This is a genomic window from Chryseolinea sp. T2 (genome assembly GCF_037203685.1).
In the GTDB taxonomy this organism is placed as follows: domain Bacteria; phylum Bacteroidota; class Bacteroidia; order Cytophagales; family Cyclobacteriaceae; genus Chryseolinea.
In genome coordinates, this window is record NZ_JBBCAU010000004.1 from 57,672 (window position 1) to 115,342 (window position 57,671).

The following is a 57,671-nucleotide window of genomic DNA, read 5'->3' on the forward strand; positions in this document are numbered from 1 at the left end:
CGTTGCATAGGGCAGCACGTCTGCAACGGGAGCGGTACCGCCTTTCTTTGCCGCGCCGGCAGATTTTATAGCATCTGTTATAAGCCCGTCTTTGATATTGCCAGGTGATGGGTTCATATCAAATCCTGATCCTACAGCAACTGCTGCATCGCTATAGGAGCGCATCAGTGTTATGAACCTTTCACCCGCTTCGTCATCGACGCAGCGATTGATAAGTTCCTGTTCTACTCCGCACAGCTCAGGAAACTCAGATAGAATAGTGCTGCCGCCGAGCGTCACCAAAAGATCAGACGTATGACCTATCGCGGGATTTGCAGAGATGCCTGAAAATCCATCGGAACCACCGCACTTCAATCCAACAACCAGCTTACTCAATGGCGCAGGCTGACGGCTGTTCTTATTAGCGTCGATCAGACCGAGAAAAGTCTGACGCAGTGCGTCAGATAATAGTTGTTGTTCTGTTCCGGAGTTTTGCTGATCAAGAATATGAACTGGCTTCAGTCCTTGCGGATCCAGCACCTTCAGTCTTTCCTGCAACGTTTTTATCTCGGCATTTTGGCATCCAAGACTCAGCACCGTCGCTCCGGCAACATTGGGATTGTGAATGTAGCCCGCAATAAGTGCGCACAACGTCTGAGCATCCTGACGTGTGCCGCCGCAGCCACCCTGATGCGTAAGGATGCGGATACCATCAACGTTTTTAAAGAGCTGTGCTGCCTTCGAATCTTTAGCAGGGCGCAACACTACTTCCGTGAATGCATCAGTTTTACCAGAGCGATAGTGATCAACAAGGTCATGGACGAAATCCTTGTAAGGATCAGGCTTCGAATAGCCGAGCTGATCAACGAGTGCATCGCTGATTGCTTCTACGTTTCGGTTCTCGCAAAATACGAGCGGCACTACGAGCCAGTAGTTTGCTGTACCCACCTGTCCGTCAGGTCTATGATAGCCATCGAAAGTGCGTCCCTTAAATTTGGAAACATCAGGAGGCGTCCAACTATAGTTTTTGGTGCGTCCACTATAAGGCGCAGACTTATGTTTGAGGTTATGAGTACCGATCACACCTCCTCTTGGAACGGGCAGCACGGCCCGGCCAACAAGTACACCATACATGATCACTTCATCGTCGACCTTGAGGTCGCGATCTGCAAACTTGTGTTTTGCGGCAATATCATCAACAAGCTGTACTGAAGTGTTATCCGGAAGTTGCAGTGTTTCACCTTTGCGCAAATCGGCCAGGGCAACATACACATTGTCATCAGGATGAATTTTGAGATATCTGGTAGTCATGGGGTAAATATCAATTATCTAGTAAATCGATTGCGCAGTTTGGATCAATTTTTATACCTTAAAAAACATTTTGCCTAAAAGCCCATAAATATCCACGGAAGAATGTCAGTAAGCAAGAAGGAAGTGCTCGTAAGGTTCAGGGATTCGGGCATAATTCCGGTGTTTTATCATCCAGATATAGATGTGCTTTTGCGGGTCATTTCCATTTGTCACAGCAGCGGTTTGCGTGTGTTTGAGTTTATGCATCAAAGAGACAATCGCGGCCTTAGATTCTTTTCCCACATCGCGGATCAATTGGAGCAATTTCCGGATATTTTATTGGGGGTCGGCACTGTACTGGATGCAACAATGACAGCGCGTTACATCGACGCAGGAGCGCAATTTATTGCATCGCCATTTCTTCGTCCCGACATGGGCCGGGTCTGCAATGAAAGAGATATCCTTTGGATGCCCGGATGTGCTGCCACTGAAGAGGTGGATCTTGCCGTTGATTTAAATGCGGCTGCGATCTGTGTGCTGCCCGGTAATATATTGGGGCATGAGTTCATTGCGCCAATAGCGAGACGTTATCCGGAGCTCGCGTTGCTGCCTTCGGGAATAAGTGATTTGCGGGAAAGCAGTCTTTCAAAATGGTTTGAGTCAGGTGCTCTGGCATTGAAAATTGGCCCGCAGATCTTTACGAAGGAGAATCTCGCAGCGAATAACTGGACGACCATAAAGAGCGATTTGACGGAATTGCTTCGACGGGTAAAACACATTCAGACGACGGTAAATCCAAACTAGTATAGGTGATGACACCCATTAGCACAGCATTATTATCCTATGGAATGTCCGGCGACATATTTCATGCACCATTGATTGCCGCACATGGAGGATTCAGATTATCAAAAATAGTTCAGCGCAAAGCCGCAACAGCGCAACGTCGCTATCCTTCAGTTGAAGTTGTGAACAACATTGATGATGTGCTTCGCGATAACAGCATCGAACTGGTAGTGGTTAATACTCCGAATGAAACGCACTATGATTTCACGGTACGGGTACTGGAAGCCGGAAAACATGCGGTAGTCGAGAAGCCGTTCGCAGTAACAACAAAGGAGGCTGACACACTCATCTCGCTGGCCCGAAAACACAATCGGATATTGACGGTTTTTCAAAACCGTCGGTGGGACGGTGACTTCTTAACATTGAAGCGTGTTGTCGAACAGCAACTTGTCGGCAGGATTGCAGAGTTTGAGCTTCATTATGACCGGTTTAGAAACTACATTGAGGCGAATACCTGGAAAGAGGAGACAGCTCCCGGCACCGGAATATTATATAACCTGGGCTCGCACATGCTGGATCAGGTACTGGTGCTGTTCGGGATGCCGCTGGAAGTGGATGCTCGCCTGGGCGCGCAAAGGCCAGGTGGTAAAGTGGATGACTTTTATGATATCCGGATGCAATACAGCACCTTCCATGTAATCGTTAAGTCAAGTTACCTTGTGCGGGAATCGATGCCGCGATATATTCTTCATGGTACGGAAGGTTCATATGTGAAGTTTGGTATTGATCCGCAGGAACAGGCATTGAAGGACGCGCGGACACCAGGATCACCAGGCTGGGGATCGGAACCACAATCGGCATGGGGTACAATTAATACAACTGTATCTGGCTTGCATGTTACCGGAACCATAGAGACAATACAGGGTAATTACCTCGCTTATTATAACAACGTTTTCGAGGCGATCCGAAACCAGGTACCTCTTGCTGTAAAGCCTGAGGAATCCAGGGATGTGATCAGATTGATTGAAGCATGCATGGAAAGTAACACGAAGCGTGCTGCGGTAAAACTTTAACAGATTCAATATTGAAGGATAGATGAGCAAGAAGGTAGTAACGATCGGCGAGATAATGATGAGGCTTTCGACCCCGGGATACGCGCGCTTTGTTCAGGCGGATAGCATGGACGTTGTGTACGCCGGATCAGAAGCTAACGTCGCCGTGTCGCTGAGTTTGTTTGGGATGCAGGCGGCGCATGTAACCCGTTTCCCGGAACATGATCTCGGCAGGGCAGCGACGCAGGCGCTCGAACGATATGGTGTTGATGTCAGGCATATTGCATATGGACCTGAAAGGATTGGAGTTTATTTCCTGGAGAACGGTGCAATGCAGCGCCCTTCAAGAATAATATATGACCGCTTTGATTCTGCATTCGCCAACATTAAGCTGGAACATGTAGACTGGGATGCCATACTGGATGGTGCTTCGTGGTTTCATTATACCGGGATAACCCCCGCTATCTCTCAGGGAGCCGCAGATGTATGTCTCGCCGGCGCGAAGAAAGCCCGTGCCAGGGGTATTAAGGTATCCGGCGACATCAATTACAGGCGCAATCTCTGGCAATACGGTAAAACCGCGCGGGATATAATGCCTGCATTAATAGAACAGACTGATGTTGTTGTCGCAGGAACAACAGATTTTGAAAATTGCGCCGGAATATCTGGAACCGATTTCACAGATACATGCAGGCGTGCCATTGAAGCTTTTCCTAACATAAGCAAGATCACGTCGACGCATAGAGAATCCGTTAGCTCATCGCATAACCGGATGCGCGCACAGCTGTGGGATGGTCGCACGTTGTATACTTCGAGGGAATACGACTTAACTCACATAGTGGATCGTGTAGGCACAGGCGATGCGTACATGGCAGGACTCATTTACGGCTGGCTGAATGAGAAGAGTGATCAGCAGACACTCGAATTTGCAATAGCCGCATGTGCACTGAAACACTCTGTACCAGGCGACGTCAACCTGGTTACGGTTGCTGAAGTGGAGGCGCTTCAATCTGGTGAAAACGTAGGGAAATTATTGAGATAGGAATATCATGAGTTTTACAAACGAACAAATCGTGCAGACAATGAAATCAACGGGAGTGGTACCGTTGTTTACGCACGACGATGCCGAAGAGGCAAAGCAGGTATTAAAGGCCGCCTATGACGGGGGCGTTCGCGTGTTCGAGTTTACGAACAGGCGAAAGAACTCCTTTGAAGTATTCGTACAACTGTTGCACTATGCAAAACAGTTTCCTGACCTGATGCTGGGCATAGGCACGGTGATGGATGCGACAACTGCCAAACGCTTCATCGAAGCTGGTGCGCATTTTATTATTGCACCGATCCTGAAAGTTGACATGGGAGAAGTTTGTCGCGCCTACGACCGGCCATGGCTTCCCGGATGCGCAACACTCACGGAGATTGTTACTGCCCGCGATCACGGTGCGCAGATTATTAAAGTGTTTCCGGGGTCCGTGTTGGGCCCAGGGTTTGTCTCAGCAATCATGCCCGTAGTTCCTGATATTCAACTCATGATCACTGGTGGTGTCGAGCCCAACGAAAAGAGCCTGGCCTCATGGTTCAATGCCGGGGCTGCCTGCGTTGGCCTTGGATCATTGCTGTTTACCAAAGAGATTATGCAAAACAAGGACTGGCCAGCGCTTACAGCAAAAGTGAAAGAAGTACTTGCATTGGCTCAGAAGGTGAGAGGCAAATAGTCATCCGTCTTTCATCACCGTACAGAAACTTTCATAGCAGTGGAATTATCAAAGCAGTCGCCGGGACATTATCGATGGGTTGTATGCGCGTTGATCTTTTTTGCAACGACTATCAATTACATAGATCGCCAGGTGATTGGTCTTTTGAAACCCACGCTTGAGCAGGAATACAACTGGACAGAATCTGATTACGGTAACATTGTAATGGCATTCAGTGCGGCCTATGCCCTGGGCTTGCTGTTGTTTGGACGTATCGTTGACAAGATTGGAACGAAGATGGGTTACACCGTCTCGGTACTGTTCTGGAGCATTGCCGCGATGCTGCATGCAGCCGTTCGATCTACTGTTGGCTTTGGCGCTGTGCGTGCGTTCCTCGGAATCAGCGAGGCCGGAAATTTTCCAACTGCAATCAAAGCCACTGCCGAGTGGTTCCCTAAACGTGAAAGAGCCTTCGCGACAGGTATATTTAATTCAGGTACAAACATTGGTGCAGTCATCGCTCCCATAGTAGTACCATGGATGCTCGGTGCATTTGGATGGCGCTCGGCGTTTCTATGGACTGGCGCCATCGGATTTATCTGGCTGATCTTTTGGTGGATTTACTATGAAGTTCCTGAGCGACAAAAGCGCCTCTCGAAAGCAGAGTACGATCTCATACACAGCGACAATGAATTGCAGGAACCAGGTGTGAAGAAAGAAAGTGTGCCGTGGAGAAAGCTGTTAGGCATTCGTCAGACTTACGCCTTCGTATTTGGCAAGCTGCTTACCGATCCTATATGGTGGTTCTTTTTGTTCTGGTTGCCTTCATATTTTGCTGAAGCATATAACATCGATCTGAAAAAGCCCAATCTGCATCTGGTGATCGTATACACCGCGACCACTATAGGTAGCGTTGGTGGAGGCTTTCTCTCTTCGTATCTCATTAGGAAAGGGTGGCCGGTATTCAGAGCAAGAAAGCTATCGATGCTTTTCTTTGCCATTGCCGTCACACCTATCATGCTCGCACCGAATGCCACTAACGTCTGGGTTGCTGTGGGTCTTATCAGTCTCGCGGCCGGAGCTCATCAGGCATGGAGTGCGAATATTTTTACCACGGTGTCAGACATGTTCCCAAAGCATGCCGTCAGTTCAGTTGTGGGCATCGGTGGAATGGCTGGTTCAATCGGAGGGATGCTGTTCCCATTGTTAGTCGGCAGACTGCTGGATCACTATGAAGCGCTTGGTAACATTGTAACTGGCTACAATATACTTTTCGTGATCTGTGGATTTGGCTACCTCATCGCATGGACAATCATGCATTTTCTGGCGCCACGTATGGAGCAGGTAAAGCTTTGATCGACGAGATTGACTGGAGGCGATTCATATTCGATACGCCACACTTGAGCCGTTCATAAGCGGAACGCCTTAGATGGCATCGGGACCTTTCTCTCCCGTCCTGACGCGAATCACTTGTTCCAGCGGCATAATGAATATTTTTCCGCTTCCTACGAGACCCCCTTCATTTGCCCGTGTGGCACTTAGTATTGCGTTGCACGTGGGGTCGACGAAGTTGTCATTCACAGCGATCTCAAGTCTGATGTTTGGAACGAGATTGGGTATCACCACCTGACCCCGGTAGATCTCTTCCGTTTCTTCGCGCTTGGCGCGACCATGGCCTGACACGTGACTTACGGTGATCCTCGTAATGCCTGCATCTATAAGAGCTTCTCTTACCTGGTCGAGTTGATTTTCGCGGATGATAGCTATGATGAGTTTCATCGTGTCTGAACTAGTTAGGATTTGTCATACCGTAGCCACGCTCACCGTGGTAGTGATTGTCGAGACCCTGCATTTCAGCTTCAGCTGATGACCGCAGCGGTACAATCTTGTTCAATATGAAAAGGATCAGCAAGGTACCCAGGCCCGCATAGGCAATGGCGATGCCAACAGCAAGCGCCTGCACTCCGAGTTGTTGAATAACGGACCAGCTACCGGCCGCTGCTGCCGCCTCGTTCATCCACGAATCACGAATGAAGAACGTCAGGAAAATGGCCCCGACAATTCCTCCCACACCATGTATACCAAACGCATCGAGGGTGTCATCATAATGCAATTTCTCTTTTAGCTGGATTGCCAGGTAGCAAATGATTGTCGCCAGTATTCCTAATGCCATCGCACCGCCCGGCTGCACAACGCCGGCAGCGGGTGTAATGGCTACCAGACCGGATAGCACACCACTGGCGAATCCGAGTGCTGTTGCCTTTCCGCGATGGAAACCTTCGATAATGATCCATGCCAACGCACCGGCTGCAGCAGCAACCTGAGTTGCCGTTAACGCCTGTGCCGTGCTCAACCCACTGGCGATGCTGCTTCCGGCATTAAAACCAAACCAACCCACCCACAAGAGACCGGCGCCTATCATCGTCATCACGAGATTGTTAGGGCGCATCGGCAAGTGAGGAAACGACTTCCTTGCACCCAGATAAATCGCAGCAACTAAACCGCTAACGCCTGCCGAAATATGCACGACAGTTCCGCCGGCAAAATCAATAGCGCCCTTCGCTCCGAGATTGAAAAGAAATCCGTCGCTGGCCCAAACCCAATGACAGAGTGGATTATAAATCAGCAAACCCCAGAGGGCTATAAAGATGCAGTAGCTCTTAAACGAGACTCGCTCAGCAAAAGCTCCGGCAATCAGGGCCGGAGTGATAATCGCAAACTTTGCCTGGAACATCGAGAACACATATTCAGGAATGCCGGCGGGCATTATCGTCTCGTCAATTCCGGACAAGAGAAAGTAATCGGAATTCCAGCCGAACCAGCCACCCAGAATGTTGGGGCCAAATGCCATTGCGTAGCCGCAAACAACCCAGAGTACAGTCATGATGCCCATCGCGGCAAAGCTGTGCATCATGGTGCCCAGCACATTCTTAGTGCGCACCAATCCGCCGTAAAACATCGCCAGGCCCGGAATCATTAGCAATACCAGTGCTGCAGAAGTTAACATCCACGCAGTTGCCCCTGAATCAATTGCCGGTGGTGCATCCTGTGCCAGCAAATCAGAGGGAGCAATCAACATAATGAGCAAGATCAGACCAGGCAGTACGCGTCGCGTAAGTTTCATGGGGAAGTTCTGTCGGTTTGTTAGAGTAAGTTGAAGGTAAATTAAAGTAGTTTGCCACGCATTAGCAATTGTTAAAAACGCCGGACTGTGGTTAATTGACAGCAGAGCATTTACATTGCACGGTTCCCTGGAGGTGAAATCGTTTGAAGTGCTGTACGGGGAGCAATACGCGGCGATTGGGCCTGAAAATAAAATTAGGAATGATGATGGATTCAACTTCGTTTGTGAGAGTTCCCTACGATACAATGGTAGACCGTTTTCGCAGCATACTGGTTAGCGTCGGCTTTGAAGCCGGTAAAGCCGATGAGTGCGCTTCAATCTTTGCCACGAACAGTTTGGAAGGTATATATACCCATGGAGTCAACAGGTTCCCGAGGTTCATAGAGTATGCAAAGGCCGGGCACATTAAAGTTGACGCAGTTGCCTCGCGGGCAGGAGGTACAGGCGCACTGGAACAATGGGATGGGCATCGCGGCCCTGGTCCGATTAACGCATTGATTGCCACCGACCGTGCGGTCGAACTTGCCCGCCAGCAGGGCATGGGTTGTGTTGCATTGGCCAATACAAATCACTGGATGAGAGGAGGTACTTACGGATGGAGGGCGGCTCGAAACGGATGTATCTTCATTGGCTGGTCCAATACAACTGCGAACATGCCCACGTGGGGTGCCATAGATCCAAAACTTGGAAATAACCCGATGGTGATCGCCGTACCCTATAATAATGAAGCGATCGTTCTCGACATGGCAATGTCTCAGTATTCCTTTGGCGCTCTCGACTATTACATAAAGAAAAATCAACAACTTCCCGTTCCGGGAGGATATACAAGCGCGGGCGTGCTCACAACCGATCCTGAAGAGATCAGAGATTCGCAGCGGATCTTACCGATTGGCTACTGGAAGGGCGCAGGCCTGTCATTGCTGCTCGATATAGTAGTGACGCTGTTGTCGGGTGGCCAGTCCGTTGCAGGCATTTCCAAACAGCCGGCAGAGACATCACTGTCACAGTTGTTCCTGGCGATTGATGTTACCAGAGTGGCTGATTTTCCGGCAATAAACACGGCCATCACTGCAATACTCGACGACTATCATGCATCAGTGCCTGAAGGCACTTCGAAGATTCTTTATCCAGGCGAACGCGTATTGGCCACGAGAGAAGAAAATCTTTCACAAGGCATACCCGTCATGAGAACTCTGTGGGAAAGCATTGAGAGGCTTTAGCCGTCATTTGTCCTGTCACTCGAGTTCCCCGCCTGTCATATTGGACCTGCTACTCATATCTGAGCGTCGTGGCGGGATTCGTCTTTGCTGCCCGGATCGTTTGTGTACTTACGGTGATCAACGCCACGGCTATTGCCGCCAGCGCAGAAACGATGTACACAACTACGTTCATCGTGATATGGTAGGCAAAACTGCTTAGCCATTCATTCATGAAATACCATGCAATCGGCCACGCAATAACATTCGCGATTACAATAAGCACGACTATCTCCCTGGAGAGTAATCCGAGTATGCTGCCAACAGAAGCTCCCAGTACTTTTCTTACTCCGATTTCTTTAACGCGCTGAGCTGCATTGAAGGTTGCCAGTCCGAAAAGCCCAAGGCAGGCAATAAGAATAGCAAGACCCGCAAAGATTATGAAAAGCTGACTTTGCTTTTGCTCCGCCTCGTAAAGGTTCTTGTATTGCATGCTCAGGAATTCATACTCAAAGGGCCGGTTAGGCATAAACTCCTGCCACACGCGGGCAATTGATTCGATGCCATTCTGCGGGTTGTTCCCGGTGAGCTTCACTGACAAACGACTGAAGAAAGGACCATTCTGAAACACTAGCGGGACAATGGGTTCGTGCAGTGATTCAAAGTGAAAGTCTTTCACCACACCAATCACCTTGCCTTTTACATCGCCATAATGAAATTCTTTATCAATGATATTCTCATTGGTCAGGCCGAGCATTGATACAGCGGATTCATTCAGTATGAAGGACGCTGAATCATCGTTCACCCTCTCTTTCGAAAAGTCTCGCCCTGAAGCAAAATCGATTTGATACGTACTGAAAAAGTCGTGGTCGATCCGGATATTCTTCAGCACTACGCCACTTTCAGAAAGGCTGTTACCTTTTTGAACGCGCGCAGAACCTTGTGAATCAAGCAGGCGACCAGTCGGAATTCGTGATGACCTCGCAGCGTTAGCGATCGAAGCATCTTTGGTAAGCTCGTTGAAAAAGGCCTCATAGTTTGCTGCCACCTCCGGATAGTAACGAAGTGTTATGATCTGGTCCTTTTGATAGCCAAGTTCGCGATTGTTCAAATAGCTCAATTGACTCAATGTGATGGCTGTTGCAATGATCAGCACAATCGACACGGCAAACTGAGCAACCACCAATGCCTTGCGAAGAAATCCTTTTCCTCCGCCGGAGGTTTGCTGACCTTTTAATACCAGAGCCGGCTTAAAGCCCGACAGAACAAATGCCGGATAAATTCCAGCCAATATCCCAACCGTTATTGTAAAGCCTACAAGTCCTCCAAAAAGGATGAAGTCATTCACCGGATTCAGAACCATGGATTTGCCTGTAAACTCATTCAGCCAGCCAATCGACAAAAAGCTGAAAGCCATGGCGAACACAAATGCCAATCCGGCAATAAGAATGGATTCGCTCAGATACTGACCAATGAGCTGAGCTTTAAATGCGCCGACCGCCTTTCTCAGCCCGACTTCTTTCGCCCGTTTCGAAGCACGCGCCGTTGACAGATTAACAAAGTTAAAACAGGCAATAAGAATGATGAACACGGCAATGACAGCCATCATATAAACGTTATTGATGTTGCCATTTGCTTCAAGTTCTGAATCCAGATGCGATGTCAAATGAATATCTGTAACCTTTTGTAGAAATAGCGTCGTCCATGTTGAAGTCTTCGGCTCCGAAGGATCGTCTGATTTCATATGGCGATCAAGAAATGCCGGGAATTGCTTCTCGATGGCTTTAATGTCCAATGGTTTGGAAGCGAGGATATAGGTAGCAAATGAGTTGTTGCCCCAATTGGTTTCAAGGCGCCGCCTTCCGTAGATCGTTGTGTCATTCAATGTGGAGAACGATGCAAAGATCTCTGGGTGAAAGTGAGATTGTTTTGGGAACTCCTTGAAAATCCCACCCACAACCATATCAAATGTACCGTTTACCCGTAGCGTCTTGCCGAGGGGATTTTCATTCCCGAAGTACTTCTTAGCTGACTTTTCAGACATCATCAGGCTCATTGGTTCCGACAACACCTTGGCCGGATCTCCTTCTGCAACTGAAATGGTGAATATTTTGAACAGCTCCGGCTCGGCAAAAAAGAAATTGTCTTCATTGAATGATTTCTTTACCTCTGCGTTGTCCTGGTACGACATCGTTACCCTGTTATTCAGCGTCCGGGCTACCTCTTCAAAGTCACCAAAATCATTTTTCAACAACGGGCCGAATGGAGGGGCGACGTGGCCAAGATGCAGATTCACTGACCCATCTTTCGAAAGGAAGTTCCGCGTAACCCGGTACATGCGATCAGCATGTGCATTGTATTTGTCATATTCTAGTTCGTCGCGGATAAAGAGTGTAATAAGCAAGGCGCAAGTCATGGCAAGAGCGAGGCCAAATATGTTTATGAATGCGCTGAGTTTATTTCGGACAATAGCGCGGAAAGCGACGGTGAGGTAGGTCCTGATCATATGTGGTAATGTCGGTGAAGCTTTCGGTTGCGATTCAAAGATCGTGCAAGCCGGGAATACAGTGATTTTCGCTGTTTACGTCGGAAAATTCTTACGCACCTGTTCGATTTTGTTCAGCATGCGGTCGGAATAGGGCGTTTTTTCGGAAGCCCCCGGATTGCAACCTGCGTCCTTTTTCAGGTTTTTCACCAGCGCTATGCGGAGGTTGAGAATGACAAAATGTTTTACATTGCAGGCTGCGGGATTAATTGATCTTCTCCTTACATGGCTATCCAGGTCGACGACAAGAAAGTATTTTCTCTGCTTGAGGTGACGAACAGCGTCCGAAAGACTATCGCTGAGCGCTACCAAAGCACGTTCTGGGTGAAGGCGGAAATGAATAAGCTGAATCATTACACCTATTCAGGACACTGCTACCCTGAACTCGTTGAAAAGAACAATGGCCGGGTGGTCGCTCAGCTCAGAGCTAGTTTATGGAAGGACGACTACATCCGTGCAAATGCGAAATTCCTTCAAGCCCTCGGCGAGCCATTGAAGGATGGGATTTCAATCCTGTTCGAGGCAAGTCTTGGCTTTGATCCGGTCCACGGATTTAGTCTTCGCATTATCGATATCGATCCGATCTTTTCTCTTGGCGCACTGGAGCGCGAAAGGCTGGAGTCCATCGCGCGACTTAAGGCGATGGGCATATTTGACAAGAACAAACACTTGAAGTTCCCAACATTGCCGAAACGTATCGCCGTGATCTCCGTGGAGACAAGCAAGGGCTATTCCGACTTTATGAAAGTAATTGAGGGGAATCCATGGGGCTATCGTTTTTCATGCTTCCTTTTCCCTGCACTTTTACAAGGCGATCGTTCAGTTGATTCGATATTGACGCAGTTGCAGCGCATTCGAAAAGTGTTACATCATTTCGATGTAGTAGCGCTAATCAGGGGAGGAGGAGGCGACGTTGGACTGTCTTCATATAACAGTTTCCGCCTGGCATCGGAAGTGGCGCGCTTTCCAATACCCCTGATGACAGGTATAGGACACTCCACGAATGAGACAGTCGTTGAAATGGTTGCTCACCGGAATGCAATTACACCGACTGAGTTGGGAGACTTCCTCATTCAAAGACTTCATGAGTTTGCCGCGCCTGTTGCCCGCGCAACAGAAATAATAGCAGATCGTTCACGCCGGTTGCTGCTCGATGAGTCACGTCATTTCGATCAAACGGTACGCTCATTCCGCAGGGCAACCATCAATGTGTTGAATGGCCAGCATCGCGAATTGCAAAATATTGCAAAAGGAATTTCTCAAAGTTCTCTGTTTTCGCTTAGAAGAACTGGCGACAGGAATGATAGATTGGCAGAAGCACTTAGACGTTCTGTAATGTCATTTATTCAGCATCAGCGAATCGAACTGACGGGCTGGGAAAAGACAATAGGAGTAATGGATCCCGTACATGTTTTAAAACGAGGATTCACAATCACAACCGTGAAAGGCAAGGTCGTCAAGAGTGTGGGCGAATTGAACATTGGTGATACACTGATTACAACTGCGGCCGATGGATCGGTCACCAGTCAGATAGTTTCAAAAGATGAGCATGCATGAGTGAGCAGCAAAAATATACCGAAGCGTTCGAAGAACTTCAGCAGATCGTTTCAGAGATTGAACACGGTCAGATCTCTGTCGATGAACTTTCACAGAAGGTCAAGCGGGCTACCGTGTTGATTAAGATATGCCGGGAAAAGCTTACGACCACAGAAGCGGACGTAAGTCAGATATTGAAGGAACTTGAAGAGTGATGAAACCTTCGCTCACTTTCGGTCTTACACACGTTGCAATCGCGGTTAGGGATCTGCAAAGAACGAAAGCGTTCTATCAGCGCATTTTTGACATGGAGCTGATGTACGACGAGGCGACGTTTATCCAACTAACAACTCCCGGTGCGAACGACGTCATTGTATTTGAGCAAAATGAATCAGTGAACCCGAACACTGGCGGTATTGCCCACTTTGGATTTAGACTCAGAAGTCCTGATAGTATAGGAGAGATAGAGATCAGGATCATGGAAGCGGGCGGTACAATAATTCAAAGCGGTGAATTCGTACCAGGCTCTCCCTATGTTTTCTTCAAAGATCCCGACGGATATACTGTGGAGGTCTGGTATGAACTTCCAGTAGGCTGATCCGACAAAACTTAACAGGTAATCCTTCACAGCTGATGTGAACCCAAGCATCGCACTTCACTATCTAAACGGGAAGCCAACATTAACATAACCATATACGCTATTTGATTCTGCGCTGTACATCGCAGAAACGGAGATCGGCCCTATACCAGAATCATATCCAATCGACAGTGCACCTCCATTCAGGAATGAGGCTGATTTGAACTGATTATTGATATTCAAAAAGTCGTACACTGCGGTATTGATACGCGCGGTGGCGTAAAGACTTCGGGAGATCTGATACTGCAGGCCTAGCATCAGAACGCTCACACTATGGGTATTCACCATATATTCCTTAAGTCCTGAGAAGGGTATCTGATTGCGGACAAAGTCATTGATGCCGCCAATATTCCAGAAGTTAATGTATGCACTTGAAGAGTTAAAATTGATTGCCGTGTTGAATTGTGTAAGCAGTGTGAACCTTTGTGATAAAGGCAGGAAATTTTCCGCTTTAAAATGCAGACGAGGGTAGGCGTTTAATGATGTGTCGGTTTCAACTAGTTCTCCGTTCTCGGCTACTTTAATTGGAGAAGGGCGCTGGTTGTATACGAGTCCGAACCGTCCATCGATCCTCCATCCTCGTGTTGAAAAGTTCCGTTTGTTTAATGTATTGTGTTTGTAGAATAGGTAACTCTCCAGGTAGGTATTCTCCGCCTGTACGGCGATGTCGGCTGCGATCTTTGGCTTCAGGCGAAAGTTCTCAATGGTTGTGCCAACGCCGATGGCTGAGCTGAAACCAAAAGTTCGCTGTATTCTCAAATCGAAGTTCGTAGTGCGGCTGCGATAAAGATATTGTTGATTAAAGTTTTCGTAAAACGGGAAGTTGAAAGTCTCGTGATAGAACGAAGCGATGAGATTTGCGTTGTCCTTCTTGCCAATCAATTGATTTTGTTCAAGCAGTAACCTGAAATTTTCGCTCACATTCATCTTAACTGTTGCTTTGGAACGATCGAAAATAAAGTTCTTGATTTCACCTCCCAGTATCAGTGCAACATCACTAAAGGTGTGATAATGGATACCTGCCTTAACATATACCTGGGGGCGCTCGAGAACATTGAAAGCAAGAGTGGCATGTCCCTTCGTGGGATTGGGATGCCATTCATAGGCTATACGATTGTAGTTTCGGGATCCGTAAACCCGGCGAATAGCGTGACCTACTTCAATGCCGTCGTATGATTTGCCAGGTTCAAGTGCAAGTCTGTTTTTGAATGACCTGTTCGTTGTATGCTGCAAACCCAATATCCTGATACTATCAACGGCGACTTGCTTTACGACAGGTAACCGGTTTTCAATGGGCTTATAATTGGGATAGACAGAACGCAAAGAGTCTGCAAGTTTTTTAAATACCGGGTAATACTTCTTTCCCGTTTCCTTCCCAATGTCAATAATTGTTTGTGCGCTGGCGAAGCTGGCGGCGCTGTAGTCACTGAGGGGAGGTTCGATCAATACATTGCATAGCTGTTTTTCATGTTCGAAGTCATCAGCATCTTTATAAAAACCAATCTGATACAGTATATCCAGTACAGAATTAAGTTTATCAGCTGTTGCAAGTCCCTGAGATAAGTTGACGCCAATCACATATTCGGCGCCCATGTCTTTTACGTCGCGTACAGGGAAGTTGCGTACTATGCCTCCGTCAACCAGCTTAGTATCCTTGTAGTCGATAGGAGTGAACACTGAAGGGATTGCCATGCTGGCACGGATGGCCGTAACGAGCTCTCCCTGGTCGAGCACTACCGCTTTGCCGGTCGCTATGTCTGTTGCAACACATCGAAAGGGAATGCTGAATCGTGAGAAATCTTTGATGTCGTAGATCGGGAGAAACAACTCCTGGAATTTCAGCCATATTTCCTGTCCTTCGATTATGCCACCCCGTATTTTGAATTTTCCTTTTTGAACAGGGACTTCAAGTGCATAATTATCGAATTCAGTCTTTTCATCAATGTTAACGGTACGCATAGACGGCTTTCCGCTGAACAGAACATTCCAGTCCAGTTCACGTGCGATTTTTTCAATGTCTTTGCCAGAGTATCCGGCAGCGTACAGAGAGCCAACGATGCTACCCATACTCGTACCGGTGATGCAATCGATACGAAGTCCCGCGCTGTCAAGTGCTTCCAGTATGCCAATGTGGGCCAGCCCTTTGGCACCTCCGCCACTTAAGGTCAAGCCGATTTTCGGTTGCGCTGCAAGTGAAAACTCTGCCAAAAGCAATATCACTACGAAAATACTTCTCATGAGGGCGGCAGTTGTATTCCTGCAGGCATGAAAATACAAAAAAGGAATCGCCTAAGTTTAAAAGAAGGCAGCGGCAGCTATTCTGGCATTTCGCGTGCTATTCTGACATATCGCGCTGCATAGGGAGACTATAGATGGGTTTGCCTGTTGCATTGAGCATGGCATTTCGAATTGCAGGCGCAATGCCGATGATGGGAGTTTCCCCGGCACCGGCAGGTGTACGGTCCTTTCTGTCAACCATAATAACGCTGATTTTGGGAATGTCAGAAAACCTTGGTACCCGGTATGTCGAAAACGACGGATTGAGAATTTTCCCTTCGCGAAATGAAATTGATTCAAACATGGCACCACCCAAGCCCTGGATCACGGAGCCAACAATTTGATTTTCCAGATGTGAAGGGTTGATAATAGCTCCGCATTCAAACGCTACGGATACACGCACTACACGGGCAAGGCCGCTATCTGCGTCTGTTCGTACTTCGGCACATGTTGCCACGACACTCCCTTTTTCTTCCCCGCACCCGATACCAATGCCGGAATTTGGTGCTGGTTTCCATCCGCTCCAGTTGAAATCCTTAGCCGCAGCATTGAGAACGGCAATGATGCGTTCGTTCGTGAGATTTTGAAGCCGAAACTTCAGCGGATCCAGTTTCAACTGTCTCGAAAGATCATCTATAATACACTCGCGCGCGAAGGTGTTTGCTGTTGATGCAAGGCCGCGATAGGAACCCTGCCGAAGCGGTGACTCGCAGGCATGATATTGTGTGTGACGTTCGGCAACTTCATAAGGTGCTTCAATGCCTGAAGGCCCGGAGTTATAATTGTGAAACTCCCAGCTCAGGAGTTTGCCATCGTTAGATGCCGACGCCTTCACATCGATTACCCCGGCTGGTCGGAAGTAAGCCCATGTAAATTCCTCTTCCCTGGTCCAAACAACTTTTACCGCCTTTCCCGAAGCCTTCGCTAGTATTGCGGCTTCGATGCCAGCCTCGCCTGAATGTTTACCGCCATAGCCGGAACCTGTGTCGGGCATGATGACGCGGATCTTTTCCTTGGGTACTTGAAAAACTTCGGCAAGATCTTCCTGTACACCAAAAGGGCGCTGCGTTCCTGTCCAAACCGTTAATAAATCATTAGACCATTGGGCCAGCCCCGCTCTTGGCTCAAGCGGAGCATGTGCTATATAGTCAACAGTAAAAGACTTATCAATTGAAACAGGTGCTTTAGCAAAGGCCGCATTTAGTGAAGAGGGGACCGCTTTTCCCGCTGCTTCCTGTTTTGACTTCAGATAGTTAAATATGTTTTCGTGTGAAGGCTGCGCTGACACCGTACTCCACTGCGCTTTAATAAGCCTGGCAGCACGGTCCGCAACCCGATGGCTAGGGGCGCAGACTCCGACAAAGTCACCGTCGCGGAACACCTTCACGCCAGGAATCGCTTCGGCCGCGCTGTAGTCGATGCTTACTAAACGACTTCCGTATGATGCAGGCCGCAACACTTTGCCGTATAGCATATCGGGAAGGCGCATATCCGATACATAGCGATGCTTTCCGGTAATGAACGTTTCTCCTCTGACTTTGGAGATTGACTTGCCGGCAATCGACCATTTTGAAACCGGTTTAACAGCAATATCTTCACGGATGCGCTCGAGCATTTTCTTCCCTTCGGTGAGCGACCCAAAAGTTGCAGATTGTTTTGACGAAGCATGTATCACCTTGCCGTCCTCAGTGGTCAATGATTCGGTATTGACCTTCCACTTTCTTGCGGCGAGCTCCAGCAAATGCTGACGCGCTGTTGCTGCTGCCTTCCGAAGCTGAGGACCCATGTAAGGTATTGATCGGCTACCGAAGGTGCCTCTGTCGAAAGGAGTAAGAGCAGTATCACCCATAATCATTTCAATACTCTCCATTGGAACATCGAGTTCTTCCGCTACTATTTGAGCGAGCGATGTACGTATGTTCTGTCCAACTTCTGCCTTGCCCGTAAGCACGGTGATTTGTCCGTTCGCTCCGATATGTATCCATGATTCAAGTTCGGAATCTTCAGCCAGCGTGACCCCACCTTCGCCGTGCACATTCACTGCCGTGAAAAGTACTGCGAGACCGCCTCCCATTATTTTCAGGAAGCTTCGACGCCTGATCGCAGCGCATTGCCTGATACCAGTGCTTTTTACGACTGAGAATTCGTTTGGCTCCTGTAACACCACTGACTTTTCTAGTTCCGTTGTTATCTGCATAGATTCCGTCAGCGATTGGGTGATGTTATGTTCTTTCATAAAACATCAGCGTTGGTTGGTCGATGCTTCCTTAATAGCGCGCATAATTCGGGGATGCGTCCCACAACGGCAAATGTTCCCTTGCATACCCACTCTTATTTCGTCTTCGGTGGGTTGAGGATGTTTCTTCAACAGAGAAGTTGCCGCTACGATCATACCACTCGCGCAGTAACCACATTGGAAAACATCGACCGATAAGCATGCCCGTTGTACCGGGCTGAGCTCGTTCATACCGATCCCTTCAATGGTGGTGATCTGCTTTCCTACCACAGATCCAACCTTCGTGATGCAGGACGGAGTGGCAACGTCATTGATCAGAACTTTGCAAGCGCCGCAGGCACCTTCACCACAGCCGTACTTGCTGCCTGTCAGGTCGAGATCTTCGCGTAACACAGAAAGCAAACTGTCGTCAGGCTGAGCATCAACCTGGTAAGGTTTTTTATTGATGTACAATTCCATAGCAGAAGCGATTAGAATTAGTGACTCACCAGAAGGTAGTGAAGCTAATACTTATCGCGCTCAGAAGCTATCACTATTGTTTAACAGGCCCCGCTTTGATGTGGGGCGAAAAAGTCACACCTTAGTCCGGGATCCGCAGTCAAGCAGCGGATCATTAACAATATGAATTCGAGACGCCTCGTCAGGATAACATTTCCGATCATATTACTAATCGGAATATACTTCATTGGCTCGTCACCAGACAGACCGACATATAACCCCAACCTGCCAACGGTACCCGCAGACGCCGACGGATTAGAGCGGTATGTTGCTAACGAAGAAGCAAACCATAAGCTGAAGCCAGACAATAATGCGGTGATCATTTGGAATGATAGCGCACGTGTGAAAACGAAGTATTCGGTTGTGTATCTCCACGGGTTCAGCGCAAGCAGAATGGAAGGAGATCCGGTTCACCGCGACTTTGCCAAAAAGTTTGGAATGAACTTGTACCTGGCACGTCTCTCAGATCACGGCGTTGATACGACAGAAGCATTATTGCAGTTTACACCCGATCGGCTTTGGGAATCTGGTAAGAACGCACTTCAGATTGGTAAGCAGCTTGGGGAAAAGGTAATACTTATGGGGACATCAACGGGAGCATCGCTGGCATTGATGCTGGCTGCTCAATATCCCGACGATGTTTATGCACTAATCAACCTGTCTCCCAACATCGAAATCAACAATGGCGCTGCGTTTGTTGCGAACAATCCCTGGGGTCTTAAGATTTCGCGACTGGTGATGGGGGGTAACTACAACAACACAGGCGGAAGTGAGGACGAGGCCAAATATTGGAATACACGTTATCGCCTGGAAGCAGTAGGGCAGCTTCAGGAATTGCTGGAAACATCGATGAATGACAAACTATTTCGACGTGTCAAACAACCCTCACTTACACTGTACTACTACAAAGACGAAGAGAATCAGGATCGGACCGTACGGGTAGACGCGATCCTAAGGATGGAAAAGGAATTGGGAACACCGGATGATTTGAAGGAGGCAATAGCCATACCCACAGCAGGTGGGCACGTTCTGGGATCATCGGTGGTTTCGAAAGATATTCCTGCAGTGGAAGCTGCAATTGAAAAGTTCGCCATTGAGAAGCTGAAGCTCGAGCCCCGCTAGTGATGATCGATCATCTGTGCGGCCTTGTCAAGGTCGGCCGGAGTATCAATCGCGAAAGTCTCTGTTTGAGTTTCAACTACTGTTACACGGAAACCGTTCTCCAGCCATCGAAGCTGCTCTAATGATTCCGCTTTTTCGAGCAGAGAGACTGCCAGTCCTGAAACCTCCTTCAGGATATCGCAACGGTAAGCATACATGCCGACGTGCTTGAAAAAAGTGTGCCTCTCAAGCCATTGTTCCTGAGGAGCTTTGTTAATGAAAGGGATCATTGATCTGCTGAAATACATGGCCTCTCCTCTGGTATTGACTACAACCTTTGCTTCGCTTGGATTGACAAGTTCATCCAGGGAATCGATCGTTTTGACAAGTGTGGCAATTTCCGTCTTACCATCAAGGGCAGCAGCGAGCAGATCGATTTGTTCCGGTTGAATAAACGGTTCATCACCCTGAACGTTGATCACATAGTCATAGGGTTCAGCTTGCAGCGTGAGTGCCTCATAGCAACGGTCCGTCCCACTGGCATGATCTGCGCGCGTCATGCAGACTTCGCCACCGAAGGACTTTACGTGATCAAATATTTCCTGATGATCTGTCGCCACCACGACTTTGGACAACAATTTGGATTTGCTGGTTTGCTCATAGACCCGCTGAACCATTGATTTCCCTTTTATCATAACCAACGGTTTGGCTGGCAGACGAGTAGATGCATATCGCGAAGGTATGATGCCCAGTATTTTCATAGCCAAACTTAATCATTCTGAAGTGGTCTCACCAGCAGTCCGGAACCCGATTTTGACAGAACTTCGATAGAACTGCCAGCCTCTACATATTCGCCCCGTGTAAAAGCGTCGTAAATCTGATCGCCTATTTTGACTTTTCCTGCCGGACGAAGGACTGTAAAAGCTATTCCTCGTTCTCCTGCCAGTGTTTCCGGAAGGACATTCGACGTGTATCCTGCCGACGACTGCTGAGTAGTAGTCAACGCCACACGTTTAAAGAATCTCGTGTTCACCAGTTGCGCGCTACCAACAAAAAACAGCACAACCCCTCCCAGAAGTCCGCCAACAGCAGCGGCCATAGCATACAGGACGTCATTCATCCGGACGAATTCAAAATCAAATGCCTCGTTATTGACCATAATGAGAACTAATGCCATGATCGTTACGACAATACCTGCAAATCCGGCCACGCCAAATCCCGGGATCACAAAAATCTCGAGGGCAAGCAATCCAAGTCCAACAAAAAAGGCGATGATTTCCCAGTTCTCAGCAAGACCATTCAAATAGTATGGCACGAGGTAAAGTAATAATGCCACCAATGATGCCAGTCCGGCGAAGCCTAGTCCCGGCGCCTGCATTTCAAAGTATATCCCTCCGAGAATAATCAGAATGAGAACACCACTGATAAAGGGATTCAGAAAGAATGCGATAATCCGATCTGCCCTACTCAGTTCAAATTGATCGAGGGTAAAATCGGCGACGTTATTCTTTTCGAGGATGTCTTTTATGCTGTTCACCTTTCCCTCGCAGTAGCCGTATTGAATAGCTTCTGTGGTTGAGAAAGTTATGACCTGCCCAGGCTTCTTCAGGCTATCCAATTCAACAGCCTCATCAACCATTGCCTCTGCGATAGTTGGATTTCTATGGTTCTCTTCTGCAGTAGCACGCATGATTGCCCGCATATAAGATTGATACTTGTCCGGCGCCCGCTCTCCGCTGCCGTCTACAACGGTAGCGGCACCTATTGAAGCCCCCGGTGACATATAAATGCTGTCGCAGGCAATCGCTATGAGTGCGCCGGCCGAAGCGGCATCCGAGTTGATGAAAATCCAAATTGGTTTCTTTTGATCCATCAGCTGATCAACAATATCCTTGGCATCAGTCAGGACACCTCCATAGGTGTCCATGTCGATGATAATAATATCAGCATCTGTTTCATCGGCGTGCTTCAGCGCAAGTTGCACATACCGTGTCATGCGAGGGTCGATCTCGTTTTTGATTTCCATGGTCATGACTTTCTTCTGCTGCGCCTGGAGAGTGAAAGTATCCAGGAGGCAAACCATGAACGAAATGAACAGGAAAGGAATGGAGGAACGCATACCGAATGTAAATGAAAAACCCTGATTACCTTGCATAAAATTAAGTCTATTCCTCCTTGAAGCGTCGCATCGAACTGAACTTTTCACACCAATTTAATGGCACAATTTGGAAAAGCGCGCTTTCCCATTCAGAAGGGATTCTCCTGCTGGAGGTTAGAAACGGAAGCGAAAAGAAGACAACGTTTTCCGCTGTGAACCTGAACGATGGCAATTTGCTATGGAAGGATATGACATTTGAGGAGGATTGGTGGGTTGGACTTGAGGTGGTGCAGGGCGACGTAGCATTATTTTCCATCTTCACCGACGCAGCCAACCCCGAACGAAAGGCGCTGATTGCATACAACATCCGGCAGAAAAAGATAATGTGGTGGAATAATGACCTTTCTCTTTCAACGTTGGGGTTGAACTGTATTCTCGGAGTAACCACCCAATACGGTCAAAAGCAAATCGCATTAGATCTGCTGTCTGGGGAAGAGTCGGCATTCGTGCCTGCTCCGCCGGATGAGCTTTTGATCAGACGGCCTTCCCAGTATGTTGAAGATCACCCATACTTTATAACCGTTAGAACTTTTTTATCATCCAGGTTCAATTTCCAGCCTGTAGTGTCGTTGGAGTATTTGGAAGACTCTTCGTTAATTTTCGTCTCAGCCTATCAGCGTGACGAACATGGACTGAGCAACGATTTATTTGTGATTTCATCGGATGGTAAAATAGTACTTCAGGAAAATTTAGGCAGGCAATTGAAAGGAATTGGGCAGGATACTTTTTTCATCTACGCAGGTTCTGTAATTTTCGTCAGGAATAGAGGAGAGTTGTTTAGCTACAAAATCGTATGATCAACGAGCTGATAATTGCGGGTGCTACATTTTTTCATCCGCCGGTAATGCTGGACTCGATAGGGACGGAGACCATCAATGGAAAAATCTTTGTACTTCACCAGGTAGATGAGAAAGAAACGCTTTATGCCATCTCAAGAAGGTATGGCGTTCCTGTTGAAACTATTGTACAATATAATCCTACGGCGAGCAACGGACTCGACATAGGCCAGGTGTTAAAAGTACCTTACACACCACATCGCGCAAGTAAAAATGCTGACGTTGCCGGAACACATACTGTAGCGGCCAAGGAGACGATGTTCTCGATATCACAGGCATACGGTGTTTCCGTTGATGAGCTGAAGCAATGGAACAATCTTACTTCGAATGCATTATCAGTTGGACAAACGCTGATTGTAAAGAAGCCTTCAGGTGCGCAGCCTGTTAATGCTGCATCGAATCCATCCACAACGATAAAAGCGCCTGCAGGTGGTGTTCACATCGTGGCAGCCAAGGAGACCATTTATTCTATCTCCAGACAATACGGCATATCTGCGCAAGACTTAAAGGATTGGAATAAGATAGATGGTAATGAAATCAGTATCGGTCAGCAGTTGCTGGTAGTTGCGCCGAAGTCAAATAGCAATACGTCCAGCGCTCCAACGGTAGCGACTACTACGGTTTCTCCAACGGGTACCTCTGCAACGACTGGTAAGCCAGCGGCTGCGGTAACAACGGCAGCAGCAGGGGGTGCTTCTGCCAGAAAAACTGATGAAGTTGCCACTGGTAGTGAATCCAAATCAGTTACGTCTGACACGCGCGCTCAGGCTTCTACTGCCTCTGCCAGCAAGCCCGAGCCAAAAGAACAAACGATTAGAATTTCAGAGACTGTAAAAAGCTCGGATGAAGTTCTGGAGACTGGATTGGCCGAATTGATTGAGGGCACTGATGGCAATCGGAAATATCTCGCACTGCATAGAACAGCACCAGTGGGGACGATTCTCAAAGTCAGAAATGAGATGAATAACCGCGAAGTGTTCGTTCGGGTTATGGGCAAACTGCCCGACACAGCACTTACCAATAAGCTGGTTATAAAAATTTCGAAATCGGCTTACGACAGGTTGGGAGCAATTGATCCTCGCTTTCGCGTAGAGGTGACGTATTACAAATAAGGCATTGAAAGAATGAGCAGCTCACTCCAGGCCTCTCATCAACTGCACCCTTGATGATTCAGACATCCTTTTGTGAAGAGTACTTTGCCTTCTGGTATTTACTCTTACATCGTTCATTACCCTAGTTGATGGAGACAAGCTGAAAGCCTGGCTTTTTCTGAATGGAATCGCGACTCAACTGTAATTCAGTGCGATGCTGGTCCAGAAAAGAATTGTAATGACCGACGAGGTCATCGTAGTCGGCACGATAGTTCTCAACTCTTTCTTCAGCCATTCGTATTTGATCTACCAACAGTTGCAGGCGGGGATTTTCCGGAAACTCAGTACTTAGTTCTGCGGCTGACAAGATCTCTCGAACAAGTGCTGTCGAAGCAAAATCGTATTCTTCAATGACATCCATGTTTGCCATTGATTTTTGCGTATATCGGATACGGCGCAGTTGACCAAGTCGCTCTTCAAACTTTTCAAGCTCAGGTTGCTCCTCCGCTTGCTCAGCTTTCTGAAGCTCCTGAACCAATGAATGAAGGCTGGCTAACTTTTCATTGTCATCGCTGATCATCATGTTCCATGATTGAATCATGCTGTCCTGATATGCCAGGTAACTTTCGGTTACAAAATCTTCTTTTGAAAAGGCTGCGCCTTCACGTTGCCTTGTTGTACAACTGAAGGCAATGATGATTGTAAATAGTAAACAGGGTATAGGCCACTTACTCATGGGGTAGGACTATGACTTTACGAATTAACGCAATTCGCTTCCCTCGTGAGACGGCCTTTAGTGACGTAACTAAGGCGTGTAAGGTTTTAACCGCTTTGCCGTGATGTCAGGCTGTACGCCGTTGGTATTCAACTAATTGAGTATTTGCCGCAAGTGGTGTTCTGTATGGTTTAGATAGTCTTTTGCGAGGAAGCTAAGTGGATTTAACGCTTGCGAATCCTTCCCTGTATTGCACAGTTTTTTGTTGCTCTCAGTTGTGAGGTTCTCCAGCACTACAGCAATTCTATCGTTCAATAGTTTCCAAAGCAGTATCAGCTCCTGCGCTGATGTATGGCCATACTGGTTGGCTTCCACCCAAAAGTCCTGGTTGTAGACAATGTGAGGCGGTTCTGCCTCGTACTGCGAAGTAATGAAGCGTCGGAGATTATTTTGAGCGGAATCAATCAAATGGCCGAGGATCTCCTTCTTGCTCCATTTTTGTGGATTGGGCTTTGCGCTAAATGCCTCGTCGTCAATTTGCTGAAGTTGAACAAGATGGTCTGCGATTAGTCGTCGGAGCGTCGCGGATACTTTCACTGATTCCGGGATTTCTGTGCGGGTTGACATAGGCACCTGAATTGATATGGATAGAGTGACGTTTAACGCTTCGTTGAGGGCCAAAGTTTGGTGATTTTGACCTTTTGTGTAACGGTTCAAACAATCCACCAATTGAACTCGTATATCGCGGTGATGAGATATCTTGACTTCTTATGGGTTATGGATGTGCTTTATCGGTATTATCCGAAGTACCATTCAAGCGACCTGATGATACTTGCCGACGATATCCTGAAGTGGTTCAATAATGAATTGCCAGAGGACAGCAGTTCTTTGCGCTACCTGAAAAGCTGTTTCGATTCTCCATATGACGCTGTGAAGTCAATATGGAAGGAGTTGTTGATTCTTTCTTCTCCCTGGATGCGACTCAATTGAATTCACCAAAGCAGGTATTCGCACAATCACTTGTTTCAGCCGGTCTCAACAATACCAGTGTGCCGATTAGGAAGCAAACCAGGGAATGCTTAGATGGTTCGCCGGACTATTGCTTTTTCAACCCGTTAACGAGCATGTCGGCGAGCTGGAAGCCAAGCGCCTGGGGATCAATGGCAGATCCCGGATCGTACCACATTGGCATCCAGTTCAGGGAAGAGAACAATGTCATTACTGCGAGTTTCTTGTCTATGGAGTTCTTGAATTCGCCGGTGTGAACTCCTTCTTCAATTATCGTTTTGAAGCGGTTTATGTAGTTGATGCGCAGCAAAAGGAAGTCACGCAAATACGGTTCACTCAAATGGCGGTGCTCGTTCATAAAAACGGCGGAAGCCGTAAGGTCCTTCGCCATCACCTGTATGTGACCAATAATACCATTTCGAAGTTTTTCACTAGCTGAGCCGGGTTGTTTTTCAACCTCTTCAAGAGACTTTCTGAATTCGGCAGCCATATCAAAACAGAGGCTTCGAAGGATCTCCTCCTTGGATTTGATGTGGGAGTATAAACTGGCAGCTTCTATTCCAAGCAATTGGGCGAGATCGCGCATCGATGCCGCGGCGTACCCTTTTTCTTTAAACAGCTCTGCTGCCTTGCGTATTACTTGTTCCTTCCGCGATAAGTTTCCAATGGTTTCCGACATACCTCTTAAATACTTAAAGTTACGGAATTTAATGATTCAAGGTGCGGTGCTGGAATCGGTTTCACACGTTTACATTCGCAAACAACTGTTAGGACAAATAAAAAAATAGCCTGTCAGTGCTTGCTGGACAGGCTATTGCAGTGCGGGTATTCAGCTGATGGTGATTTGAAAAATGTCAGAATATCACGCCGAAGCTAAAGGCGTTCAGCTGAGGTCCTTTGTTTTCGACAAACAAATCATTCAAATCATAGTTGAAGAAGAAGTCAGCGCCGCGATATCCTAATTGAAGGCGAAGACCATATCGCACATTGTTCAGGTAAAAGCTATTGTGGTCTTTCTCTTTTTGCTTTCCGTTGTCGTCTTTGTACACGAGCTTACTGTGACTTTCTATGCGATAACCGAGGTAGGGGCCAAGGCCAAATCTGAATGAATTTCCGTAGCCTTCCCAGAAGCGCGTTTTCCGGCTGTTGTCACTGAAGTCAATGACTGGTATCAAAGTAGCCGTGACGTAAGAGGCAGTTAGCTTACTCTTGACGTAGTCCGTGTAGCGCGTGTCTGCAATGAAGTATGTTCCATCGTCATCCTTTTGAATGAGCACGTTGTCTTCTTCAAACTTGAAGTTATACCAGTTCACTCCAAGACCCCACTCGAGAAAGAACTTCTTGCTCAGCCGAGTGCGTTGAATAGAGGCAAGGCCGATATACCATGAACCCCAGGGGCGCACTGAATAGAGCTCGTTGCTATTATTGGGAAAACTTCCGTTGCTCAGGTAATTGTTTGTACCAAAGTCGAAGTTGAAAGACTGCCAGGTTCGTCCAAAACCGCGATGATGATTATGCACGTTCCAGTTTTCATTGTCATCGTCATCGTCATCGCTGCTGCTGGTCGACTCCGTTGAAGGGCTTGCGCTGATGTTCCAGTCTTCTGTATCGGAAGACGGTTTTGTGGCGGAAGGTTCGGAAGCCGGAGGCACTCCCGGCAAGGCCGTTGTGTCACGGTTTTCAAGCTTGGTGATGATGTCTTCAAACAATGCCTGGAAGTTGTAGTGCTTCAATGTTTCCAGATCAGCAGGGTTACCAACAGTAAATGTCACTTTACTGGATGGTGTGAGTGAGACAACGACAGTGTCCTGTCGCGCGGCTGTTGGGCTTTGTGCATGTCCCAACGTTATGGCTAGTGTAAATATGGCACATATTTGCAATCTGAGTTTCATAAATCAATTTCTTGTTTTTTGTCCACGTTTTTCATTCATAAAATTCAGCGCCAGAATTTCATTTTTCCGTTGTCGCAGTTCTGAAAATGGGTCCTGATTGGTCTTCAGGTCATTTGCTTTTTGCAACAACTTCTTCAACGTAGATTGCTTTTTCTCTTCGTCAGTTGCGTCTGTATTAATATTTTTTTCGAGATAGGCGGAAACGTCATCAACATTATAAGTGAGCTTGACTCCATTTGCTACGACTTCATTTCTTGCGACCACCGCTTCATTTTCATCATTTACACTATTGTTGTTCAATCTCGTGCCTGGCTCATCTAAAGGTTGCACATCGGCTATTACTTCCGGGGCATCAGATGTTATGCGTGTAGATACACCGTTATAATTATTGGTCGCGGCAGCTACTTTCGTAAGGTCGTGAGAGCGCCTTGTTTCTTTTCCATGGTCAACTGCGTTAGTGGTCGCTTTTTTCGCGAAACCAGTTGTTGCTCCATTCTCTGTTGGCGTTGCTGCAGTCTGTTCCGCAACGGATGGCATACCAGATGCCTGTGAGTCTTCCTCTTGAATACTTTTTTTCTGCGCTTCCTGCGAAGTTCCTGCCGCAGGTGCTGCAGATTCTTCGTTCGCCAGGTGCTCATTTGATGAATCGGATAGGGTAAGCTCCAGAGTTGTCCAGAATCCCACGATCAGCAGAAGGGAAGCTGCAACCTTCAGCCACGTGTTATGGCGTTTTTTTTCCTCCTTCGACACAGCAATTTTATCCCACGCCGACGCAGGAGCCGCCTTCTGATAGTGCTGCAGTTTGTCGCGGAAAAGTTTATCAGGTTGTTGATTCATCGCTTCCCATTTTACTATTTGAAATCCAGTCGCGTTCGATGAGCATCTTTTGCAGATAAGTTCTTGCTCTGCTGAGTTGAGATTTAGAAGTGTTTTCACTTATTCCCAATTGCTCGGCAATTTCTTTGTGTGTATACCCGTCTATCGCGTAGAGGTTGAAAACTATACCGTAGCCAGTCGGAAGCTCCTGAATCATTGCCAGCAGCTCTTCAGCTTCAAGGTGATCACTGAGGGAGGCATAGTCAGGCTCGCGATCTGCGAGGTCAAGATCGGCCTCCAGGTACAAGGCCCGATTTCGGCGGAGGAACGTGAGGGATTCGTTCACTACGATTCGCCGGATCCAGCCTTCAAAACTTCCATCATGTTTGAACTGCTGGATTTTATCGAAAATCTTCATGAAGGCGGTGACTAAAATGTCTTCTGCCTCCATGGCATTTTTAACGTAGCGGTAGCACAGTCCGTACATCTTACTCGAATACCGGTCATACAACTCACGCTGTGCGGTCGGATCTTTCCGAACACAGGCGTGAATAAGCGCTTCTTCTTTTGCCCGGTAAATTTTTAAATGCATTAAATGTTTCTCAAAGACAAGATGCCTGGAATCCGGGTGGGGTTGCGTGATGTTGAAAATAAAAAAGCCGTTTGGAGGTTTAATGCTCCAAACGGCCACAAGTACAGGTCTTTATGCGAAAATCAGGCTCACCAGAACGGCAAGTATCAACAGCAGAAAGAAAATCATATCGGTTTGGGGTTAGTCTCTCTTGGTAACGTTTGGATGGCCGCGATAATCAACATCACTGGCCAGCCCTTCCTCAATCTCCAGGTTTTGACTTACGTTCACCTTGGCGGTCGAGGCGCCGTTGACTTCTATTAACGCATCCTGAACCTCAAGGTTGTAGGCTTTTAGTTTAGAGGCAAATTGCAGCTCGGCATCGAGATTTTGGGCGTGGCCCGACAATTCAACTTCCGATTTCCCGGTAAGGTGAAGAACGAGGTCCTGAGTTTGAATTTCGCCCCTAAGCTTAACTGGCCCGCGCAATTCTATGGCAAGGTCGTCCGAGTCGAATCTCTCAAACTGAAGACTTCCCACTCCTTCGGCTTCGATTTTCTTAAGATTGGGCATCGTGATATTAATGCGCATCTCATCCATGTCAATTATGTTTGCCGAGCTCCAGTCAAACTTTTTGCTCGTTCCTGTGTAATCAATGATCAACGTCTTGCCCAGTCTAACTATTTTGTACTTAGCCTTTTCGGACTCAGAACCAATCATCTCTATTTTGTAGTCACCGCCTTGTGTAATACGTACGTCAAAAATTCCGCGTATGTCTACTTCATCAAAGTCAGTTAGGCCTTCGTCAGCGACTGTATTTTTATCCTCTTCTTTTATGGGACACGTGATACAGGTCAGACCCTTTTCTGTCATTTCCCAGGTGTTGTCATCGCGCTGATCCCAGTCGATCCAGTGGGAGACTAATCTGCTTGCGGATTCATCCAGGACGAAAGGATAATTGCGTGGAACTCGCAACACAACGTCCACGCGTTGGGCGCGGAAAACGGCATCATCATCGAAGCGGATATTTGAATCGAAAACGAGAACCGAATCGTTGACGGTTATACCGTAGTTAATCATTTTCGCGTTCTCAATCCCTTTCTGTCGGGTTGATCCCTTTGCAGAGAAGGTCTTTACGATCTTGAATTCACGTTCATCTGTTCCTTCAATGGTGAGGTGCACTCCATCATAGTCGTCCATTCCGACCTCGTTCACACGCAGATACAATTTCTTACCCGTTGGCTTGATCTCCTGAACTTCTTCATAGTCGCCTTCTTCTTTGAAGGCATAGATAACCTTAGGTATTGTAACGCTCAGCATTGCCACGCTCACGAAAAACAACACAAACATGGTCCATCCAACGGTTGGGCTGAATAGATATTTTTTAGCCGCTATAGATGCACCTAGCATTGTCACCAATACTGCGGGAATCATCACCGCAAGGAATGCAGCAAAGACCATCCATCCTGAAACTACGTTAAGAAACGCCTGCATAGGCACGGCTAACTCTGCGTCTGAGACGGCTGGCCATGAAAATGCGCTTGCGCTGAACAATCCGAGAAATACACCTCCGGCAATAATAGCTGTCAGGATAAAGCCGACACCCATTAACAGAATGACTATCCCGATCGCAACCCGTATAACTTCAAGGAGGGGAACCAGGATCTTGCCGAGGGCACTTAACACCATTCCTATAAGACGAAACGGAAAAAGAAGAATCTTTGTCAGCGTTGATTCTTCGGCATTCTGATCAACGTTGAGATTGCGTTTGATGTTTGATTCAATATTGGACAGCGTAACAGGTTCTCCCTGCATTTCCATTCGGTCGGTAATGGTTCTGGCTTCTGGTAATGCAATCCAAAGCACTATATAGATCGCAAACCCAACGCCAAAGAAGAATGTGAATACTATAAAGAGCACGCGCACCAGAATAATATCCAGACCAAAGTAGGCGGCAACTCCCCCTGAAACTCCCCCAATCACCTTTTTCTCTCCATCGCGAAACATTCTCTTTACACTCTCGGGCTCGTCAAGATCGAATGAGCCGGGAACCACTGCCCACATAATGAGATAAACTATAATCGTCAACCCATAAGCAAATGCGAGAATGCCAAAAATCAGACGAATCCACACTGCATCTATTCCCAGGTAGTTGGCAATTCCGGAACAAACACCGCCTACGATTTTTCGCTTTTGATCGCGAAACAATTGCTGCGGGGGCTTGGGCGCCCTGGGTTCGCTTGTGTCGGCCTTTTGCTGTTGTCCGCCATTTGTACCTGAACCATTATAGGCCCGGGTTGATTCTTCTCTAAGTTCCTGCTCTTCAGCAGCCTTGAAGTCGCTTACACTTCCCATTGTCGTTATAAGGGAATTCACGTCATCAGATGTGATCACTTGCTTGCCTTCATTCAGCTTCGACAGGAAGATTTCTGCAACGCGGCTTTCAATGTCGGCCAGGATCTCGCTACTGTCTTCGAACGACGCAAAGTACTTGTTAATGGAATCAAGATACTTGCGCAGGTTTTCGTAACCGTCTTCCTCAATATGGAAAATGATTCCGCTGATATTAATGCTTATGTTTTTTTTCATAACCCGTTGCGTCGGTAAGTTAAGCGATGTTTGATTTCGAAGTGATTAGTTGTGTGGAATGCACAAGCTCATCCCACGTATCTGTCAGGACTCCCAGGAATTTGCTCCCTTTGTCGGTAAGCTTATAGTATTTACGTGGGGGCCCGGCCTTGGACTCCACCCATTTGTACTCCAGATAGCCTGCATTTTTTAGCCGGGTCAAAAGTGGATAGAGCGTGCCCTCCACAACAATGATTTTAGCCGCGGTTAGCTCGTCAAGCATGTCTGAAGCATACACCTCTCCACGGGAGATAATGTGGAGTATGCAATACTCCAGAATGCCCTTTCTCATCTGCACTTGTGTGTTTTCCAGGTTCATATGGCCAAAATTTTAGCAATTCTAGTCTTTTATACGGGAAAGTACTATGCATGGCCAAGTACTTGGTAACTTTTTTTTGCCTTTTTGCTGCGAAATGTCACATCACCCCTTTTCTGGGCCTCTTTCAGTGGCGGGTTTTGACTAACTTTGGGGTGATTATGGACTCCGCCGGATGCGTGTTGTAGGCCCCCAAGTGAAAGCTCGAATTCTCGGGTTCTTTTTTCTGTTTATCACTGCTAACCAGCTACTTGCCCAGGTTGGAAACGAGTGGATCGATTATTCCCAAACGTATTATAAGATCTCTGTTGCCCGGGATGGCATTTATAGGGTTACCGGAAGCGACCTCCTTAGCGCCGGCGTACCCGCAGGCGTGGATCCTGCTCTTGTCAAGCTTTTCCACAGAGGTATAGAACAAGCCATTACCGTAGATGCCGGCGCCGACGGCAAACTGGACGGCTCAGACTACATTGAGTTTTACGGCCAAAAAAATGACGGGACTCTGGATGCAAAGCTTTACCAACCCGAAAGCGTCCAGCCTCATAAGTATTACAACCTCTACAGCGATACGACCGCATACTTTCTGGCTATTGAGGGCATGCCAGGCAAAAGAATGGCACAAACGAACGAGGCACCCGGTTCGCTTGTTCCCTCAGCTTTTCACACCGCTGAGGTGCTCCTGGTGAATACGATGCAGTACTACACAGGACGCGACGAGAATGAAGTACAGCTAACGCGTTTCGATATTGGCGAAGGCTGGACGGGGTATCAGATGCTTCAAACTCAATCACGCGATTATTCCGTTTCAACGATAAGCAATGGATATGCTGCTGCCGGCAAACCAAAGATTGACATTCTGGTGCAGGGGTGGGGGCCGATGGTCCACGTTGGTGAAGTACTTCTTGGAACAGGACTGCGGTCAACGGGAACCTTCACTTTTACAGGGTTTGAATCATTCGTAGTGCAGGTAGAAGCCGAATGGTCAGATGTTGCAGCTGATGGAACACTGGCCGTGCGCGTTCAATGCATTGGCGCGGCGGGTAGTCCTGATCGATTCAGTGTCTCATATATTAAAGTAAGGTTTCCACAGTCACTCGATATGCAGAATGCCAGTCAAAAGGTATTTGAACTCTCGGGCAACGGTTCAAAGTCTCTTGTTAACATAAACAACGCGCCCGGAGGTGTACGTCTGTTTGATGTGACAGATCCTAACAATATTTCGGCAATCGCATCGACAGTTTCAACAACTCTGAATGCTGCGCTGGACACAAAAAGCAATACCAGGATATTGGCTGCGAAAGATTTCATTACGCCATCTGTTCGTGCTGTTACTTTCAGGGAAATCATTCCTTCGCAGTACAACTACATTATTGTTAGTCACCCGCAGCTCCGTACCCCTGCACTTGGCTATTCCGATCCTGTAAGTGCATATGCTGATTATCGAAATTCACCGGAAGGCGGTGGTTATAAAGCTATAGCCGTCAACGTTCAGGAGTTGTATGATGGCTTTAACTATGGAGAGTACTCGCCATTGGCCATCTATCAGTTCATGCGCCACATGACAGCGGGCGGAAAACCTCAATATCTGTTGCTTGCCGGAAAAGGGCTTGAAGTTTTTTATTCGTGGAACCGTGTCCAGGCAACCAAACCTTACGGCATCTATCAGGACTTCATTCCTTCTGCAGGCTATCCAAGTTCGGACATGGCTTATTCGGTTGGTTTATCCGGAACCACTTACGAGCCCGCAGTGGCAACGGGACGAATACCTGCGCTTAAGTCTGCAGACATTGCTTCCTATCTCAATAAGGTTAAGGAGATGGAAGCGCAGTCATACAATGCGCTGTGGCGAAAGAATGTGATGCACCTTAGCGGTGGCATTTACGATGGAGAACCACAATTGTTCAAGTCATACATGCTGGATTTTCAAACTGTCGCCGAAGGTGCTCAGTTAGGAGGAAAGGTGTCGGCACTGGCAAAGCATTCAAAGGAAGTTCAGTCGATCAACATTGCTGGCCAGGTTAACGAGGGGTTAAACCTTGTTACTTTCTTTGGACATGCGTCACCTACACTGCTTGACTTTCAGCTGGGTAATGCCACAGATCCGGTTGAAGGCTATAACAACAAAGGAAAATATCCAACACTGCTCATGAACGGATGTCAGGTTGGTGACTTCAATTTGGTAGCCACGCTTTTTGGCGAGGATTGGATCACAGCAAAAGATAAAGGTGCTATTGGCTTTATAGGCCATAGTGGTTATGGTTTTGTTTCCAATCTCCGAAAGTATACTCAACTGTTCTACGAAGTTGGATACGGAGATGCTCATTTTGTAAACAGAGGTCTTGGCGACATTCAGCGTGAAGTGGCCCGACGCTTTATGGAGAACGATGGAGCGTGGATGGCAAGCATATCCCAGGTTCAGCAGATGATGCTCCTCGGCGATCCCGCGGTAAAGCTTTTTGGGGCCGACAAATCAGATCTCGAAATAACCGACAGTGGTGTGAGCGTTGCATCGTTTGACGGCAAACCTATCACCATGCAGTCGGATTCTTTTGCTGTCAGGATGGTTGTAAAAAATTATGGACTTGCTCCGAATACCACCGTACGCATCGAAGTTCTCAGGACACTTAGTGATAACACAACGATTTCATACGACTCGCTTTATCCTGTGACCCGCTATAGCGACACGCTCCTGATGGTGATCCGGAAGAAGCCCTGGGATACAAAAGGTTTTGGCGACAACACTTTTCGTGTTACCATCGACCCCGACAACATAATTGAAGAGTATTCGAAAACGAATAACGTAGCCGGGAAGACGCTTGCTATAGTTTCGAATGGCACGCGCAATTTGTTTCCAACTGATTTCTCTATCGTTAACTCCGCAGATATCTCATTGTCGTTTCAAACCTACGATGTTTTGTCTGGCGAAAGGGAGTTTGTTGTCCAGATAGACACCACTTATGATTTCAGCAGCACATATGTGAAAGAATTTACTGTGAAGGGCGCTGCTCTTGCGCGAAAAGCTGTTCAACTTTTGGAAGGAGACACAATTACTTACTACTGGCGGACGCGACTTGCAACTCCTGGGCCAGGCGAAAGTACAGGCTGGGAATCGTCAAGCTTCACCTATATCAATAAGGGTAAATCAGGTTGGGCGCAGGTGAGGTTCCCTCAGTTTTTTGAGGACAGCAAAGTTGGATTGGTCCAGGATTCAGCTCTCCAGCAAATTCGCTTCCTCGAAAGAGTACAGCCCGTTTCACTGAGGGCGGCCAGCAGTCAGGTGTCTGGTTACTATGACACTACCAGTATCCGTATCGGAGGAGTGGAGTACTTTCATTCCTTTCCAGACTTTGCCTGCCGTGGCAATACAATTAACCTGGTGGCGTTCGATCGGAAATCGGCTTTCCCATATTTGGGTGTCAAGTTAGAGTGGTTCAACAGCGGAGGGAGGGCATGCGGTCGCGAATCGGTGATCATCAACAGCTATGCATACAACGAGCTGGTAACTGATCGCTTAACGGACCTGATTGGCTATGTGAACAATATCCCTGTTGGTGACTCTGTCGTTCTGTTTAATATTGGCAACGCACTCTACAGTTACTGGCCCGCGGAGGCCATAATCAAACTTGGCGAGTTGGGGATTTCAGAAGCGCAAATCACCAGCCTTGAGGACGATGAGCCCGTGATCATATTTGGACGCAAAGGCGATGCGCCTGGCACAGCCGTTGTCCATCGTTCTACTGAAACGCAGCACAACCGTCAAACGGTAGAAGTTTCCCGAACAATCACTGGCGGATACTCAACAGGAAGTATAAGTTCAGACCGGATTGGCCCAGCTCTTTCGTGGGACGGGTTACATGCACAGGCATTGAAGACCGACGATGGTGACGTGGTATCGTTTAACGTGACAGGTGTCAAACCAAACGGTGAAGAGGAACTTGTCATTAGTGACATTGCGAGCGATCGCGATCTTAGTGAAATTGACGCGGCTGCTTACCCATATCTGAGACTTTCTTTCAATACTTCTGACGACACGTATATTACTACTGCTCAGCTAAAACAATGGCTGGTGACTTACATACCGGGGCCGGAAGGTATGTTGTACTACAATGGCACAAGGGACCTCGAAAAGATTGAAGAAGGGATAGCGTGGAGGGGAGAATTTGGGTTCGTTAATATTGGAGATCAATCATTTTCGGATTCATTATCAGTTGCGTACGAAGTATTTAATCAACGCAAACTATTGACGATTAAATCAACCTTGAAGGTTAAGGCACCGGCACCAGGTGATACGACGTTCATTCCGATCGATGTAAATACGCTCGGTCTCGCAGGTACTAATGATTTTCAGATATTCATCAATCCAAGGGTTATTCCTGAACAGTATTACTCCAACAACCTCCTTCTGCTTACTGACAAGTTCGAAGTAACAGAAGATGGCCTGAACCCTTTGATAGATGTTACGATCGACGGGCGACGGGTAACAAACGGCGACTACGTAAGCTCTGATCCGGCAATTCTGGTTCGTCTTTGGGATGAGAACAAGAACGTTTTGAAAACTGACACTACTGGCGTGAGAATGTTTCTCACTTACCCGTGCGACCAGCCGGCTTGCGCACCAACACAAATTCTGCTTTCGGATAGCAGAGTAAAATGGTATCCGGCAACCACTTCTTCTGTTTTCCGGGTAGAATTTCATCCGGATGGTCTGGCTGATGGCGTTTACAGTCTGCGCGTCGAAGGAGCTGACGCAAAAGGAAATGGGTCTACGTTAACGCCGTACGAAGTTTCCTTCGTTGTTTTGAATGAAACAACTTTGACTGTTTCCGACCTTTATCCCAATCCAACAAAAAGTGACGTCTATTTTAAAGTTGTTGTTAGCGGAAACCAGGCTCCAGACCATCTTCAGCTTAGAGTGACCGCTGCCAACGGCCAGGTGCAGGAGATTTTTACCGAGGCGGACTTCGAGGCGCTGCACATCGGTAGCAACGAGTTGATTTGGAGCGCCAAAACAAGAAATGGGAATCCCCTTCCAAACGGAATCTATATATACCAGCTAACGGTAGGCGTAAACGACACGTACGTTAGGAGAGTAGGTAAAATAGCAGTGATGAAATAAGCCTTGATCGGCAAAAAGGATACTCGTCGCGCGTCGCGCGGTTTAGTAAATAACAAACATCGTTTCGCTCTCGCCCGGAAAAACAGAACTTTTACTCGAGATTCGAATAAAGCGTAGTACTGTTCAGGTCCATTTTAGCGATATGCTTCAGCTTGCTAAAGCTATCGAGGGGCGACCAGTACTTCACATAGTAGATCTCGACGTTCTTACCGGGCAATTTGGCTTTTAGCGACGCCAGGTTGAGCCCATCCGTTGACTCCGTGTCAACGTAAAACAAATGATCATCTCCCTTCAGTTTGAAGATGAGATCCTGTTCACCAGCTTCAAACACCTGGTCAACAGTACCGATAGTCTTAAGGGTGTTTTCTACCGATGCAACAGGAACCGGACGAAACACGATTGCCAGCGAGGTAAGCAAACCAAAAAATAGGCTGGCGATAACAATCTTTTTATTGAACATTTACATAACATGTTATAAAGCAAAGTTATGAAATCAATCCATCTGGTGCGCATGGAGGGTCGTTTTTCCGGACATTCCGTCAGTTTTTACCGACTAACTTTCGTTAGCGGAGATGAAAAAATGAAATAGTTTTAACAAACGTTGTCATTTACAAAACTTTATCGTTTAATTTTGCATTTACGTTATTAAACTAAATAAACACATAATGCCTTTTATCTGACTTTTCAACTCTAAACGCCAGTAAGAAATTGAAAACTTTGTTCACCGATATCTGCGCAGCAAGTGCTGCATCCCACTCCAGAAGAACTGTTCTGTTCTTGACACCAGCCTGTATGGTGACCAGGCGACCACGGCCCACACGCTTCGTGCGTATCTGATACCTGCATCTATCAACATTGGAACGAGTATTGCTATCCGGGGGATGGCAGCTCAAAATGCGATTTTCGCATTAGGGTCATTAGTCGTAATTATTAATACAGAGAAAGAAATTGAATAGTCATAATATCATTGTAAGGCGCGCCACCGCCAACGATAAGCATTACGCCGAGACAATCACCAAAGAGATGGAAGAGTCGGCCAAAGCGCGTGGTACAGGTATCGCCAAGAGGTCACCTGAATACATCGAAAAGAAGATGGAGGAAGGGAAGGCCGTAATTGCCCTCACTCAGGATGGTACATGGGTCGGCTTTTGCTATGTCGAAGCCTGGGAGCACGGTAAGTACGTCGCCAACTCCGGCCTGATCGTAGCGCCTGCGTTTAGAAAAACCGGGGTTGCAACTGAAATCAAGCACAGGATTTTCGAGCTGTCGCGTGAACTGTTTCCGGATTCTAAAATCTTCGGACTCACGACTGGCCTTGCCGTGATGAAGATCAACTCAGATCTCGGTTACGAGCCAGTAACCTATAGTGAACTTACCAACGATGAGGAGTTTTGGAAAGGATGCAAAAGCTGCGTCAACTACGACATCCTCACGAGCAAGCAGCGTAAGAACTGTTTGTGTACAGCCATGCTGTTTGATCCCGCGGAAGCAGAAGCAAAGATCAAAGAAGCGGAACGACTCCGCGCGGCCAAAGCGCTTGCGGAAGAGCCGAAGCCATCAACTGTGGTGACGCCCGAAGGCGACCTTGTGCAGCACAGGCATAGGCATTTTAAGGGCAACTTCAAGCTATTCGAGCGCTGGGTGCGCTTCAAACAATTTGTGCTCCTCAAAGCACGACGACGAGATGAGGGCAATGGCGATTCGTCCAGAAAACGTTCGCTGTTAAGCTTCTTTTTCTTCTGGTAAAAAACGTCGTTTTATCCAGCAAATCTTTTGAGTCGGACACCTGATTCCCTTAATTTGAACGGGAATTGGATGATTCCATGATAACAGGCGGAGTGTCATCACTCCGCCCTAACTTCAATTATGAAATGAAAAAAAAGGTAGTATTGGCCTTCAGTGGTGGATTAGACACCTCGTACTGTGTTAAGTACCTAGGCGAAGAAAAAGGGTATGAAGTGCACACCATCACAGTAAACACTGGTGGCTTTGATGCAGCTGAGATCAGGCATATCGAAGAACGTGCAAAGAGCCTTGGCGTTGCCTCACACAAAACAGTTGACGAGACTAAGAATTATTACGACAAGGTTATCCGTTTCCTGGTATATGGAAATGTGCTAAAGAACAATACTTATCCGCTAAGTGTGAGTGCTGAGCGCATGTCGCAGGCGTTGGCAGTGGCACTTTATGCAAAGGAAATCAAAGCTGATGCAGTTGCACACGGCAGCACAGGTGCGGGCAATGATCAGGTTCGCTTCGACATGATTTTGAATGTTCTTGTTCCTGGTATCGAGATCATTACGCCTATTCGTGAGCTGAGGCTTTCAAGAGAGGAAGAGATTAGCTTCCTAAAGTCAAAGGGCGTCAACATGAACTTTGATAAAGCGATGTACTCCGTCAACAAAGGAATCTGGGGAACATCGGTAGGCGGCAAGGAGACACTTAAATCTCTTGGAATGCTTCCTGAGTCGGCGTGGCCCACTCAGGTAACGAAGCATGACAATGAAACCGTAAAGCTCTCTTTTGAAAAGGGTGAGTTGAAGAAGATAAATGATGAGGCTTTCGCACATCCGACTGAAGCCATTCAAAAACTGCAGTCGATAGCCGGGCCCTACGGAATAGGACGCGACGTTCACGTTGGCGATACCATCATTGGTATCAAAGGGCGTGTAGGTTTTGAAGCCGCAGCGCCGATGCTGGTCATCAAAGGTCATCATGCTTTGGAGAAGCACGTTTTAACAAAGTGGCAGCTGACCTGGAAAGATCAACTTGCACAGTTTTACGGTAACTGGTTACATGAAGGCCAGTACCTGGATCCCGTGATGCGCGACATCGAAGCATTCCTTTCGAAGTCTCAGGACAACGTAACAGGTGATGTTCACATTCAACTGTTCCCCTACAGGTTCCAGGTTCTTGGAATAGAATCTCCATACGATCTGATGTCGTCGAAGTTTGGTAAGTATGGCGAGATGAACTTAGGTTGGACGGGTGAAGACGTCATCGGCTTTACGAAGATCTTTGGAAATCAGACAGGTATATATCACCAGGTAAAAGAGAGTGTAGATGGAGCCCATTAAGGCAGGCATTGTTGGCGGAGCTGGTTATACAGGAGGTGAAACAATACGATTGTTGCTTAATCATCCTTTTGTAGAATTGGCGTTTGTGCAGAGCCGCAGCCAGGCTGGAAAGCCGCTCTACGAAACTCATGATGACCTGAAGGGAGATACAGACCTGCTGTTCACGGATTCCATTCTGCAGGACGTTGACGTTATCTTTCTTTGTCTGGGCCATGGCGAAAGCCGTAAGTTCGTTGATGAAACGCCTTTGAATGAGCGGATCAAAATCATTGATCTAAGTCAGGATTTCAGACTTGGCGAAAGTTCTTCAGGACGACCTTTTGTCTACGGTCTTCCGGAAGTGAATCGTGATCTGGTTAAGAAGGCTTCCAACGTGGCGAACCCAGGATGTTTCGCGACTGCAATTCAATTGGGACTGTTACCCTTAGCCAAGGCAGGCAAGCTATCTGAGGTGTTTAGTACTGGCATAACGGGTTCAACGGGCGCTGGCCAAAAGCTTCAGGACACTACGCATTTCACATGGCGTGCGAATAACATTTCTGCTTACAAAACGCTTTCGCATCAGCATATGAAGGAAGTAGGGAGGACGTTGAAATCTCTGCAGGCGGATGCCGGAGCCATCCATTTTGTTCCCTGGCGCGGCGACTTCACTCGCGGTATATACGTTAGTTCGACAGTAAAGACGTCGTTGCCTGCCAGCGAAGTGTTGGCACTTTACAAAGACTTCTACAAAGGCCATCCGTTTACGATTGTTACTTCAGGTACGATCGATATGAAACAGATCGTCAATACGAATAAATGTCTCATTGGCGTTGAACAGGAAGGAGATGTGGTAGTAATTCATTCGGCAATCGACAACTTATTGAAAGGCGCGTCGGGCCAGGCCGTGCAGAACATGAATTTACTATTTGGTTTTGACGAGACGGCAGGACTCAAACTAAAGTCGATCGCGTTCTGATGATAAATAAACAGACCTGCTCGCCAAAGGTTCGGTCAACATCTCCGTAACAAGTGGTAAGGCAGGTTAAACACAATTAGGTGAATTGATTTATTTAGAGTGGCACAAAGGCCAACTCAACATACAATATCAAATACGATTATAGCATTACCAAACATGTCAGCAAACCCTCAAATGAAACTATTCGACGTGTATCCTTTATTCAGCATTACTCCGGTAAAGGCCGAGGGTTCCTGGGTCTGGGATGAACAGGGAAAGAAGTACCTGGATTTGTACGGCGGTCACGCTGTTATTTCTATTGGACACACGCATCCTCACTATGTGAAAATGCTCTCCGATCAGCTTTCACGTATAGCATTCTATTCCAACAGTGTGCAAAACCCGTTGCAACAAAAGCTCGCGGACAGGCTCGGCCAACTCTCGGGCTATGGTGATTATCAATTGTTTCTTTGCAATTCGGGCGCAGAGGCGAATGAGAATGCATTAAAGGTGGCTTCATTTGTAACTGGCCGAAAGCGGGTGATTGCATTCGATAAAGCATTTCATGGACGTACTTCAGGTGCTGTCGCTACCACTGACAATCCCAAAATTGTCTCCCCTTTCAATGCTGGTCACGAAGTGACCTTCCTTCCTCTTAACGATGAGAAGGCGCTTGCCGCTTCGCTCGACGAAACTGTAGCCGCTGTTATTATTGAAGGTATTCAGGGAGTAGGGGGAATAAGAATGCCTGACGATCATTTTCTGGAAGTCCTGGAACAAAAATGTCGGGCCGTAGGAGCTCTTTTGATTCTTGATGAGATACAATCGGGGTACGGACGTACAGGGAAGTTTTTTGCACATCAGTACACTTCGATTCGTCCAGACCTGATCACCATGGCGAAAGGCATGGGAAATGGATTTCCAGTTGGAGGAGTATTGATACGTCCCGATATTCAGGCATGGAGCGGTATGCTTGGCACCACCTTTGGCGGTAACTACCTTTCCGCTGCAGCATGTCTTGCTGTTCTTGATGTAATGGAGAATGAAAATCTGATCGAGAATGCAAAGAATGTCGGTGATCACATCATGTCTGAATTGAACAAAATATCAGGTGTTCTAAATGTTCGTGGCCGTGGACTTATGATTGGGTTTGATTTGCCACCAGAGAAAAGCAAGACAAGGAATACGTTACTGTTTGAGCATCGTATTTTCACGGGCGAGGCTAAACCAAATACAATAAGGCTTCTTCCTTCACTTACGCTCACTGAGAAAGAGTCCGATATTTTCCTATTGTCACTGCAAGAAACCCTGGCATGAAAAACTTCATCTCCGTCAACGACGCTCATGATATCAACGAACTGGCGCAAATAGCGCTTGACTACAAATCTGATCCGCATGTGGATCGTAATTTGGGTGCAGGCAAGCGACTCGGTCTGCTGTTTCTGAATCCAAGCATGCGTACACGACTGAGCACTCAGATTGCAGCGCAGAATCTTGGGATGGATTGCATTGTATTCAACGTTGGGCAAGACGGATGGACGTTGGAATTCGAAGAAGAGGCAATTATGAGCGGCACAAGTGTTGAGCACGTTAAAGATGCTGCGCCAATTCTGGGCAAGTATTTCGATATCCTTGGCGTGAGAACATTTCCCAGTCTTCAGAATAAACATGAGGACTATAGTGAACTCTATATCCATCAGTTCATGAAATACTCGGGGATACCTGTAGTGAGTCTCGAGAGCGCTACTTTACACCCTCTTCAAAGCCTCACTGATATAATAACGATCAAAGAGACTTTCAAAGAGAAGAGACGACCGAAGATTGTTCTAACGTGGGCACCTCACGTAAAGGCATTGCCACAATGCGTTGCCAATAGTTTCAGCCAATGGGTGAATGCGTGGGGAGAAGCCGACTTCGTGATTACTCATCCGGAAGACTATGAGCTTGATCCCAAGTTTACGCGTGGCGCATCCGTTACGCTTGATCAGGCAGAGGCGTTGAAGTGGGCCGACTATGTTTACATAAAAAATTGGAGCACATACACTGACTACGGCCGTGTGTACACCAACGACCCCAAGTGGATGATGACTAACGAGAAGTTGTTGCTCACACATTCCGCAAAGGTAATGCACTGCCTTCCTGTGCGAAGGAATGTAGAGGTGAGTGATGAAATTCTGGATGGTGCCAACAGTATAATTACGCGGCAGGCATCAAACAGGGTATGGGCTGCACAGGCGGTTTTGAGTGAAATCCTGAAGAAGTTACGGTAGGGCCACACGCAAATGAATAAATTATTCATTGTTAAGATCGGTGGAAATGTACTCGACAATCCGTCGGCGCTCGATAGATTTTTGACTGACTTTGCCGCGATCCAGGAACCTAAGATTCTTGTGCACGGCGGTGGCAAGATCGCCACCAGCATCGGGCAAAAACTTGGCATCGAGTCCAGGTACGTTAACGGAAGACGCATAACTGACGCTGAAACATTGGATGTCGTAACGATGGTGTATGGTGGCCTGGTTAACAAGCAACTGGTCGCACGACTTCAATCAAAAGGATGCAACGCCATCGGTGTAACAGGAGCTGATGGAAATATGATTCACGCTGTTAAGCGCCCTGTAAAAGATATCGATTACGGTTTTGTTGGAGACATCAAACCGGAAAAAGTAAACACGGCGTTGCTGACCTTCCTGTTAAGGGAGAATGCCGTTCCAGTGTTTGCACCTTTAACACACGACAATGGTCAAATATTGAACACGAATGCTGACACCATCGCATCTGTATTAGCCATTGCTCTCGGGAAGCACTTCGAAGTCCGCCTGATCTTCTGTTTTGAAAAGAAGGGAGTGTTGCACGATGTTACCCGCGACGATTCGGTGATTCATCATTTGCCCAAGAGCATGTACGATGAACTGCTTGGTCGAAAAGTCTTTGCAGATGGCATCCTTCCAAAACTTGAAAATGCATACGCAGCTATTCAGGCAGGCGTTAAGGAGGTTTTGATCGGTGAGGCAGGAGACTTACTTCGCAATACGGGCAGAGAAACTGAAGGTACTCTCATTACATTATAGATCGGGTTCAACAGAACAGAAGTTATTCACGTAAGCGATCGCATGAAAGACAACATCAAATCAACTTTGCTGAGCGACGCTATCGACCTTTTGAAAAGTTTGATCGCCACTCCCTCTTATAGTAAAGAGGAGGCTGGAACGGCGTCGCTCATTTCTACATTCCTGGAGCAACGAGGCGTTGTTCCGGAAAGGAAAGGGAATAACATTTGGGCATTAAATCGCCATTTCGATTCAGGCAAACCGACTGTACTTCTGAATTCCCATCACGACACAGTTAAGCCTAATCCCGGATATACGCGCGATCCCTTCGCACCAGATGTAGTTGACGGAAAGTTGTTCGGTCTCGGAAGTAATGATGCTGGCGGACCGCTTGTGTCGTTAATAGCAACGTTTCTGCATTATTACGACAGAGCGGATCTGAAATATAATGTAATCCTCGCGGCAAGTGCGGAAGAAGAGATTTCAGGCCGGGATGGTATAGAGCGTATATGGGATGCGTTACCTAAGATCGACTTCGCGATTGTAGGTGAGCCAACCCTTTGTGACATGGCTACTGCAGAGAAAGGACTAATGGTCCTGGACTGCACAGTAAAAGGAGTTTCCGGACACGCGGCCCGTGAAGAGGGCGTGAACGCGATTTACCTTGCGCTGCCAGACATTGATTGGTTCAGGACGTATTCTTTCGAACGTGTTTCTTCTACGCTGGGAGCGATGAAGATGACCGTATCTATTATTCAAGCAGGAGCTCAACATAATGTGGTGCCCGCTGAATGTAAGTTTACCGTGGACGTGAGGGTAACAGACGCTTATACTTTGGAAGAAGCACTGAGCATTATAAAACAGCATGTGAAATGTGAGGTAGTACCGAGGTCGCTTCGAATGCGATCGTCGGGTATTGATCCGGAGCACCCACTTGTACGCGCCGCTGTCAATAATGGATTAAAGCTATACGGTTCACCAACAACATCGGATCAGGCATTGATACCAGTACCCTCTGTAAAAATAGGACCTGGTGATTCTGCCCGTTCGCACAGTGCAGATGAATTCATCTATGTGGACGAAATCGCCAAAGGTATAAATACCTATATTAAATTGTTGGACGAGGTTGTCGAACAATAAGCCCAATTTAAGATACATCATGAAACTCTGGCAAAAGGACAAAGCATCGCTTCAGGAAGTAGATCGGTTCACGGTCGGAAAGGATCGCGAAATGGATATGTTTCTGGCGCGCTTTGATATCCTGGGATCACTTGCTCACATAACAATGCTCGAGTCAATTGGTTTGCTGACGAAACCGGAGTTAGAAGTGCTTTCAGGTACCCTAAAGGAACTGCATGCGCAGGTTCTTTCCGGTAATTTCGAAGTCGAATCTGGCGTGGAGGATATTCATTCCCAGGTTGAATTGATGCTGACTCGAAAGCTGGGTGATGTTGGTAAGAAAATTCATGCGGGCAGATCGAGGAACGATCAGGTTCTCGTGGATATCAAACTCTTTTTACGTTCGGCACTTCATGACACTGTCAATGAAGTAAAGCTTCTCTTTGATTTGTTGCAATCACTCGCAGAAAAGCATCAGCACGAACTGGTGCCTGGCTATACGCACCTGCAACTTGCAATGCCTTCGTCATTCGGACTTTGGTTTGGTGCTTATGCAGAAAGCCTTGTGGATGATCTGGCTACTCTATTGGGTGCCTACAAAGTTGTGAACAGAAACCCTCTTGGGTCAGCAGCAGGATATGGATCCTCATTTCCATTAAACAGGACAATGACAACCAGGTTGCTCGGGTTTTCATCACTTAATTACAACGTTGTGTATGCGCAGATGGGTAGGGGAAAAACGGAGCGCATTGTGGCGTCAGCTCTTTCCAACGTTGCGGCTACTGTAGGGAAGCTAGCGATGGACGCATGTTTGTTTCTCAATCAGAACTTCGGATTCATTAGCTTCCCAACAGAGCTAACGACGGGCTCCAGTATCATGCCCCATAAGAAGAACCCTGACGTATTCGAACTCGTTCGAGGTCGATGCAGTCAGCTTCAGGCATTGCCTAATGATATCGCTCTGGGGATCGCAAACCTGCCGTCCGGTTATCATCGCGAAATGCAGCTGCTAAAGGAATTGTTGTTTCCAGCTTTCGAACATCTTCGTGATTGCTTACAGATGACCAGGCTGATGCTGGCAAACATTGAAATAAAGAAGAACATTCTCGATGACGATAAATACAAGTTTCTGTTCAGCGTAGAAGAGGTGAACAAACTTGTGCTCGACGGCGTGCCGTTTCGTGATGCATATAGAAAAGTTGGGATGGACATCGAGGAAGGTAATTATCAACCCTCCCGGAGCGTAAATCATACGCATGAGGGCAGTATCGGTAACCTGTGTTTGCCTGAGGTAAATGCGTTGATGGATCGCAGCCTGGCCGACTTCCATTTCGAGGAGGCAGAGACTGCTCTGGCTTTGCTGGTTAAATAGTTCTACTTGTATTTCTGAGAATTTGAAGTGAGGCCACCTGCAAGCCGCAAAGCGGTCTTGCTGCCTCGATTAAGCACCCGATGTGTTCCTGGATAATTCCTGACGAAAGGATTTGAATCCTTGACGAAACGTGTCGTATCTGCACGGCCGACAATTACAAATGCCGTAAATTCGGGTATGAACCCGTTCCTTCGATACCGGATCGACCATGTGCTTTTCTGGAGCGCTACCGTGCTCTTTCACATGTACACCCGGTGGTCATTGATTGAACATTCTGGTGCAGCACAATTTCTTCTCGAGGTACTTGTTCGTAACGGCCTTCTCGCTGCACTGATTTACTTTAATCTCAATGTTCTTGTTCCGCGATTTGCGCGCATCGGTCGTTGGGTTGCTTATTCGGTTTCATTACTTGCAGCTATTATTTGTTATGCACTTTTGAAAGATGCGCATGATCTGTTTCAACAAATGCATGCACCCATGGTCCCGACTAACGAGCACCGGGGTTTCGTTCATAAGACTTTTTATAACATCTCAATCTCGGTTTTTTATGTCACCTTTAGTGTCGCACTGCAGCTTAGCAGGGAGTGGTGGCAGCAGCGGGAAATATTACGGCAGATAGCCTTCGATCAGGTGAATACCGAACTGGCTTATCTAAAAGCTCAGATCAATCCCCACTTTCTTTTCAATTCAATAAACACCATATATTTTCAGATTGATAAGGAAAATAGTACTGCACGAGACATGCTATCGACTTTCGCTGACATGCTCAGATACCAACTTTATGAGTGCAATGGTAGCAGTATACCAATCGAAAAAGAAGCTGCGTACCTTCGGAATTATGTTGACCTTCAAAGAATGCGCCGGGATGGACATTACAGTATTGAATTTTCTGCTGATGATAATGTTCGGGGATTTAGTATCGCGCCATTACTCTTGCTGCCATTCGTTGAAAACGCATTCAAGCATGGTTCGCATGGCCCAGGTGGCAACGAGATTGAGATAACATTGTCATATTCGGCATCCTGGTTCCGAATGATTGTTTACAATACGAGCGAGTTTCAGAACGGTAAGAGTGGGGGAATTGGACTGCAAAATGTGAGGCGACGACTGGAATTGTTGTACAAGGACAGATACGAATTGACAACGGAGGCAGGTCAGTCAGATTATCGCGTCCAGCTTGATCTGCTGATTGAATCAGATAACTCCGACGACGGACTGACGGAAACTGAGTTAATGAAAAAACAAACGGTTAAATGAAACTCACCTGCGTTATAGTTGAAGACGAGCCCGTGGCCCGACGAGGGATGGAAGAATACGTAGATCAAACAAGTTACCTCGAGATTCTGGCTTCATGCGAAAACGCAGCGATAGCATCAGACATTCTGCAAGGGAAAAGTGTTGACCTGCTGCTATTGGACATTCACATGCCTCGGGTTACAGGAATTGAGTTGCTAAGATCCTTAAGAAATCCGCCGCTCACTATATTGACAACGGCATACTCAGAATATGCGCTCGAGGGATATTCGCTGGATGTTGTGGATTATCTGGTGAAACCGATCACGTATGAACGTTTTCTTCGTGCTACCGGAAAGGCGTTTGAGATCCATCAGTTACGGCAAGTGGCAAAGCAAAGAAGTAGCGACCTGGTATCAGCCGAAAGCGGTGCGCCATACTTTTTCATTAAATGCGACAACCGATACGAGAAGGTGCTTTTTTCAGACGTGCGCTACATTGAAGCACTCCAAAACTATGTTGTCATCCATACGTCTGAAAAGAAACTGATCACTTATCTAACGCTTACCGGAATTGAATCCCAGCTGCCAAAGGACCGCTTCCTAAAGGTTCATAAATCATTTCTTGTTTCGATTGGGGCTATCCAGGCAATTGATGGAAGTGACCTTGTTGTCGGGAATGCACGCATTCCCATAAGCCGGAGTCTGAAAGATGAGGTTGTGTCGCGCATTCTCGGCAACACATTGTTTCGGCGATGAAGGCAAAACGCACAGGATAAGTCAAAACCGATCAAACTAACAGATCAAAGGTGGCCTGTTTAGTTGAATAGGCTGTTTAATTGAACTTTCTCCATACTGGCTGCACGCTTCTTCCTTCAAGATACTTATCGACACCTTCATCCAGTGCCTTTCGATAAATTACCAGGGCTTCATGGATACGCTCAACTGTTTCGTCAATTTCCTGATCATTGTGAGAGTAAGAGATGATTGACGATGGCATTATGAGCCCGCGCTTCATAGTCTCCTGGATGAATAGAGTTCTGAAAGGCTGCGACGGCTGATTGTCGTTATCGCGAGTCGTATAAACCGAACAGCAAGGAGGTCCAAGTATGCTGAACTTGTCTTCCAGTTTCAGATCGCGGGAAGCCTGCATTGCCGCACGTTCGAACTTCAAGCCTTGTTCATAAAGGCGTTCTATTACGTTATTAGATTTATAGAATCTGATATTGGCTATAGCGGCGGCCATTGAGTGAGTTTCGGCTCCATGAGTAGTGGATAATAAGAAGACACGTGTCTTATCGTGACGAAGTCCACCCAACTCCATAATCTCACGCTTGCCGGCAAGAGCGGAGATAGCAAACCCATTTCCTAATGCCTTTCCCCACGTAGACAGGTCTGGTACTATATTAAATTTCTTCTGCGCTCCACCAATATGCCAACGAAATCCAGTAATCATTTCGTCTAAAATAAAGATCGCTCCGTTGGCGTGACACAGTTCTTTCAACTTGTGAAGAAATCCGTCTAATGGTTCATCGAGCTTTTGTGCTTCAAGTATAACGCAGGCGATTTTGCCAGGATTATCAGCAAACATTTTCCGTGCGCTATCAAGGTCATTGTAATAAAACTTTGCTGTCATTTTTTTGGTAGCCTCGGGAATACCACCATCCATAGGGGTAGCTCCGATGAACCAATCGTGAACGGAAAAGAACGGGTGACTGGCGCACATGGCTACCATGTCGCGCCCGGTATATGCGCGGGCAAGCTTTATAGCGCCATCTACAGCATCGGATCCATTCTTGCAGAACTTTACCATGTCTGCACCATCGACTATGGAGAGAAACTCTTCAGCACATTCCAACTCAATGGTCGCAGGCCGGCCGAAATTGGCACCAAATGCCACCTGCGAAATAACAGCCTGATTGATTGGGTCAAATGCATGACCAAGAGAAACGGCCCGAAGTCCATTTCCCCATTCTATAAACTCGTTGCCGTCGGCATCCCACACTCTAGCCCCTTTGCCATGCGTGATATAAATGGGCATGTGTTCCGGAAACTGGTCGTCACCCTTTGCGTAGGTATGCGCACCACCAGGTATTAAGTCATGAAACTTCTTTTGTAGCGACAGCGATTTGTTGAAATTCACAAGCGTGCCTTTTCGGTTTTCACTTTGACGGGTCATAACAAAAAACTTTTTGAATGGAGGTAGCCTGTGGGTGGCGTGGAGACGCGATCTTTGAAATTTGGCTATGTCTTTTCAAAAGTGTCAAATCTCGTCATGAAGGTAGGCAGAATTCTAAATTTGTATGTAGAACATTCCTCATCAAAAGCCAAGACATACGTCATGGGTGTTATTTTTGGACTGAATTTGAACGTATGGACCCATTTCAACTACTAATTATCATTGTTCTCATAGCGACAGGCTCATATTTCTTTAACCAGATTTTGGACCTTGTAAACCTGCGGGCGCATCGCCCGGGGATTCCCAGCGATGTCGCGCAATTTTACGATGTCGAGAAATATGAAAGATCAAGAGCATACCATCGTGATCGTACCCGATTCTCTTTCGTCACGTCCGCTTTTTCATTCCTGTTGTCGATAACAATGCTGCTTGCCGGCGGATTTGGATGGCTTGATAATTCGCTGCACACGGCTATAAATAATGATATCATCCGTGCCCTGATCTTTTTCGCCATAGTTGGTATTGCGGGAGATCTGCTTTCAACACCTTTTCAATGGTACGGAACATTCGTGCTGGAGGAGCGTTACGGATTCAATAAGACCACGACTGCTACTTTCGTTACTGACAAAGTAAAGGGCTACGTGATCGCTGCTATTGTTGGTGGTGGGGTGCTTGCAATATTCATGTACATGGCGCAGTTCTTCGGACGTGATTTTTGGATTTGGTTTTCGGTAGTTGCCATTGCCCTGATCTTTATGATCAATGTGTTCTATACGTCTTTGTTTCTACCCTTGTTCAACAAACTAACACCTCTGCCTGACGGCGAATTGAAATCGGCCATTACGTCTTATGCCGCCCGCGTCGGGTTTCCTTTAGACAGCATCTATGTAATTGATGGCTCAAAACGCTCGAGTAAAGCGAATGCATTTTTTTCTGGTCTAGGGAAGAGGAAAAAGATTGTTCTATATGACACCTTAATCGAACGGCACCCAACGCAGGAACTTATAGCTGTACTGGCTCATGAAGTTGGACATTTCAAGAAGCGACACGTGGTTTGGATGTTCCTGCTTTCTTCCGTCCAGATCGTGTTCACGCTCTTCATACTTTCCCGCATGCTATATGCGGAAGAAGTTTCCATAGCTCTGGGCGGTAATGGATTGTCGCTGCCGCTTAATCTCCTTGCCTTTGGTATTTTGTTCTCACCGATTTCGGGCGTGACCGGACTGCTCATGAATATTTTTAGCCGGAGCAACGAATTTGAGGCAGACAGATACGCAAGAGATACCTTTGATGGGGCAGCGCTTTCAACTGCGTTGAAACGGCTGTCTGTTGACACTCTCAGTGATCTATATCCCCATCCGGCATATGTATTTTTTCACTATTCTCATCCGCCCCTGTTAACGCGGCTAAGGGCTCTGATGAATTCCTGAGACATGAAGAATCCCTATGTTACCTATGCTTTGCTGATCGCCAACATATTGGTGTTTGCACTGCTCGCCATAAAGTTGGAGAGTCTTAATATGGACACCGGGGAAGACGCCATGACGATTCTTCATTGGGGATCGAACATTAACCCGCTGACTCTTGACGGACAGCCCTGGCGAATATTTACATCAATGTTTCTTCACTTTGGCGTATGGCATTTACTTGTGAACATGTACGCATTGTATTCGATGGGTATTGGTTTGGAAGTGCGAATTGGGTCTGTACGATTCGCGATGATTTATTTCATCTGTGGAGTGGTGGCCAACCTGTTCAGTCTTGTTCTTAATGTGTATGCAAACAGTGCTGGTGCTTCCGGCGCTCTTTTTGGTCTTTATGGCTATTCGCTCGGTGCTATTTTGAATAGCACGATAGGTGATCCAGCCGCCCGAAAAAGAGTGATGACGGGTTTTGTAGTCTTTGTTCTGATAAATGGCTTCATCGCAGTAACAACGAACGTGGATGTGTGGGGACATGTCGGTGGTTTTGTAGCAGGCATCGTACTTGCTGTCATACACTTTAAATTCCATCGTCTCATTTCAAATACTTATCTCGGTGTTGTACTGGGTCTTTGCTGCGCCGTTATATTTTTATTGCCCAGGGACCAGGTCCGTTATTATCGGCTCTATCAAAATGTTCTGCGACAGGAGAGGATTACCAATGACCACTATCGCCATGAGCTGGGTGATGCCGAGTTGCTTGACAGTCTTAAAGTGGCCGTCAGGGCCTGGGATTCAATTGACCATGCTTTTGAAGGTCTCGGTGCCGTGCAGACAGCTCTTCAACATGATACTGCAATTCTCAGGCAGTATGCACGACTTCACCGACGCGTCACCGATTATCGCGTGTCACTTTTAGCACGGCAATCCTATATCTATCTCGATAGTATTGAGATTACGAACGCTGCGTTTGATTCAGTGCCTGCTTTGCATTACAATCTCGACTACTATCCACGGCCTGCCTATGGGCAGAAATCGGCGCGCGATACAACGCAATCTTCGGACCTGGCAACGCGGCGGGTATTTTATGATGAAGAATGGCGCGAAATAAATGATCCTTCATCCGCGCAGTTTTATCGGCTTGGTCAGGTGGATACATTGGGCAGATGGCAGGGGGCGGTACGAGACTACTACCGCGACGGCACGATTCAAATGAAGGGTAGTTATGTCGATAACCTAAAGGATGGTGTATTTCTCTATTACTCTGATCATAACACGTATACATCATCAGGTCGTTATCAGCGCGAAGAATCTATCGGCAAATGGGAGAACTTCCACTGGAACGGAAGACTTCAGACGGAAACCTATTATAATAGTAAAACATTCGTGGCGAACATCTTTGATTCGCTAGGGAACAAACAGGTCGATAATGGCAACGGTACGGTTACGAGCTGGTATTCCGACGGTCAGATAGAAGAGTCGGGTCAATATCACAACGGTGTGCGTACTGGTGACTGGTTTGGATATAACGAAGACGGCACCCCGTATTATCGCGAGCTCTATCGTGATAACAGGCTCGTCCAGGGAGCATCTGTTGATAAGCTTGGTAAACGTTATGTTTATGATGAGCTCAGTCTTTATGCCTATCCGGTGAAAGGCATGCCTGACTTTGAACGGTATGTAGAAAAGAACATCAGAAGGCCGTATCCAAAAGCATCAGGTGCGCGCATACGCGTGATATTTCAGGTGGGACGGAATGGTGACATGTGGGATTTCGTAATCCTGGAGGGTTATTCTCCCGAGTACGAGCAGGAGGCAATCCGACTTATCAAAGAAGGTCCGCCATGGAGACCCGGTTTACTGCACGGTCATGTTCCAGTTCCGTCTCAAGGTTATGCTGTTATCCTTTTTTGATCAGGAGCATTGTTGAATGCCACTTGTCACATTAGGCAATGATTGTGAGCCGAAATGCATAAATTTCAATTCTACATTCTTAAGAACTTAAACATCCTAATCCCTTATGCAGAGACGCGAATTCATAAAGACGTCAGCGGCAGCCAGTGTGGCTTTTGCCGCGGGCCCGATCATTCATGTAGCCGGACAGCAGAAAACTTACAGAACGGCATTGATTGGCGCTGGATGGTGGGGAAACAATATTCTCCGTTGTGCCATGCAGGCAAAGCAAAGTAAGATCGTTGCCCTGTGTGATGTTGATCAGAACTTTCTGAATTCAACGGCGGAAACGGTAAAGAAGATGACCGGTGATAATCCGAAGTTATATCGCGACTATCGCGAACTGTTGAGCAAGGAAAAGCCTGAGATTGTAATTGTGGCGACACCAGATCACTGGCATCCGCTAATTGCCATTGCCGCGATGGAGGCTGGTGCGCACGTCTATGTTGAAAAACCCATATGCCATACGATCAATGAAGGTAAGGCAATGGTGAAGGCGGCACGCAATACTAAGCGCATTGTTCAGGTCGGGACACACAGGCGGGTGTCTCCGCATAATATGTCAGGCATGGAGTTCTTAAAATCCGGCAAGGCGGGAAAGATCGGATCAGTCCGCGCTTTTGTTCACTATCCGGGAGGACCTGGAACTTTGACACCCGACACGGAAGCACCGTCAACATTAGACTGGAATATGTGGTGTGGACCCGCACCTTTGCGACCATTTAACACAACCATCCATCCAAAGGGATTCCGAAGCTATCTCGACTATGCGAATGGTACCCTTGGTGATTGGGGAATACACTGGATGGACCAGATTCTATGGTGGACCGAGGAGAAGCATCCGCGCAAAGTATATTCAGTCGCCAACCGCTTTATTCGAAAAGACAACACCGATGCACCGGATACACAGAATGTGATCTTTGAATTTGAATCGTTCACGGCGACGTGGGAGCATCGGCAGTACGCTGGTAATACGGCCGAGCGGACCAACATTGGTTGTTATTTTTATGGTACGGAGGGCACGTTCCATATGGGCTGGCTCGACGGCTGGACGTTCTATCCCGCGGATGATAAGAAGGCGCCCATTCATCAGGATCCAAAGCTCGATGAACCGGATCAGCAAAACATTGCCGCGCTATGGGCAAACTTTCTGAATTCAATCGAGACCAATAAATTACCAATCTGTGACATCGAGATCGGACAGCGTTCAACGAACATGAGTCTTCTGGGAATGCTGAGTGCAAAGTTGGGCAGAAGTGTAGAATGGGATGGAAGTAAGGGAATGATTGTCAAAGACGATGAAGCAAATAAGCTTTTGAGTCGGGCCTATCGCGGAGAATGGAAATATCCTGTGTAAGGAAATTCGGTATTACGGGTATTGTATAAAACAAATAAGGCTGCACCAGGCAGCCTTATTTGTTATAGTGAGTTGTTCTTTATTATTCCATCGTGAATACCCAAGCTTCTTTGAAGAGATTCTTCAGCTTGTACTCATTGCGCTTCTTACGTGCGTCGTCAAGATTCGTTGATGAATGTATGAAGACATAGTAGAAGTTGTTTTTCGGATTCAGAGCGATGTTTGCAGCGTATCCGCGGCCCTTCGCTTCTTTCACATATTGCATTGCGCCGGAAAGACCTTTGAAAACTCCTACCACAACGTAGTGATGTCCGCTTGACATAGAGAAATTCTCGCGGGTCCTTGGAGTTGCAGGTTTGGTTGCCTTTGCAGTAGTCGTGCTCGCGGGCTTGGTTTTTTCAGCTTCAGGAGCAGTTTTGGCTACAGCAGGTGCAGTGGTCTCAGTTTTTGCTGTCTCAGACTTTTCAGTGTCAGCAGGTGTTGTCTTCAGCATAGGATCAACTTCTGCAAGACGTTGCTGATGGACTTCCTGATCTTCTGATGGCTCTTCAAGTACAGAACGCTTCTCAACAGCCGACACGTCGTTCTTAGGAGTCGTAGGCCGCTCGTTGGCAAGTACACGTCCACCCTGAGTGATAGTCTTCTTATTCGATACTTTCTTAGATGCGAGGCGTATACCGATGTGTAACTCGTGTGCTCCGCCGCTGGCCATATTAGAACCGAGTGTATTAAAGTCGTAGCTATAGCCGAATCTGAACTTATCCTTCACGTTCATTCCGAAGAGGAGGGCCAGACCTTTGTTTTGGTTATAGCTAACACCTGTCCACAACTTATCCTGATAGTATGCTACAGTAGCTACTTCTACATAGTCTTGTTTGCCATCCGTGGTTTGGCGATAAAGAGCATAAGGTTCAATAGCGAACATCTCGGTGCGGCCTACATTAAAGCGGTAGCTCGCCGAAAAAAGTCTGTTCCTGAGATTCGACATCTTGAACTGATTAAAGGTCTCAGGGTTGAACGGATCAGACTTAAAGAAGTCCGTCAACGCAAAGCCAAGGCGCAAGCCGTCATATGTATATACGACGCCAAAGTTGCCATCTACATAGTAGTTAGTGCCTGCTGATCGTGCAATGACGGGATCATTGGAGTTCATCTCGCTGGCTTCGAGGTCCAGTTTGTTTAGTCCTACGCCTCCGGATAAACCAAATCGAATGGTTTGATTTCGTGATATCGGGAGAACGTAACCGAAAGTAGCCATGAAGTTGGAGTGCTGTAATAACACCTGGCGATCGGTCATGATATTAAAGCCGAGAGCAACGCGATCGCTTTCAGGTAACTGAAGGCTGGCGCCAGCAGTCACAGGAGCATCCTTAAAGTTTGCCCATTGTTGGCGATAAGCGACACTCGCTTCAATCTGTTTGTTAATACCAACATAAGCTGGGTTGAACAGATATGGATTGAAATTAAACTGTCTATAAAAGGGGCCGGGGTTTTGCGCCTGTGTGCCAGTGGCTAATATCATCATTAACATCACAGCAACCAGTGCTTTTGAAACTTGTAGACCCAGTGTCTTGAAGGTAGCGCACTCTGCACGCTGTGTAACTCCGTTTGTAATCAATTTCCTCATGCTCGTTCACATTTAACATTCTACCCTTTCACCGTCCAAAGGCAAATACAAGTCACCCGGAGCGATATTCGCTTCGTTTCGCGATGGTGATCTTGGATGTGCTGATTGAGCAGTGAATCTTTTCTAATTCCTCCCGCCTTGATAACATCGAGCTGCCTAGTGATCGATGAGCTGTGGGGATCTGAAGCTCTTGCTAAGAATCAACGTACAAATATGAAATGAACTAGGGTTCAGAAAAAATCAAAATAGATAAAGAGTCCTATTTACCAGATGAATTGAAAATATCTGGGTAGAGCGAATGATATCGACGACGAACGTAAATGTAAAAAATGTGATGAAAAATTCAACAATGTGTGATTGCAACGGTATGGATATACGCATGACTTTGCGTGCTGTATTTATCTCATTCCTCCTCTGAGATTTTTGTAGCGCAACGATGAATGTATGAATGAAGCAGATGAATGACCTTCAATCGATGTAGGCTGGCAGTTACTTTAAAATTCGTGGAATAATGGGTCAATTTTCCTCATGTAACTTCAATTGCCGTTTTGAATATTTTCTCACTTGTGCATCAGAGAGAATGAAACCCATTTTGAGAGAGGAATAACCACGCAAAATAGATTCGTATCACTAATGATCAAATTTTTTTGTTGTAAATCTTCGCACCCGTTTGTTATTAATTCAGTTGCGCAATTGGCTATATTCGACGAGCCGCATCAAGGGCTACATTTCATCTAACGATACTACCATGCGTCGACGAAGTTTCCTCCAGAATATGGCATTGAGCGCCGGCGGAGTGCTTATTCTTCCTGCCCTGAGTGCACATGCTTCTCCTGCATTGCTGAGCACCTCAAGTAATGCTTTAAGTATTCCCAAATTGAAGATCACCCGTATCCGATACTATCACGCGCCTGGTTATACAAAACCATTATTCAATCAGGCGAGAGGCATTGTCGAAATTGAAACTGATGGAGGCATTACCGGAATAGGTGAGGGCGGAGCTAAAGACACCATTGAGCAATGTGCTCAAATGCTCATTGGTGAAGATCCGTTTAGAATTGAGCACATGTGGCAATATTTATATCGGGGGATGTTTTATCCTCCGGGCCGGGAGAAGCTTCACGCATTAGGAGCTCTCGAGATGGCGCTATGGGATATTAAAGGCAAGGCCCTCAATGTACCAGTATACGACTTGCTAGGCGGAGCCACTCGTGATTATGTTGAATGCTATGCAACAGGATTCAGTGCATCT

The 57,671-nt window shown here is 47.1% G+C and carries 49 protein-coding genes (2 of these 49 cut by a window edge); 28 read left to right on the plus strand and 21 right to left on the minus strand.

All coding sequences use genetic code 11. From position 1 onward, the window contains the following. Positions 1–1,290: the 5' portion of a UxaA family hydrolase gene (locus WBG78_RS14710; RefSeq protein ID WP_337327203.1), read on the minus strand. 360 nt of this gene lie to the left of the window's left edge; 1,290 of the gene's 1,650 nt are visible here — the first part of the coding sequence; its start codon is at positions 1,288–1,290; its stop codon lies off the left edge, out of view. A 102-nt stretch (positions 1,291–1,392) separates the two neighbouring features. Between WBG78_RS14710 and WBG78_RS14715 the strand changes: the two genes are divergently transcribed. From WBG78_RS14715 to WBG78_RS14735, 5 genes are read left to right on the plus strand one after another with little or no spacing between them, the layout of a single operon-like run. Then, the gene (locus tag WBG78_RS14715) at positions 1,393–2,073 is read left to right on the plus strand and encodes a hypothetical protein (protein ID WP_337327204.1); all 681 of its coding nucleotides are present in this window, start codon (positions 1,393–1,395) and stop codon (positions 2,071–2,073) included. Between the two features lie 8 nt (positions 2,074–2,081). Beyond that, positions 2,082–3,125 carry a Gfo/Idh/MocA family oxidoreductase gene (locus tag WBG78_RS14720; RefSeq protein ID WP_337327205.1) on the plus strand — a complete coding sequence of 348 codons (1,044 nt, stop codon included), beginning with the start codon at positions 2,082–2,084 and terminating at the stop codon, positions 3,123–3,125. A 22-nt stretch (positions 3,126–3,147) separates the two neighbouring features. Further along, entirely contained in the window at positions 3,148–4,146 is a 999-nt protein-coding gene (locus WBG78_RS14725; protein ID WP_337327206.1) for a sugar kinase, read from the plus strand. A gap of 40 nt (positions 4,147–4,186) precedes the next feature. Continuing rightward, the gene (locus WBG78_RS14730) at positions 4,187–4,819 is read left to right on the plus strand and encodes a bifunctional 4-hydroxy-2-oxoglutarate aldolase/2-dehydro-3-deoxy-phosphogluconate aldolase (protein ID WP_337327207.1); all 633 of its coding nucleotides are present in this window, start codon (positions 4,187–4,189) and stop codon (positions 4,817–4,819) included. 39 nt (positions 4,820–4,858) lie between these two features. Further along, on the plus strand, positions 4,859–6,154 hold the full coding sequence (locus tag WBG78_RS14735) for an MFS transporter (protein WP_337327208.1): 1,296 nt from the start codon (positions 4,859–4,861) through the stop codon (positions 6,152–6,154). Between the two features lie 69 nt (positions 6,155–6,223). Here the strand turns inward: WBG78_RS14735 and WBG78_RS14740 are convergent, their stop codons facing one another. Beyond that, positions 6,224–6,577: a P-II family nitrogen regulator gene (locus tag WBG78_RS14740; RefSeq protein WP_337327209.1), complete on the minus strand. Its 354-nt coding sequence runs from the start codon at positions 6,575–6,577 to the stop codon at positions 6,224–6,226. A gap of 10 nt (positions 6,578–6,587) precedes the next feature. Beyond that, positions 6,588–7,922, minus strand: coding sequence for an ammonium transporter (locus WBG78_RS14745; RefSeq protein ID WP_337327210.1), 1,335 nt, complete (start codon positions 7,920–7,922; stop codon positions 6,588–6,590). A gap of 200 nt (positions 7,923–8,122) precedes the next feature. Between WBG78_RS14745 and yiaK the strand changes: the two genes are divergently transcribed. Continuing rightward, positions 8,123–9,142, plus strand: a complete 1,020-nt coding sequence (gene yiaK / locus WBG78_RS14750; RefSeq protein WP_337327211.1) for a 3-dehydro-L-gulonate 2-dehydrogenase — start codon at positions 8,123–8,125, stop codon at positions 9,140–9,142. Between the two features lie 49 nt (positions 9,143–9,191). Here the strand turns inward: yiaK and WBG78_RS14755 are convergent, their stop codons facing one another. Continuing rightward, the gene (locus WBG78_RS14755; RefSeq protein ID WP_337327212.1) at positions 9,192–11,624 is read right to left on the minus strand and encodes an ABC transporter permease; all 2,433 of its coding nucleotides are present in this window, start codon (positions 11,622–11,624) and stop codon (positions 9,192–9,194) included. 264 nt (positions 11,625–11,888) lie between these two features. On the opposite strand from WBG78_RS14755, the gene xseA reads away from it, so the two are divergent. Genes xseA through WBG78_RS14770 form a run of 3 tightly spaced genes read left to right on the plus strand, consistent with a single transcriptional unit; the run spans position 11,889 to position 13,797 of the window. Further along, a complete protein-coding gene (xseA, locus tag WBG78_RS14760) occupies positions 11,889–13,220 on the plus strand; it encodes an exodeoxyribonuclease VII large subunit (RefSeq protein ID WP_337327213.1) in 1,332 nt (443 codons plus the stop codon). Continuing rightward, positions 13,217–13,414 (plus strand): exodeoxyribonuclease VII small subunit, encoded by a 198-nt coding sequence (xseB, locus tag WBG78_RS14765; protein WP_337327214.1) that lies wholly within the window; start codon positions 13,217–13,219, stop codon positions 13,412–13,414. The genes xseA and xseB overlap by 4 nt, the downstream gene beginning before the upstream one ends. After that, a complete protein-coding gene (locus WBG78_RS14770) occupies positions 13,414–13,797 on the plus strand; it encodes a VOC family protein (RefSeq protein ID WP_337327215.1) in 384 nt (127 codons plus the stop codon). The genes xseB and WBG78_RS14770 overlap by 1 nt, the downstream gene beginning before the upstream one ends. Positions 13,798–13,857: 60 nt before the next feature. Here the strand turns inward: WBG78_RS14770 and WBG78_RS14775 are convergent, their stop codons facing one another. The 3 genes from WBG78_RS14775 to WBG78_RS14785 form a co-directional block, all read right to left on the minus strand. Continuing rightward, the gene (locus WBG78_RS14775) at positions 13,858–16,074 is read right to left on the minus strand and encodes a patatin-like phospholipase family protein (RefSeq protein ID WP_337327216.1); all 2,217 of its coding nucleotides are present in this window, start codon (positions 16,072–16,074) and stop codon (positions 13,858–13,860) included. Between the two features lie 97 nt (positions 16,075–16,171). After that, complete coding sequence (locus tag WBG78_RS14780) at positions 16,172–18,349, minus strand: xanthine dehydrogenase family protein molybdopterin-binding subunit (RefSeq protein ID WP_337327217.1); 2,178 nt, start codon at positions 18,347–18,349, stop codon at positions 16,172–16,174. A gap of 6 nt (positions 18,350–18,355) precedes the next feature. Continuing rightward, positions 18,356–18,808 (minus strand): (2Fe-2S)-binding protein, encoded by a 453-nt coding sequence (locus tag WBG78_RS14785; RefSeq protein WP_337327218.1) that lies wholly within the window; start codon positions 18,806–18,808, stop codon positions 18,356–18,358. A 162-nt stretch (positions 18,809–18,970) separates the two neighbouring features. On the opposite strand from WBG78_RS14785, the gene WBG78_RS14790 reads away from it, so the two are divergent. Beyond that, complete coding sequence (locus tag WBG78_RS14790; RefSeq protein ID WP_337327219.1) at positions 18,971–19,969, plus strand: alpha/beta hydrolase; 999 nt, start codon at positions 18,971–18,973, stop codon at positions 19,967–19,969. On the opposite strand, the gene kdsB is transcribed toward WBG78_RS14790, so the two are convergent. Next, positions 19,966–20,709, minus strand: a complete 744-nt coding sequence (kdsB, locus tag WBG78_RS14795) for a 3-deoxy-manno-octulosonate cytidylyltransferase (RefSeq protein ID WP_337327220.1) — start codon at positions 20,707–20,709, stop codon at positions 19,966–19,968. The two genes, WBG78_RS14790 and kdsB, sit on opposite strands and share 4 nt — an antisense overlap. 8 nt (positions 20,710–20,717) lie before the next feature. Continuing rightward, positions 20,718–22,103 carry an NfeD family protein gene (locus WBG78_RS14800; RefSeq protein ID WP_337327221.1) on the minus strand — a complete coding sequence of 462 codons (1,386 nt, stop codon included), beginning with the start codon at positions 22,101–22,103 and terminating at the stop codon, positions 20,718–20,720. 20 nt (positions 22,104–22,123) lie between these two features. Between WBG78_RS14800 and WBG78_RS14805 the strand changes: the two genes are divergently transcribed. Together WBG78_RS14805 and WBG78_RS14810 are read left to right on the plus strand one after the other, a co-directional pair. Further along, the gene (locus WBG78_RS14805) at positions 22,124–22,903 is read left to right on the plus strand and encodes a DUF4905 domain-containing protein (RefSeq protein WP_337327222.1); all 780 of its coding nucleotides are present in this window, start codon (positions 22,124–22,126) and stop codon (positions 22,901–22,903) included. Continuing rightward, positions 22,900–24,054 carry a LysM peptidoglycan-binding domain-containing protein gene (locus WBG78_RS14810; RefSeq protein WP_337327223.1) on the plus strand — a complete coding sequence of 385 codons (1,155 nt, stop codon included), beginning with the start codon at positions 22,900–22,902 and terminating at the stop codon, positions 24,052–24,054. The genes WBG78_RS14805 and WBG78_RS14810 overlap by 4 nt, the downstream gene beginning before the upstream one ends. A gap of 121 nt (positions 24,055–24,175) precedes the next feature. Here the strand turns inward: WBG78_RS14810 and WBG78_RS14815 are convergent, their stop codons facing one another. Next, the gene (locus WBG78_RS14815; RefSeq protein WP_337327224.1) at positions 24,176–24,769 is read right to left on the minus strand and encodes a hypothetical protein; all 594 of its coding nucleotides are present in this window, start codon (positions 24,767–24,769) and stop codon (positions 24,176–24,178) included. Between the two features lie 132 nt (positions 24,770–24,901). Then, complete coding sequence (locus tag WBG78_RS14820) at positions 24,902–25,375, minus strand: DinB family protein (protein WP_337327225.1); 474 nt, start codon at positions 25,373–25,375, stop codon at positions 24,902–24,904. Between the two features lie 102 nt (positions 25,376–25,477). Between WBG78_RS14820 and WBG78_RS14825 the strand changes: the two genes are divergently transcribed. Further along, positions 25,478–25,738: a hypothetical protein gene (locus tag WBG78_RS14825; RefSeq protein ID WP_337327226.1), complete on the plus strand. Its 261-nt coding sequence runs from the start codon at positions 25,478–25,480 to the stop codon at positions 25,736–25,738. A gap of 106 nt (positions 25,739–25,844) precedes the next feature. Here the strand turns inward: WBG78_RS14825 and WBG78_RS14830 are convergent, their stop codons facing one another. The 6 genes from WBG78_RS14830 to WBG78_RS14855 form a co-directional block, all read right to left on the minus strand. After that, positions 25,845–26,435: a TetR/AcrR family transcriptional regulator gene (locus tag WBG78_RS14830; RefSeq protein WP_337327227.1), complete on the minus strand. Its 591-nt coding sequence runs from the start codon at positions 26,433–26,435 to the stop codon at positions 25,845–25,847. A 175-nt stretch (positions 26,436–26,610) separates the two neighbouring features. Then, entirely contained in the window at positions 26,611–27,648 is a 1,038-nt protein-coding gene (locus WBG78_RS14835) for a hypothetical protein (RefSeq protein ID WP_337327228.1), read from the minus strand. 3 nt (positions 27,649–27,651) lie between these two features. Then, positions 27,652–28,485 carry a hypothetical protein gene (locus tag WBG78_RS14840; protein WP_337327229.1) on the minus strand — a complete coding sequence of 278 codons (834 nt, stop codon included), beginning with the start codon at positions 28,483–28,485 and terminating at the stop codon, positions 27,652–27,654. Further along, on the minus strand, positions 28,469–29,056 hold the full coding sequence (locus WBG78_RS14845; protein WP_337327230.1) for an RNA polymerase sigma factor: 588 nt from the start codon (positions 29,054–29,056) through the stop codon (positions 28,469–28,471). Before WBG78_RS14845 ends, WBG78_RS14840 begins: the two co-directional genes overlap by 17 nt. A 180-nt stretch (positions 29,057–29,236) precedes the next feature. Further along, on the minus strand, positions 29,237–31,624 hold the full coding sequence (locus WBG78_RS14850; protein ID WP_337327231.1) for a PspC domain-containing protein: 2,388 nt from the start codon (positions 31,622–31,624) through the stop codon (positions 29,237–29,239). Between the two features lie 19 nt (positions 31,625–31,643). After that, entirely contained in the window at positions 31,644–31,982 is a 339-nt protein-coding gene (locus WBG78_RS14855; protein ID WP_337327232.1) for a PadR family transcriptional regulator, read from the minus strand. Between the two features lie 193 nt (positions 31,983–32,175). On the opposite strand from WBG78_RS14855, the gene WBG78_RS14860 reads away from it, so the two are divergent. Beyond that, a complete protein-coding gene (locus WBG78_RS14860; protein ID WP_337327233.1) occupies positions 32,176–37,095 on the plus strand; it encodes a C25 family cysteine peptidase in 4,920 nt (1,639 codons plus the stop codon). Between the two features lie 91 nt (positions 37,096–37,186). Here the strand turns inward: WBG78_RS14860 and WBG78_RS14865 are convergent, their stop codons facing one another. Further along, the gene (locus WBG78_RS14865) at positions 37,187–37,555 is read right to left on the minus strand and encodes a hypothetical protein (protein ID WP_337327234.1); all 369 of its coding nucleotides are present in this window, start codon (positions 37,553–37,555) and stop codon (positions 37,187–37,189) included. Positions 37,556–37,745: 190 nt separating this feature from the next. Further along, entirely contained in the window at positions 37,746–37,988 is a 243-nt protein-coding gene (locus WBG78_RS14870) for a hypothetical protein (RefSeq protein WP_337327235.1), read from the minus strand. Positions 37,989–38,043: 55 nt separating this feature from the next. On the opposite strand from WBG78_RS14870, the gene WBG78_RS14875 reads away from it, so the two are divergent. The 10 genes from WBG78_RS14875 to WBG78_RS14920 all read left to right on the plus strand — a co-directional run bounded on the left by WBG78_RS14875 (position 38,044) and on the right by WBG78_RS14920 (position 48,641). Next, positions 38,044–38,841: a GNAT family N-acetyltransferase gene (locus WBG78_RS14875; RefSeq protein WP_337327236.1), complete on the plus strand. Its 798-nt coding sequence runs from the start codon at positions 38,044–38,046 to the stop codon at positions 38,839–38,841. 125 nt (positions 38,842–38,966) lie between these two features. Further along, positions 38,967–40,172, plus strand: coding sequence for an argininosuccinate synthase (gene argG, locus WBG78_RS14880; protein WP_337327237.1), 1,206 nt, complete (start codon positions 38,967–38,969; stop codon positions 40,170–40,172). Further along, complete coding sequence (gene argC / locus WBG78_RS14885; RefSeq protein WP_337327238.1) at positions 40,159–41,130, plus strand: N-acetyl-gamma-glutamyl-phosphate reductase; 972 nt, start codon at positions 40,159–40,161, stop codon at positions 41,128–41,130. Before argG ends, argC begins: the two co-directional genes overlap by 14 nt. A gap of 174 nt (positions 41,131–41,304) precedes the next feature. After that, positions 41,305–42,426 carry an aspartate aminotransferase family protein gene (locus WBG78_RS14890; RefSeq protein ID WP_337327239.1) on the plus strand — a complete coding sequence of 374 codons (1,122 nt, stop codon included), beginning with the start codon at positions 41,305–41,307 and terminating at the stop codon, positions 42,424–42,426. After that, complete coding sequence (locus tag WBG78_RS14895; protein WP_337327240.1) at positions 42,423–43,379, plus strand: acetylornithine carbamoyltransferase; 957 nt, start codon at positions 42,423–42,425, stop codon at positions 43,377–43,379. The genes WBG78_RS14890 and WBG78_RS14895 overlap by 4 nt, the downstream gene beginning before the upstream one ends. 12 nt (positions 43,380–43,391) lie before the next feature. After that, positions 43,392–44,180 (plus strand): acetylglutamate kinase, encoded by a 789-nt coding sequence (argB, locus tag WBG78_RS14900; protein ID WP_337327241.1) that lies wholly within the window; start codon positions 43,392–43,394, stop codon positions 44,178–44,180. Positions 44,181–44,222: 42 nt separating this feature from the next. Next, the gene (locus WBG78_RS14905; protein WP_337327242.1) at positions 44,223–45,299 is read left to right on the plus strand and encodes a M20 family metallo-hydrolase; all 1,077 of its coding nucleotides are present in this window, start codon (positions 44,223–44,225) and stop codon (positions 45,297–45,299) included. Positions 45,300–45,318: 19 nt separating this feature from the next. Continuing rightward, positions 45,319–46,650 carry an argininosuccinate lyase gene (argH, locus tag WBG78_RS14910; protein WP_337327243.1) on the plus strand — a complete coding sequence of 444 codons (1,332 nt, stop codon included), beginning with the start codon at positions 45,319–45,321 and terminating at the stop codon, positions 46,648–46,650. A gap of 177 nt (positions 46,651–46,827) precedes the next feature. Beyond that, positions 46,828–47,907: a sensor histidine kinase gene (locus WBG78_RS14915; protein ID WP_337327244.1), complete on the plus strand. Its 1,080-nt coding sequence runs from the start codon at positions 46,828–46,830 to the stop codon at positions 47,905–47,907. Further along, positions 47,904–48,641 carry a LytR/AlgR family response regulator transcription factor gene (locus WBG78_RS14920; protein WP_337327245.1) on the plus strand — a complete coding sequence of 246 codons (738 nt, stop codon included), beginning with the start codon at positions 47,904–47,906 and terminating at the stop codon, positions 48,639–48,641. The genes WBG78_RS14915 and WBG78_RS14920 overlap by 4 nt, the downstream gene beginning before the upstream one ends. 76 nt (positions 48,642–48,717) lie before the next feature. Here WBG78_RS14920 and WBG78_RS14925 read toward each other — a convergent pair whose 3' ends face one another. Further along, on the minus strand, positions 48,718–50,061 hold the full coding sequence (locus WBG78_RS14925; RefSeq protein ID WP_337327246.1) for a glutamate-1-semialdehyde 2,1-aminomutase: 1,344 nt from the start codon (positions 50,059–50,061) through the stop codon (positions 48,718–48,720). Positions 50,062–50,255: 194 nt separating this feature from the next. On the opposite strand from WBG78_RS14925, the gene WBG78_RS14930 reads away from it, so the two are divergent. The 3 genes from WBG78_RS14930 to WBG78_RS14940 all read left to right on the plus strand — a co-directional run bounded on the left by WBG78_RS14930 (position 50,256) and on the right by WBG78_RS14940 (position 54,792). After that, complete coding sequence (locus tag WBG78_RS14930; protein ID WP_337327247.1) at positions 50,256–51,491, plus strand: M48 family metallopeptidase; 1,236 nt, start codon at positions 50,256–50,258, stop codon at positions 51,489–51,491. Positions 51,492–51,494: 3 nt separating this feature from the next. Then, complete coding sequence (locus WBG78_RS14935) at positions 51,495–53,396, plus strand: rhomboid family intramembrane serine protease (protein ID WP_337327248.1); 1,902 nt, start codon at positions 51,495–51,497, stop codon at positions 53,394–53,396. 106 nt (positions 53,397–53,502) lie between these two features. Continuing rightward, entirely contained in the window at positions 53,503–54,792 is a 1,290-nt protein-coding gene (locus tag WBG78_RS14940) for a Gfo/Idh/MocA family protein (protein ID WP_337327249.1), read from the plus strand. Between the two features lie 82 nt (positions 54,793–54,874). Here the strand turns inward: WBG78_RS14940 and WBG78_RS14945 are convergent, their stop codons facing one another. Next, positions 54,875–56,419 carry a PorP/SprF family type IX secretion system membrane protein gene (locus WBG78_RS14945; RefSeq protein ID WP_337327250.1) on the minus strand — a complete coding sequence of 515 codons (1,545 nt, stop codon included), beginning with the start codon at positions 56,417–56,419 and terminating at the stop codon, positions 54,875–54,877. Positions 56,420–57,167: 748 nt separating this feature from the next. Between WBG78_RS14945 and WBG78_RS14950 the strand changes: the two genes are divergently transcribed. Further along, a protein-coding gene (locus WBG78_RS14950; protein ID WP_337327251.1) for a mandelate racemase/muconate lactonizing enzyme family protein crosses the window boundary here: on the plus strand, positions 57,168–57,671 show its beginning. 774 nt of this gene lie beyond the right edge of the window; only the first 504 of its 1,278 coding nucleotides appear in the window; it begins with the start codon at positions 57,168–57,170; the stop codon falls past the right edge of the window.

Bases quoted from the DNA above. Each gene is read 5' to 3' on its own strand.
- WBG78_RS14715 (WP_337327204.1), top strand. From the start codon at position 1,393: ATGTCAGTAAGCAAGAAGGAAGTGCTCGTAAGGTTCAGGGATTCGGGC.
- WBG78_RS14720 (WP_337327205.1), top strand. From the start codon at position 2,082: ATGACACCCATTAGCACAGCATTATTATCCTATGGAATGTCCGGCGAC.
- WBG78_RS14725 (WP_337327206.1), top strand. From the start codon at position 3,148: ATGAGCAAGAAGGTAGTAACGATCGGCGAGATAATGATGAGGCTTTCG.
- WBG78_RS14730 (WP_337327207.1), top strand. From the start codon at position 4,187: ATGAAATCAACGGGAGTGGTACCGTTGTTTACGCACGACGATGCCGAA.
- WBG78_RS14740 (WP_337327209.1), bottom strand. From the start codon at position 6,577: ATGAAACTCATCATAGCTATCATCCGCGAAAATCAACTCGACCAGGTA.
- WBG78_RS14745 (WP_337327210.1), bottom strand. From the start codon at position 7,922: ATGAAACTTACGCGACGCGTACTGCCTGGTCTGATCTTGCTCATTATG.
- yiaK (WP_337327211.1), top strand. From the start codon at position 8,123: ATGATGATGGATTCAACTTCGTTTGTGAGAGTTCCCTACGATACAATG.
- WBG78_RS14755 (WP_337327212.1), bottom strand. From the start codon at position 11,624: ATGATCAGGACCTACCTCACCGTCGCTTTCCGCGCTATTGTCCGAAAT.
- xseA (WP_337327213.1), top strand. From the start codon at position 11,889: ATGGCTATCCAGGTCGACGACAAGAAAGTATTTTCTCTGCTTGAGGTG.
- xseB (WP_337327214.1), top strand. From the start codon at position 13,217: ATGAGTGAGCAGCAAAAATATACCGAAGCGTTCGAAGAACTTCAGCAG.
- WBG78_RS14770 (WP_337327215.1), top strand. From the start codon at position 13,414: ATGAAACCTTCGCTCACTTTCGGTCTTACACACGTTGCAATCGCGGTT.
- WBG78_RS14775 (WP_337327216.1), bottom strand. From the start codon at position 16,074: ATGAGAAGTATTTTCGTAGTGATATTGCTTTTGGCAGAGTTTTCACTT.
- WBG78_RS14780 (WP_337327217.1), bottom strand. From the start codon at position 18,349: ATGAAAGAACATAACATCACCCAATCGCTGACGGAATCTATGCAGATA.
- WBG78_RS14785 (WP_337327218.1), bottom strand. From the start codon at position 18,808: ATGGAATTGTACATCAATAAAAAACCTTACCAGGTTGATGCTCAGCCT.
- WBG78_RS14790 (WP_337327219.1), top strand. From the start codon at position 18,971: ATGAATTCGAGACGCCTCGTCAGGATAACATTTCCGATCATATTACTA.
- kdsB (WP_337327220.1), bottom strand. From the start codon at position 20,709: ATGAAAATACTGGGCATCATACCTTCGCGATATGCATCTACTCGTCTG.
- WBG78_RS14800 (WP_337327221.1), bottom strand. From the start codon at position 22,103: ATGCAAGGTAATCAGGGTTTTTCATTTACATTCGGTATGCGTTCCTCC.
- WBG78_RS14810 (WP_337327223.1), top strand. From the start codon at position 22,900: ATGATCAACGAGCTGATAATTGCGGGTGCTACATTTTTTCATCCGCCG.
- WBG78_RS14815 (WP_337327224.1), bottom strand. From the start codon at position 24,769: ATGAGTAAGTGGCCTATACCCTGTTTACTATTTACAATCATCATTGCC.
- WBG78_RS14820 (WP_337327225.1), bottom strand. From the start codon at position 25,375: ATGTCAACCCGCACAGAAATCCCGGAATCAGTGAAAGTATCCGCGACG.
- WBG78_RS14830 (WP_337327227.1), bottom strand. From the start codon at position 26,435: ATGTCGGAAACCATTGGAAACTTATCGCGGAAGGAACAAGTAATACGC.
- WBG78_RS14835 (WP_337327228.1), bottom strand. From the start codon at position 27,648: ATGAAACTCAGATTGCAAATATGTGCCATATTTACACTAGCCATAACG.
- WBG78_RS14840 (WP_337327229.1), bottom strand. From the start codon at position 28,485: ATGAATCAACAACCTGATAAACTTTTCCGCGACAAACTGCAGCACTAT.
- WBG78_RS14845 (WP_337327230.1), bottom strand. From the start codon at position 29,056: ATGCATTTAAAAATTTACCGGGCAAAAGAAGAAGCGCTTATTCACGCC.
- WBG78_RS14850 (WP_337327231.1), bottom strand. From the start codon at position 31,624: ATGAAAAAAAACATAAGCATTAATATCAGCGGAATCATTTTCCATATT.
- WBG78_RS14855 (WP_337327232.1), bottom strand. From the start codon at position 31,982: ATGAACCTGGAAAACACACAAGTGCAGATGAGAAAGGGCATTCTGGAG.
- WBG78_RS14865 (WP_337327234.1), bottom strand. From the start codon at position 37,555: ATGTTCAATAAAAAGATTGTTATCGCCAGCCTATTTTTTGGTTTGCTT.
- argG (WP_337327237.1), top strand. From the start codon at position 38,967: ATGAAAAAAAAGGTAGTATTGGCCTTCAGTGGTGGATTAGACACCTCG.
- argC (WP_337327238.1), top strand. From the start codon at position 40,159: ATGGAGCCCATTAAGGCAGGCATTGTTGGCGGAGCTGGTTATACAGGA.
- WBG78_RS14890 (WP_337327239.1), top strand. From the start codon at position 41,305: ATGAAACTATTCGACGTGTATCCTTTATTCAGCATTACTCCGGTAAAG.
- WBG78_RS14895 (WP_337327240.1), top strand. From the start codon at position 42,423: ATGAAAAACTTCATCTCCGTCAACGACGCTCATGATATCAACGAACTG.
- argB (WP_337327241.1), top strand. From the start codon at position 43,392: ATGAATAAATTATTCATTGTTAAGATCGGTGGAAATGTACTCGACAAT.
- WBG78_RS14905 (WP_337327242.1), top strand. From the start codon at position 44,223: ATGAAAGACAACATCAAATCAACTTTGCTGAGCGACGCTATCGACCTT.
- argH (WP_337327243.1), top strand. From the start codon at position 45,319: ATGAAACTCTGGCAAAAGGACAAAGCATCGCTTCAGGAAGTAGATCGG.
- WBG78_RS14915 (WP_337327244.1), top strand. From the start codon at position 46,828: ATGAACCCGTTCCTTCGATACCGGATCGACCATGTGCTTTTCTGGAGC.
- WBG78_RS14920 (WP_337327245.1), top strand. From the start codon at position 47,904: ATGAAACTCACCTGCGTTATAGTTGAAGACGAGCCCGTGGCCCGACGA.
- WBG78_RS14925 (WP_337327246.1), bottom strand. From the start codon at position 50,061: ATGACCCGTCAAAGTGAAAACCGAAAAGGCACGCTTGTGAATTTCAAC.
- WBG78_RS14930 (WP_337327247.1), top strand. From the start codon at position 50,256: ATGGACCCATTTCAACTACTAATTATCATTGTTCTCATAGCGACAGGC.
- WBG78_RS14935 (WP_337327248.1), top strand. From the start codon at position 51,495: ATGAAGAATCCCTATGTTACCTATGCTTTGCTGATCGCCAACATATTG.
- WBG78_RS14940 (WP_337327249.1), top strand. From the start codon at position 53,503: ATGCAGAGACGCGAATTCATAAAGACGTCAGCGGCAGCCAGTGTGGCT.
- WBG78_RS14945 (WP_337327250.1), bottom strand. From the start codon at position 56,419: ATGAGGAAATTGATTACAAACGGAGTTACACAGCGTGCAGAGTGCGCT.